The sequence below is a fragment of the Glutamicibacter sp. St.4D3 genome, from assembly GCF_059728615.1.
Map to the genome: position 1 here is coordinate 626,498 of NZ_AP039380.1, position 57,671 is coordinate 684,168.

The 57,671-nt window shown below is 68.1% G+C and carries 48 protein-coding genes and 2 riboswitches (1 of these 50 cut by a window edge); of the genes, 33 read left to right on the forward strand and 15 right to left on the reverse strand.

Going from position 1 to position 57,671, the window contains the following annotated elements:
- Window positions 1-315, reverse strand: partial view of a hypothetical protein gene (locus tag AC6I21_RS02920; RefSeq protein ID WP_497763072.1) — the 5' portion only. Its footprint begins 90 nt before the window's first position; the window shows 315 of its 405 coding nt (coding positions 1-315); the start codon lies at window positions 313-315; its stop codon lies off the left edge, out of view.
- A gap of 413 nt (window positions 316-728) precedes the next feature.
- Window positions 729-819: riboswitch (SAM riboswitch) on the forward strand.
- Window positions 820-930: 111 nt separating this feature from the next.
- Here AC6I21_RS02920 and AC6I21_RS02925 point away from each other — a divergent pair.
- The 5 genes from AC6I21_RS02925 (at window position 931) to AC6I21_RS02945 (ending at window position 8,783) form a co-directional block, all read left to right on the forward strand.
- A complete protein-coding gene (locus AC6I21_RS02925; RefSeq protein WP_497763073.1) occupies window positions 931-1,851 on the forward strand; it encodes a methylenetetrahydrofolate reductase in 921 nt (306 codons plus the stop codon).
- Window positions 1,852-1,934: 83 nt separating this feature from the next.
- Window positions 1,935-4,286: a 5-methyltetrahydropteroyltriglutamate--homocysteine S-methyltransferase gene (gene metE, locus AC6I21_RS02930; RefSeq protein ID WP_497763074.1), complete on the forward strand. Its 2,352-nt coding sequence runs from the start codon at window positions 1,935-1,937 to the stop codon at window positions 4,284-4,286.
- A 49-nt stretch (window positions 4,287-4,335) separates the two neighbouring features.
- Window positions 4,336-5,667, forward strand: coding sequence for an O-acetylhomoserine aminocarboxypropyltransferase/cysteine synthase family protein (locus tag AC6I21_RS02935; protein WP_497763075.1), 1,332 nt, complete (start codon window positions 4,336-4,338; stop codon window positions 5,665-5,667).
- Entirely contained in the window at window positions 5,664-6,878 is a 1,215-nt protein-coding gene (locus tag AC6I21_RS02940) for a cystathionine gamma-synthase (RefSeq protein ID WP_497763076.1), read from the forward strand. The genes AC6I21_RS02935 and AC6I21_RS02940 overlap by 4 nt, the downstream gene beginning before the upstream one ends.
- A 111-nt stretch (window positions 6,879-6,989) precedes the next feature.
- Window positions 6,990-8,783 carry an HNH endonuclease signature motif containing protein gene (locus tag AC6I21_RS02945; RefSeq protein WP_497763077.1) on the forward strand — a complete coding sequence of 598 codons (1,794 nt, stop codon included), beginning with the start codon at window positions 6,990-6,992 and terminating at the stop codon, window positions 8,781-8,783.
- A 108-nt stretch (window positions 8,784-8,891) separates the two neighbouring features.
- Here AC6I21_RS02945 and AC6I21_RS02950 read toward each other — a convergent pair whose 3' ends face one another.
- From AC6I21_RS02950 to AC6I21_RS02960, 3 genes are all read right to left on the reverse strand, one after another.
- Window positions 8,892-9,410 (reverse strand): gamma carbonic anhydrase family protein, encoded by a 519-nt coding sequence (locus AC6I21_RS02950; RefSeq protein WP_138173522.1) that lies wholly within the window; start codon window positions 9,408-9,410, stop codon window positions 8,892-8,894.
- Window positions 9,411-9,532: 122 nt separating this feature from the next.
- Window positions 9,533-10,378, reverse strand: coding sequence for a formyltetrahydrofolate deformylase (gene purU / locus AC6I21_RS02955; protein WP_396277950.1), 846 nt, complete (start codon window positions 10,376-10,378; stop codon window positions 9,533-9,535).
- A gap of 52 nt (window positions 10,379-10,430) precedes the next feature.
- Complete coding sequence (locus tag AC6I21_RS02960; RefSeq protein ID WP_497763078.1) at window positions 10,431-11,603, reverse strand: NAD(P)-binding domain-containing protein; 1,173 nt, start codon at window positions 11,601-11,603, stop codon at window positions 10,431-10,433.
- A gap of 142 nt (window positions 11,604-11,745) precedes the next feature.
- A riboswitch (ZMP/ZTP riboswitch) is annotated at window positions 11,746-11,833 on the forward strand.
- 56 nt (window positions 11,834-11,889) lie between these two features.
- Between AC6I21_RS02960 and AC6I21_RS02965 the strand changes: the two genes are divergently transcribed.
- The gene (locus tag AC6I21_RS02965) at window positions 11,890-12,753 is read left to right on the forward strand and encodes a bifunctional methylenetetrahydrofolate dehydrogenase/methenyltetrahydrofolate cyclohydrolase (protein WP_138173526.1); all 864 of its coding nucleotides are present in this window, start codon (window positions 11,890-11,892) and stop codon (window positions 12,751-12,753) included.
- A gap of 146 nt (window positions 12,754-12,899) precedes the next feature.
- Here the strand turns inward: AC6I21_RS02965 and AC6I21_RS02970 are convergent, their stop codons facing one another.
- Complete coding sequence (locus AC6I21_RS02970; protein ID WP_138173528.1) at window positions 12,900-14,294, reverse strand: MFS transporter; 1,395 nt, start codon at window positions 14,292-14,294, stop codon at window positions 12,900-12,902.
- A gap of 128 nt (window positions 14,295-14,422) precedes the next feature.
- Between AC6I21_RS02970 and AC6I21_RS02975 the strand changes: the two genes are divergently transcribed.
- Together AC6I21_RS02975 and AC6I21_RS02980 are read left to right on the forward strand one after the other, a co-directional pair.
- Window positions 14,423-15,379: a LysR substrate-binding domain-containing protein gene (locus tag AC6I21_RS02975; protein WP_249354200.1), complete on the forward strand. Its 957-nt coding sequence runs from the start codon at window positions 14,423-14,425 to the stop codon at window positions 15,377-15,379.
- Window positions 15,380-15,478: 99 nt separating this feature from the next.
- Complete coding sequence (locus tag AC6I21_RS02980) at window positions 15,479-15,835, forward strand: VOC family protein (RefSeq protein ID WP_054821735.1); 357 nt, start codon at window positions 15,479-15,481, stop codon at window positions 15,833-15,835.
- Between the two features lie 43 nt (window positions 15,836-15,878).
- Here the strand turns inward: AC6I21_RS02980 and AC6I21_RS02985 are convergent, their stop codons facing one another.
- Window positions 15,879-16,514, reverse strand: a complete 636-nt coding sequence (locus AC6I21_RS02985; protein WP_138173530.1) for a response regulator — start codon at window positions 16,512-16,514, stop codon at window positions 15,879-15,881.
- Entirely contained in the window at window positions 16,511-17,806 is a 1,296-nt protein-coding gene (locus tag AC6I21_RS02990; RefSeq protein WP_497763079.1) for a sensor histidine kinase, read from the reverse strand. The genes AC6I21_RS02985 and AC6I21_RS02990 overlap by 4 nt, the downstream gene beginning before the upstream one ends.
- A gap of 109 nt (window positions 17,807-17,915) precedes the next feature.
- Here AC6I21_RS02990 and AC6I21_RS02995 point away from each other — a divergent pair, with 109 nt between their 5' ends.
- From AC6I21_RS02995 to AC6I21_RS03015, 5 genes are all read left to right on the forward strand, one after another.
- Entirely contained in the window at window positions 17,916-18,791 is an 876-nt protein-coding gene (locus AC6I21_RS02995; protein ID WP_497763080.1) for a GAP family protein, read from the forward strand.
- A gap of 100 nt (window positions 18,792-18,891) precedes the next feature.
- Window positions 18,892-19,395, forward strand: coding sequence for a hypothetical protein (locus tag AC6I21_RS03000; RefSeq protein WP_360028476.1), 504 nt, complete (start codon window positions 18,892-18,894; stop codon window positions 19,393-19,395).
- Window positions 19,396-19,460: 65 nt separating this feature from the next.
- The gene (locus AC6I21_RS03005; protein ID WP_138173538.1) at window positions 19,461-20,303 is read left to right on the forward strand and encodes an exodeoxyribonuclease III; all 843 of its coding nucleotides are present in this window, start codon (window positions 19,461-19,463) and stop codon (window positions 20,301-20,303) included.
- Between the two features lie 13 nt (window positions 20,304-20,316).
- The gene (gene trpS / locus AC6I21_RS03010; protein WP_138173540.1) at window positions 20,317-21,339 is read left to right on the forward strand and encodes a tryptophan--tRNA ligase; all 1,023 of its coding nucleotides are present in this window, start codon (window positions 20,317-20,319) and stop codon (window positions 21,337-21,339) included.
- Window positions 21,340-21,341: 2 nt separating this feature from the next.
- Window positions 21,342-21,884: a 2'-5' RNA ligase family protein gene (locus AC6I21_RS03015; RefSeq protein WP_138173542.1), complete on the forward strand. Its 543-nt coding sequence runs from the start codon at window positions 21,342-21,344 to the stop codon at window positions 21,882-21,884.
- A gap of 188 nt (window positions 21,885-22,072) precedes the next feature.
- On the opposite strand, the gene AC6I21_RS03020 is transcribed toward AC6I21_RS03015, so the two are convergent.
- The 6 genes from AC6I21_RS03020 to sdhC form a co-directional block, all read right to left on the reverse strand.
- On the reverse strand, window positions 22,073-23,548 hold the full coding sequence (locus AC6I21_RS03020; protein WP_138173544.1) for a catalase: 1,476 nt from the start codon (window positions 23,546-23,548) through the stop codon (window positions 22,073-22,075).
- Between the two features lie 32 nt (window positions 23,549-23,580).
- The gene (locus AC6I21_RS03025; RefSeq protein ID WP_497763081.1) at window positions 23,581-24,036 is read right to left on the reverse strand and encodes a Fur family transcriptional regulator; all 456 of its coding nucleotides are present in this window, start codon (window positions 24,034-24,036) and stop codon (window positions 23,581-23,583) included.
- A gap of 197 nt (window positions 24,037-24,233) precedes the next feature.
- The gene (locus AC6I21_RS03030) at window positions 24,234-25,016 is read right to left on the reverse strand and encodes a succinate dehydrogenase iron-sulfur subunit (protein WP_138173546.1); all 783 of its coding nucleotides are present in this window, start codon (window positions 25,014-25,016) and stop codon (window positions 24,234-24,236) included.
- A complete protein-coding gene (gene sdhA / locus AC6I21_RS03035; protein WP_138173548.1) occupies window positions 25,016-26,803 on the reverse strand; it encodes a succinate dehydrogenase flavoprotein subunit in 1,788 nt (595 codons plus the stop codon). The genes AC6I21_RS03030 and sdhA overlap by 1 nt, the downstream gene beginning before the upstream one ends.
- A 46-nt stretch (window positions 26,804-26,849) precedes the next feature.
- Window positions 26,850-27,299, reverse strand: coding sequence for a succinate dehydrogenase hydrophobic membrane anchor subunit (locus AC6I21_RS03040; protein ID WP_138173550.1), 450 nt, complete (start codon window positions 27,297-27,299; stop codon window positions 26,850-26,852).
- A 3-nt stretch (window positions 27,300-27,302) separates the two neighbouring features.
- Window positions 27,303-27,716, reverse strand: a complete 414-nt coding sequence (gene sdhC / locus AC6I21_RS03045) for a succinate dehydrogenase, cytochrome b556 subunit (RefSeq protein ID WP_138173650.1) — start codon at window positions 27,714-27,716, stop codon at window positions 27,303-27,305.
- A 267-nt stretch (window positions 27,717-27,983) separates the two neighbouring features.
- Between sdhC and AC6I21_RS03050 the strand changes: the two genes are divergently transcribed.
- Complete coding sequence (locus AC6I21_RS03050; RefSeq protein WP_497763082.1) at window positions 27,984-29,093, forward strand: mannose-1-phosphate guanylyltransferase; 1,110 nt, start codon at window positions 27,984-27,986, stop codon at window positions 29,091-29,093.
- 144 nt (window positions 29,094-29,237) lie between these two features.
- On the opposite strand, the gene AC6I21_RS03055 is transcribed toward AC6I21_RS03050, so the two are convergent.
- Entirely contained in the window at window positions 29,238-31,184 is a 1,947-nt protein-coding gene (locus tag AC6I21_RS03055) for a penicillin-binding transpeptidase domain-containing protein (RefSeq protein ID WP_497763083.1), read from the reverse strand.
- A gap of 538 nt (window positions 31,185-31,722) precedes the next feature.
- On the opposite strand from AC6I21_RS03055, the gene betT reads away from it, so the two are divergent.
- The 13 genes from betT (at window position 31,723) to AC6I21_RS03120 (ending at window position 49,221) form a co-directional block, all read left to right on the forward strand.
- Window positions 31,723-33,885 (forward strand): choline BCCT transporter BetT, encoded by a 2,163-nt coding sequence (gene betT, locus AC6I21_RS03060; RefSeq protein WP_497763084.1) that lies wholly within the window; start codon window positions 31,723-31,725, stop codon window positions 33,883-33,885.
- A complete protein-coding gene (locus AC6I21_RS03065; protein ID WP_138173558.1) occupies window positions 33,882-35,420 on the forward strand; it encodes an aldehyde dehydrogenase family protein in 1,539 nt (512 codons plus the stop codon). Before betT ends, AC6I21_RS03065 begins: the two co-directional genes overlap by 4 nt.
- 231 nt (window positions 35,421-35,651) lie before the next feature.
- Window positions 35,652-37,238: a GMC family oxidoreductase gene (locus tag AC6I21_RS03070; RefSeq protein ID WP_396277961.1), complete on the forward strand. Its 1,587-nt coding sequence runs from the start codon at window positions 35,652-35,654 to the stop codon at window positions 37,236-37,238.
- A 188-nt stretch (window positions 37,239-37,426) separates the two neighbouring features.
- Complete coding sequence (locus AC6I21_RS03075; protein WP_497763085.1) at window positions 37,427-38,629, forward strand: amidohydrolase; 1,203 nt, start codon at window positions 37,427-37,429, stop codon at window positions 38,627-38,629.
- A gap of 273 nt (window positions 38,630-38,902) precedes the next feature.
- A complete protein-coding gene (locus AC6I21_RS03080; protein ID WP_138173564.1) occupies window positions 38,903-39,991 on the forward strand; it encodes a BMP family lipoprotein in 1,089 nt (362 codons plus the stop codon).
- A gap of 120 nt (window positions 39,992-40,111) precedes the next feature.
- On the forward strand, window positions 40,112-41,653 hold the full coding sequence (locus tag AC6I21_RS03085) for an ABC transporter ATP-binding protein (protein ID WP_497763086.1): 1,542 nt from the start codon (window positions 40,112-40,114) through the stop codon (window positions 41,651-41,653).
- 14 nt (window positions 41,654-41,667) lie between these two features.
- Window positions 41,668-42,873 (forward strand): ABC transporter permease, encoded by a 1,206-nt coding sequence (locus tag AC6I21_RS03090; protein ID WP_497763398.1) that lies wholly within the window; start codon window positions 41,668-41,670, stop codon window positions 42,871-42,873.
- Window positions 42,873-44,153 carry an ABC transporter permease gene (locus AC6I21_RS03095; protein ID WP_497763087.1) on the forward strand — a complete coding sequence of 427 codons (1,281 nt, stop codon included), beginning with the start codon at window positions 42,873-42,875 and terminating at the stop codon, window positions 44,151-44,153. Before AC6I21_RS03090 ends, AC6I21_RS03095 begins: the two co-directional genes overlap by 1 nt.
- A gap of 2 nt (window positions 44,154-44,155) precedes the next feature.
- Window positions 44,156-44,740: a cytidine deaminase gene (locus tag AC6I21_RS03100; RefSeq protein WP_497763088.1), complete on the forward strand. Its 585-nt coding sequence runs from the start codon at window positions 44,156-44,158 to the stop codon at window positions 44,738-44,740.
- Window positions 44,721-46,034, forward strand: a complete 1,314-nt coding sequence (locus AC6I21_RS03105; protein WP_497763089.1) for a thymidine phosphorylase — start codon at window positions 44,721-44,723, stop codon at window positions 46,032-46,034. The genes AC6I21_RS03100 and AC6I21_RS03105 overlap by 20 nt, the downstream gene beginning before the upstream one ends.
- Window positions 46,035-46,375: 341 nt before the next feature.
- On the forward strand, window positions 46,376-47,065 hold the full coding sequence (locus tag AC6I21_RS03110; RefSeq protein WP_138925711.1) for a DedA family protein: 690 nt from the start codon (window positions 46,376-46,378) through the stop codon (window positions 47,063-47,065).
- 91 nt (window positions 47,066-47,156) lie between these two features.
- On the forward strand, window positions 47,157-48,371 hold the full coding sequence (locus AC6I21_RS03115; protein WP_497763090.1) for an adenosine deaminase: 1,215 nt from the start codon (window positions 47,157-47,159) through the stop codon (window positions 48,369-48,371).
- Window positions 48,372-48,492: 121 nt separating this feature from the next.
- On the forward strand, window positions 48,493-49,221 hold the full coding sequence (locus AC6I21_RS03120; protein WP_497763091.1) for a class I SAM-dependent methyltransferase: 729 nt from the start codon (window positions 48,493-48,495) through the stop codon (window positions 49,219-49,221).
- Between the two features lie 69 nt (window positions 49,222-49,290).
- On the opposite strand, the gene AC6I21_RS03125 is transcribed toward AC6I21_RS03120, so the two are convergent.
- Entirely contained in the window at window positions 49,291-50,784 is a 1,494-nt protein-coding gene (locus AC6I21_RS03125; RefSeq protein WP_497763092.1) for an aldehyde dehydrogenase family protein, read from the reverse strand.
- Between the two features lie 196 nt (window positions 50,785-50,980).
- Here AC6I21_RS03125 and AC6I21_RS03130 point away from each other — a divergent pair, with 196 nt between their 5' ends.
- From AC6I21_RS03130 to AC6I21_RS03155, 6 genes are all read left to right on the forward strand, one after another.
- On the forward strand, window positions 50,981-51,664 hold the full coding sequence (locus AC6I21_RS03130; protein ID WP_497763093.1) for a MazG nucleotide pyrophosphohydrolase domain-containing protein: 684 nt from the start codon (window positions 50,981-50,983) through the stop codon (window positions 51,662-51,664).
- Window positions 51,665-51,755: 91 nt separating this feature from the next.
- The gene (eno, locus tag AC6I21_RS03135; RefSeq protein WP_138173582.1) at window positions 51,756-53,036 is read left to right on the forward strand and encodes a phosphopyruvate hydratase; all 1,281 of its coding nucleotides are present in this window, start codon (window positions 51,756-51,758) and stop codon (window positions 53,034-53,036) included.
- Window positions 53,037-53,149: 113 nt separating this feature from the next.
- Entirely contained in the window at window positions 53,150-54,046 is an 897-nt protein-coding gene (locus AC6I21_RS03140; RefSeq protein ID WP_497763094.1) for an FtsB family cell division protein, read from the forward strand.
- A 110-nt stretch (window positions 54,047-54,156) separates the two neighbouring features.
- A complete protein-coding gene (locus AC6I21_RS03145) occupies window positions 54,157-54,843 on the forward strand; it encodes a DUF501 domain-containing protein (protein ID WP_497763095.1) in 687 nt (228 codons plus the stop codon).
- Window positions 54,843-55,799 carry a Ppx/GppA phosphatase family protein gene (locus tag AC6I21_RS03150; RefSeq protein WP_497763096.1) on the forward strand — a complete coding sequence of 319 codons (957 nt, stop codon included), beginning with the start codon at window positions 54,843-54,845 and terminating at the stop codon, window positions 55,797-55,799. Before AC6I21_RS03145 ends, AC6I21_RS03150 begins: the two co-directional genes overlap by 1 nt.
- A 168-nt stretch (window positions 55,800-55,967) precedes the next feature.
- Window positions 55,968-57,416 (forward strand): S8 family serine peptidase, encoded by a 1,449-nt coding sequence (locus AC6I21_RS03155; protein ID WP_497763399.1) that lies wholly within the window; start codon window positions 55,968-55,970, stop codon window positions 57,414-57,416.
- Window positions 57,417-57,671 lie beyond the last annotated feature (255 nt).

The window sequence follows — 57,671 nt, forward strand, 5'->3', positions numbered from 1 at the left end:
GAAGGACTGGGTTCCGAAAAACCAGCTCAGCTGCCCGTACCAGCTCAAGAGCACACAGCCGGTGGCGGTGAGCACCACCAGCCCGGCGGCCGGCCAGCGCCGGGGCAACTCCTCCAGCACCCGGCCCTGCACTGCCAGCAGCAGCCCGTAGACCAGCAGGCAGGCCCCGGTCAGCACCAGCAGGCCGCTGACCGTGCCGCCGTACTGCACCTGCTGGCGCAGCGGCTGCAGGAGGCGCGAATACAGCATCGGCAACACCAGCGAGGCGACCAGGCACAGCACCACGGTCAAGGACAGGCGGATTGCGGTGTACATTGCGGCTCCTTGGCACCGGTCCGGCCCCTGCGTCCGCGGCCCCGGGCGCCGCGGTGCTGCGCGGCGCCCGGGGCCGCGGTGCTGCGCGGCGCCTGCCGGCGCACCCAGTGGCCGAAGGCTTTCATCCTTTCCCGCAGTGTATGTGATCGGCCGGGCTTTGGCACGGGCCGCACGGGGCGTCATCACCGCGTCACACAAAGCCGCCCGGTGCAACACTTCAGCGGCCCTGCCCCCGGTGCGCCCCCGGCAACCCGGGGAAAACCGGTCACCGCCCACGCGTCACACTGAGGGCGTAAGAATCGCGTCATCTTAACGTTCACGCGTCACATGACGGGGTGGGACGGCGGATGACGCGGTGCGGCCCGGCGTGCTTGCGCCGCCGCCGGGCCCTGGCGAACGATGGAATCACCAACAACCCATCAAGAGCGGCTAAGAGATCTGGCTCGACGACGCCGCAGCAACCACCGGGAAACCGAAAGGTGCTAATGCCAGAAACGATGGAGCAGTACCGTCCGATCCGCCCCGGCCGCCGCGCCGGGCCCGGCCGCTGCCGGGCGCACCCCCCAGGGTGCGGGTCACGGTGCACTGCCTCGTCGCTGACACGAGGAGGAACACATGCCCGGTTCGGTGGCCCCACCGTCCCTGTCCTACGAGCTCTACCCGCCGGTGAACCGCGAGGTGGCCGAGTCGGTCTACCACAGCATCGAGCAGCTGGCCGACACCAGCCCGGACTACGTCTCGGTCACCTATTCGGGCACCCCGGCCCGCCGCGCCCAGTCCCTGGCGCTGATCGAACACCTCGTCACCCAGACCAAGCTGCGCCCGCTGGCGCACCTGACCTGTGTGGGGGAGTCGGCGCAGTCGCTGCGCGTGCTGATCCGCCACTTCATCGCCCTGGGGGTGCGCGGGGTGCTGGCGCTACGCGGTGACCTGCCGCAGGACCCGCAGGGCTGGCGCGGTGAATTCCCGTTCGCCCGCTACCTGATCGAGCTGATCCGCCAGGTGGAGGACGAACACGCCGCCTCCCTGGCCGGGGGCCGGCTGGGGGTGGGGGTGGCCGCCTACCCGCACCGCCACCCCGAGTCCCCGAGCTTCGAGCACGACATCGAGGTGCTGCTGGGCAAGCAGCGCTCCGGGGCGGACTATGCGATCACCCAGGTCTACTTCCAGCCCGAGGACTATCGGGGGCTGCTCGCCGCGGCCCGCCGCGCCGGGGTGTGCATCCCGATCATCCCCGGCATCATCCCGCTCAATTCGCTGCGCCGGCTGAACCGGCTGGCGGCGCTGACCGGGGTGCAGCCGGACCCGATCCTGGCCCACGCGCTGCAAAGCGCGACCAGCGACGCCGAACGCCACCGCATCGGGGTGCGCTGGGCGGTGGACCTGGCCCGGGCGGCGTTCGATGACGGGGCCCCGGGGCTGCACCTGTACACGTTCAACGACCACCGCGGCAGCCTGGACGTGATCGAGCAGCTGCAGCTGCCCGGCGCCCGCAGCACCCTGGCCCAATCCTGGGCCGCCCACAGCGGGACCTAGGCGCCCGTTTCCACCGACGAACCACCGAATTAACCATCGACCCGGCCGGGCACCCCGGTCCGGCAGAAAACTAGGAGAACACCATGAGCAAGCAGCACTTCCCGCAGGCCAGCATCCTCGGCTACCCGCGCATCGGCCGGCGCCGCGAACTGAAAAAGGCGCTGGAGGCGCACTGGGCCGGCACCCTGACCGAGCAGCAGCTGCACGAGCGGGCCTTTGCCGTGCAGCAGCAGAACCTGGAACGCCTGGTGCAGCTGGGGCTTGACCCGGCGAACGGCTCCCTGCCCGGGGACCACGCCTACTACGACCAGGTGCTGGACACGCTGGTGGCGCTCGGGGCGGTGCCCTCCCGCTTCGCCGAGGTGCTCAGCGCCCCGCTGAGCACCGCCGACGCCTTCACCCTGGCCCGCGGTGACGCGCAGCGCGCCCCACTGGAAATGACCAAGTGGTTCGACACCAACTACCACTACCTGGTCCCGGAGCTCGGCGAGCGCACCACCCTGCGCGCCAACCCCGCCGGGCTGCTGGAGAACTTCACCGCCCACGCCCGGGCCGGGCACACCATCCGCCCCACCCTGGTCGGCCCGATCAGCTTCCTGCTGCTGGCCAAGGCCGAGGAGGGCGCCGCCCGCTCCGGGTTCACGCCGCTGCACCGGATCGATGAGCTCGTCGAGGTCTACGCCCAGCTGCTGGCCGAGCTGGCCGCCGCCGGGGTGGGCTGGGTGCAGCTGGATGAGCCGGCCCTGGTCACCGAGGCCGGTGCCCGGCACGCGGTGCCCGGCGGCCTGGCCGAACGCGTGTACCGCCAGCTGTCCTCCGGCCCGCGCCCGGCGCTGCTGGTCACCACCGGGTACGGCACCGCCGGGCAGCTCACCCGCCCCGGTGAGGGCCTGGGGGTACTGGCCCGGGCCGGGGTGGACGCGGTGCAGGTGGACCTGGTGCGCGGGGTGGCCCCGCAGCCCGAATTCCTTGGCCAGCTGCAGGGCACCACCGTGGTGGCCGGGATCGTGGATGCCCGCAATGTGTGGCGCAACCACCTGGGCGCCTCGCTGATCGCGCTGCGCGCCCTGCGCCAGGCGGTCACCGCCGCCGGCGGACACCTGGCGGTGGGCACCGCCACCTCGCTGCTGCACGTGCCGCACGATGTGGCACTGGAGGGGAACCTGCCCGAGGGGCTGGCCGACTGGCTGGCGTTCGCGGATCAGAAGGTCAGCGAGGTGCTCACCCTGGCCACCGGCCTGGAGCACGGGGAGGATGCGATCGCCCGCGAACTGGTGGCCACCGAACGGGCGCTGGCCGCCCGCGCCGCCTACCCGGGCACCACGGTTCCGGCGGTGCGTGAACGCCTGGCCGGGCTGGGTGAGCAGGACCTGCAGCGCCCGGATGAGCAGCAGCGCGCCGCGGCGCAGCGCGCGGGCCTGCAGCTGCCGCTGCTGCCCACCACCACCATCGGCTCCTTCCCGCAGACCGCTGAGGTGCGCGCCGCCCGGGCCGCCCACGCCGCCGGCACCCTGGACGACCGGGGCTACCACCGGTTCGTGGAGCAGGAGATCGCCCGGGTCATCGCGCTGCAGGAGGAGCTGGGGCTGGATGTGCTGGTGCACGGGGAAGCCGAACGCAACGACATGGTGCAGTACTTCGCGGAGAACCTCGACGGGTTCGCGGTCACCGAGCACGGCTGGGTGCAGTCCTACGGTTCACGCGCCACCCGACCCTCGATCCTCTTCGGCGACGTCACCCGCCCGGCGGCGTTCACCGTGCCCTGGATTTCCCACGCCGCCTCGCTGACCGACAAGCCGGTCAAGGGCATGCTCACCGGGCCGGTGACGATCCTGGCCTGGAGCTTCGTGCGCGATGACGTGCCGCTGCAAACCAGTGCCCGGCAGGTGGCGCTGGCGCTGCGCGATGAGATCCAGGACCTGCAGCAGGCCGGGATCCGCATCATCCAGGTCGACGAGCCGGCGCTGCGTGAACTGCTGCCGCTGCGTGCCGCCGCCCAGCCGGAGTACCTGCGCTGGAGCGTGGACGCCTTCCGCCTGGCCACCGGCGGGGCGGCGGCCGGCACCCAGATCCACACCCACCTGTGCTATTCGGAGTTCGGTGAGGTGATCGGCGCGATCGACGCGCTGGGCGCGGACGTGACCTCCATCGAGGCGGCCCGCTCGGCGATGGAGGTGACCGCGGACCTGAAGTCCTTCGGCTACCGCCGCGGCATCGGCCCGGGCGTGTACGACATCCACTCCCCGCGGGTGCCCTCCCAGCAGGAGATCGCCGAGCTGATCGGCACCGCCCTGGATTCGGTGGACCGCCAGGCGCTGTGGGTGAACCCGGACTGCGGGCTGAAGACCCGCGGCTATGCCGAAACCACCGCCTCCCTGGCCAACCTGGTCGCCGCCGCCCGGCAGGTGCGCGCCGACCAGCTGGCCGCGATCTAACCCCGCGCACCACCACCGGTACGCACCAGCACGAGCAAAGGAGCCAGCCATGGCGCAGCAGTCCACCACAGCGATCCACGCCGGATACAGTCCCGGCGGCGAGCACCGTCCCCTCACGGTGCCGCTGTACCCCTCCGCGGCCTACGAATTCACCTCGCACGCCGATGCGGTGGAGAAGTTCGCGCTGCGCCAGGCCGGCTTCACCTATTCCCGCACCGGCAACCCGACGGTGGCGGTGTTCGAACAGCGCGCCGCCGCCCTGGAGGGCGGGGCGCACGCGGTGGCCACCGCCACCGGGCAGGCGGCCGTGGCCCTGTCCCTGCTGGCCCTCACCCAGGGCCCGCGGCACCTGGTGGTCTCCAACCAGCTCTATGGGGGCACCGTGGACCTGCTGACCGACACGTTCCACGACTTCGGGATCCGGGTCAGCTTCGTGGACCCGGACAACCCGGACGCCTGGCAGGCGGCGATCGAGCCGGACACCCGGGCGTTCTTCCTCGAATCGGTGACCAACCCGCTGTCCACGGTGCCCGACCTGCCCCGGCTGGCCGCGATCGCGCACCGGCACCAGATCCCGGTGGTGGTGGACAACACCCTGGCCACCCCCGCGAACTTCCGGCCGCTGCAGCACGGGGCGGACATCGTGGTGCATTCGGCCACCAAGGCGCTGGCCGGGCACGGGCAGGTGCTGGGCGGGGTGGTCATCGACGGGGGCGGCTTCGACTTCTCCGACGCCGAGCGCTGGCCCCAGCTGGCCCGGGGCCGCGAACGCTACGCCGGCTCCAGCCTGCTTGAACGCCACGGGGCCGGGGCGTACGCGATGCTGGTGCGCTCAAAGTTCCTGCACGACCTGGGCCCCACCCTCTCCGCGGCCAGCGCCCACAGCATCCTGACCGGCATGGAAACCCTGGCGGTGCGCGCCGCCGCGGTGCAGCACAACGTGCAGCTGCTGGCCCGCTTCCTGGCCGCCCACCCGGCCGTGGCCCGGGTGCACCACCCCAGCCGTCCCGAGCACCGCCACCACCGGCGCGCCGCGGCCCTCTTTCCGCGCGGCACCGGCAGCGTGCTGGCCGTTCAGCTGCACGACGCGGCGCTGGTGCCTGCGGTCATCGACCGGCTGCAGGTGATCGCGCTGGCTGCGAACATCGGGGACACGCGCACCATGGTCGCCCACCCGGCGACGATGACCCACTGCCGGCTCTCCGCCGCCCAGCTGGCCGAGGCCGGGCTGGACCTGGCGGTGCTGCGCCTGTCGGTTGGGCTGGAGGACCCGGCGGATCTGATCCGCGACCTGGACCATGCGCTGAACGCGGCGCTGGCCGAACGCCCCGGACCCGGCGCCCCTGCCCTGGCCCCCGCACCGAAAGTGAGCATCGCATGAGCGGCTTCAACACGCTGGCGGTCCACGCCGGCCAGGCCAAGGACCCGGCCACCGGCGCGGTCATCCCGCCGATCTACCAGACCAGCACGTTCATCCAGGACGGCATTAACGTGCTGCGGGCCGGGCACGAATACTCCCGCGGCTCCAACCCCACCCGCAACGGATTTGAAACCCAGCTCAACGCCCTGGAGGGCGGGGCCGCCGGGTTCGGCTTCGCCTCGGGCATCGCCGCGGAGGACGCGCTGCTGCGCGCGGTGCTGGCCCCGGGCGACCACATCGTGCTCGGCGCCGACGGCTACGGCGGCACCCACCGGCTGATCACCGGGCTGCACCGCAAATGGGGGATCACCGCCAGCGCCGTGCCGATCACCGACCTGGATGCGGTGCGCGCGGCCCTGCGCCCGAACACGGCGCTGCTGTGGCTTGAAACCCCCTCCAACCCGCTGCTGGGCATCGCCGACCTGGCCGGCTGGGCGCAGCTGGCCAGGGACGCCGGCGCCCTGCTGGTGGTGGACAACACCTTCGCCACCCCCTACCTGCAGCGCCCGCTGGATTTCGGCGCCCACGCGGTGGTGCACTCCACCACCAAGTACATCGGCGGACACTCCGACGTGCTGGGCGGAGCGGTCATCGTCACCGAGCACCTGCACCGCGGCACCCCGCTGGCCGAGGCGGTCGGCTACCAGCAGTTCGCCGGCGGGGCGGTGTGCGGGCCGCAGGATTCCTACCTGGCCGCCCGCGGGCTGAAAACCCTGGGGCTGCGCATGGAACGGCATTGCGCCACCGCCGCAGGCCTCGCCCGCTGGCTGCAGACCCGCAACGAGGTCACCGGCGTCTACTACCCGGGACTTGAGGAACACCCGGGGCACCAGCTGGCCGCCCGGCAGCAGCGCGGCTTTGGCGGGATCCTCTCCCTGACGCTGGCCGATGAGCCCGCCGCGCGCGCCTTCGCCGAATCCATGCACTACTTCCAGCTCTCGGTCTCCCTGGGCGGGGTGGAATCCCTGGTCTGCTACCCGCGGGAGATGACCCACGCCTCGCTGATCGGCACCCCGCTGGAAGTCCCGGCGAACCTGGTGCGCCTCTCGGTGGGCATCGAGGAGCCCGAGGACCTGCTGGCCGACCTGGAGCGGGGGCTCGGCGCGGCGCGCACCGCCGGTGCCGGCACCGCACGGCGCCCGGCCGGGAAGCTGGTGCCAACCCCGCGCTAGCTGTGCTGCCCAGGCAGGCTGGTCAAGCGGCCCCAGCGGCCAGCGGCCTTGTTATCCACAGCAGGCCGGGGCGCCGGTGTGCAGGCTGGTTGCCAGGGGCATTATGGGGCCATGAACACCTCCGGCACCGAAGCGGCGCTGGATCAGCTGGCCCAGGCGGTCAACCTGATCGACAGCGCGACGGCGGCCTTTGCAGCGGATGAACCGGCTGCCGGGCACGCCGCCTACTTCGCCTGGCTTGTGGAACAGGTCGGCGAACGCCTCACCCGCGCCCAGGTGCACGCCGCCCACGGGCTGCGGGCCAGCGGCGCCCACCTGCTGGAGCCCGATTCCTACCAGGCGATCCGGCAGGCCGGGTTGCAGCCCAGCGTCGAGGACCTGGCGCGCACCCGTGGCAGGAAAACCACCGGGCGCAGCTACTTCAAGAACACCGTGGACCTGTACAAGGGGTGGCTGAACCTCGGCGTCGGCGTCGCCCAGGACCGGATCGACATGGCCGACGCGCTGGTCGCCGGGATCACCGAGGCCGGGCAGCGCACCGCGCCACGCTTCGGGCGGCTGGGCGATGAACTGGCCAACCCCGGCACGAACCCGGCCCTGGTGCTCACCGCCGCGCGGCAGCTGCGCAAGGCCGAGCCGGACCTGGGTGCCGGACCGCAGGCCGGCGAGGCGTGTGAACGGCTGCAGGAAGATGCGATCACGCTGATCCGGCACGAACCGGGCACCGCACGCCGGCACCTGCCGCGGTTGATCGAGCAATCCCTGGGGGAGAACCGTCCGCTGGCGGCCCTGCTGGGCGAGGCCGGGCTGTTCCGCCGCGGCATGCGGCGCGGACTGATGCACTACCTGCTCAAGGTCATGCCCCAGGACGCGGAGCTGATCGAATCCCTGTGCGTGCAGATCGACAACCCCAAAACCATCGCCGGCAACCGGGACGAGCTCAAGGCCCTGGTCAACGAACAATACGCCCGGCCCACCCCGGAGCCGGACGCCGCCGAGCAGCCTGCGGGCGCCCAGGCCCCCGCAACCGGCTCTGCCAGCCTCCCGCCGCAGTGGGGCGAGCAGGACACCATGCCCGACTGGGCCCGCCCTCACGACCCGTCCGCCACCACCAACGCCGCCGAGCAGGCTCCGCCCACTGCAACACCGCCCACGGCAACACCGCCCACCCCGGATGCCTGCCCCGCGCAAGCCCCCGGGGCGGGGGAAGGCGCCGGCAGCTTTGGCCAGTTGGGCGGAACGGACCGGTTCCCCGAGGAGCTGCTCAAGCCCTTCGAGGACCTGCGCCCCGAATTCCGCCACCTGATCGCGCTGCTTTCACTGCTGCGCGCCGATCACAGCGGCACCGGCAAGCAGGTGGGGGTGGTGCAGCCCGAAATCACGGTCATCATGGATTACGACAAGATGATCGCCGACGGCAAGGACTTCGCCGTCACGGAAAACGGCATCCCCATCTCCGCGGCCGCGATGCGGGCCATGCTCTGCAACGGGATCCTGCGCCCAGCGGTCTTTGGCACCAAGAGCGAGATCCTGGACATCGGCCGCACCAACCGGCTCTTCCCGAACTACATGCGCAAGGGCCTGCGGGCCAAATACCGCGGGTGTGCCTACCCCGGGTGCACCATGCCCGCCTCCAGATGCGAGGCCGACCACATCACACCCTGGGACGAAGGCGGGCAGACCAGCATCGATAACGGGTGCCTGTTCTGCCCGATGCACCACCACGCCCGGCACTGCGGCCTGTTTACGGTGATCCGCAACGAAGACGGCCCACCCATGGTGTTGTTGCCCAAGGACCTGGACCCCCATCAACGCCCGCGGATCAACACCTACTGGCTCAGCCCCTCCGAGGCGCTTACGGCCGCCCGGGCCGAGCAGGCCGCCGCCGACCGGCTGGCCGTCTGAAACACATAGGACTGCCCCCGACCGGTCACGGTCGAGGGCAGCACACCACCACTGCCGCCACGCGGCGTCCAATCCAGGCCGGTTTCCGCCGGCTCGGCGCTCGCGTCCCTAGGAATTGGCGGCCAGGTGCTTGGCGGCAAGCTCCAGGTAGGTGTCCGCGTTCTTTGACAATCCCGCGACCTCTTCCTCGGTCAGCTCACGGCGCACCTTGGCCGGAACCCCGGCCACCAGGCTGCGCGGGGGAACCTGGGTTCCCTCCAGCACCAGCGCCCCGGCCGCCACCAGGCACTGCTCGCCGATCACCGCGCCGTTCATGATCGTGGCGCTCATGCCCACCAGGCACCCATCGCCCACGCTGGCCCCATGCACCACCGCCGAATGCCCCACGGACACGGACTGGCCCACCGTGCACGGGAAACCGGCATCGGCGTGCAGCACCACGTTGTCCTGCAGGTTCGTTCCGGCGCCGACCCGGATCGGGGCCGAATCCCCGCGCACCGAAACGCCGTAGAAGGCGCTCGCGCGCTCGCCGAGTTCCACATCCCCGCTCAAGGTCGCGGTGGGGGCAACGAACACGTTCTGCGCCACCTTGGGGGTGGCGCCGTCAATGGTAATAATGTGAGCCATGGCACCCACTGTAGTTCAGGGGACGAACCGGCAGCGATTCCGGCCCGCGCAGATGACACCACCGCGCCGCTCGCACAAGCGGCCCGGAAAAGCGGCTCGGAAAAGCGGCTCGCAGGAAGCCGCTAGGAGAAGACGATGGTGCGCTGCCCGTCGAGCATCACCCGATGCTCGGCATGCCACTGCACGGCCCGGGTCAGGGTGCGCCCCTCGACGCTGCGCCCCAGCTCCACCAGCTGGGCGGCGGTACGTGAATGGTTGACCGGGGTGACTTCCTGGTCGATGATCGGCCCTTCGTCCAGGTCGGCGGTGACGTAGTGGGCGGTGGCGCCGATGAGCTTCACGCCGCGGGCGTGGGCCTGGTGGTAGGGCTTGGCGCCCTTGAAGGAGGGCAGGAAGGAATGGTGGATGTTGATCACCCGCCCGGCCATGCGCTCGCACAGCGAGTCGGAGAGGATCTGCATGTAGCGGGCCAGCACCACCAGTTCGATCCCGTGCTCCTGCACGAGCTTGAGCAGCTCGGCCTCGGCCTGGCCCTTGTTCTGGGCGGTCACCGGCAGGTGCACGAAGTCCACCCCGTAGAACTCGGCCATCGGTTGCAGGTCACGATGGTTGGAGACGATCACCGGGACCTCGATCGGCAAGGTGCCGGCGCGCTGGGCGAACAGCAGGTCGTTCAGCGCGTGCCCGGCCTTGGAGCACATGATCATGGTGCGGGTGCGGCGGGACGATTCGAACACCTTCAGGTCCATGCCGAATTCGTCGCGGATGGGCGCCAGCTGGGCCATGACCTGGTCCAGGGTGTGCTCGGTGGCCACCTCGATGCGCATGAAGAAGGTGTTGGAATCCGGGCTCTCATACTGCTGCGACTCGGTGATGTTGCAACCGGCACCCAACAGGCCCCCGGAGACGGCATGGACGATGCCCGGACGGTCGACGCAGGAGAGGGTGACGATGAAGTGGTTGCTCATGCATTCCAAAATACGTGGGCTGGCGCCCCGGCACCGAATTGATGAGCAAAGATCACACCCGCAGCGATTGCGGTGACTTCTCCTCCGGGTGCACAGTCGTGTAGCCGCTCGCCTCCGTGCCCGCCATGCCGGAGGCATGCTGCTTCAGGTGCTTGATCGCGGCGATGGCGGCCCGTCGTCCGGCACGGGTGGCCCCAATGGTGGAGGCCGACGCCCCGTAGCCGACCAGGTACAGTCCGGGCTGGTCGGCGGCGCTGACCGCATCGGCGGACATCCGGATCCCGCCCTGGGCGGTGCGCAGCTTCAGCGGCGCCAGGTGCTTCAGCGCGTGACGGAAGCCAGTGGCCCACAGGATCGCGTCGATGCGTTCGCGGCTGCCGTCGCTGAACACCACCGCATCGGCCTCCAGGCGGGAGATCGGACCCCGGGAAATCATCAGCCCGGAGGCGATCGCCGCACGCATCTGCCCGGTCAGCGGCAGGCCGGTGTTGGCCACCACCGGCCGCGGCGGACGCCCGGCCCGGGTGTCCTCGGTGACCCGGCGTTCGACCTCCAGCCCCCAGTCCCTGGTGCTGGCGAAGTCCTTCCAGCGCGGTGGGGTGCGGGTGGACCACAGCGTGTCGATGCCGGCCGCGTCCAGCTGCACGATGAACTGGGTGGCGCTGGCCCCGCCGCCGACCACCAGGGTGCGCCGGTTCGCGAACTGCTGGACCCCGGTGAAGTTCCGGGTATGCACCTGCAGGCCGGTGAACGTGGACATGCCGCGGTAGCTGGGCCAGAACGGGTTGCTCCAGGTGCCGGTGGCGTTGATGACGGTGGCGGCCTGCAGCCCGGTGCCATCAGCCAGTTCCACTTCGAAACCCGCCGCGGAACCGGTTCCCTTGCGACTGACCGAAACCACCGGGCCCGAGCGGTAGACGGGCAGGCCCATGTGCTGTTCATACTCCCCGTAGTAGCGGCTGACCACGGCCGAGGCCGGCTCGGTGGGGTCCGGGGTGGCCAGTTCGAAGTCCGGCAGGGGGTGCAGGTGGTGGGCCTTGCCGAACGTCAGTGAGTCCCAGCGGTCCCGCCAGGCCCCGCCGGGTCCGTCGTTGGCGTCGAGCATGACGAAGTCCACCCAGGGCCGCATCCCCCTGCGCAGCAGGTGGTATCCGGCCGACAGGCCGGCCTGCCCGGCGCCGATGACCACCGTACGGTACCTGGTGCGCAACTTGCCGCGATCCACCGTTGAGCTCACTCCTTGACTCGTGCCATCCGGTCCGGGGCCACCCGCCAAATCATATTGACGTGTCAACCTCCTACTCGTTGCAACGCTCACATGACGTGCAACATTCCCGCCGCATTCGATAAACTCGGTGACGGACTGAACTTCAACTCGTAACTGGCGTTGGGTGGATCACCACCGGGGAGCGAAAACCGACATTCCACCGCAGACCGCGCGCCTGGGTTTGCGGAACCTGACCATCGACGATGCCCCGCCCGGCCGGGGCTCGCGAACGAAAGGACACCCCATGACCGCCCAGATTCTCGACGGCAAGGCGACCGCAAAACAGATTAAGCAGGAACTGACCCAGCGGGTCGCGGCCCTGCAGGAGCGCGGGATCACCCCGGGGCTGGGCACCATCCTGGTCGGCGATGACCCGGCATCGGCCTGGTACGTGCGCGGCAAGCACCGCGACTGCGCGGAGGTGGGACTGGAGTCCATTCGCGTGGACCTGCCCGAGCAGACCACCCAGGAGGAACTGCTGGCCAAGGTGCGCGAGCTGAACGAGGACCCGGCCTGCACCGGCTACATCGTGCAGCTGCCGCTGCCCAAGCACATCGACCAGGACGTGATCCTGGAGGCGATGGACCCGGCCAAGGATGCCGATGGCCTGCACCCGATGAACCTGGGCCGACTGGTCGCCAACGTCAACAAGCCGCTGACCAGCCCCGCCCCCTGCACCCCGGCCGGCTGCGTGGAGCTGCTCTCGCGCCATGGGCTGGATTTGAAGGGCAAGCACGTGCTGGTGATCGGCCGCGGGGTGACCATCGGACGGCCGGTGGGCCTGCTGCTGACCCGCCGCGACGTGAACGCCACCGTCACCCTGGCCCACACCGGCACCACCAATCTGCCCGAGCTGCTGGCCCAGGCCGACGTGGTGATCGCCGCCGCGGGACAGGCGCACATGGTCAAGGCCGACGCGATCAAGCCCGGCGCGATCCTGCTGGATGTTGGCGTCTCGCGCGTTGATGGCAAGGTCACCGGGGATATTGATCCGGACGCCGCGCAGCACGCCTCCTGGATCTCCCCGAACCCCGGCGGCGTGGGGCCGATGACCCGGGCGATGCTGCTGGCCAATGTGGTGGAAACCGCCGAACGCCAGGCCTCCTAGCCACCCGGGCGCCTCCTTGCCGACGCGCGGCGCCGGCGGCGGGAGGAACGTAAGCGACAAAGGCTTGGGCCCTGCGGAAGAACCGCAGGGCCCAAGCCTTTGTCACAGCTCCGGTGCCGGCCGCTGGCCGGGGCGTCGAGCCGGAACTACTTCACCGGTTCATTCTCGATCGCGGACCCGCGGCCCACCACCAGTGCCCCGACTTCCTGTTCCGCCTGGTTCGTGTAGGACAGGTCGATGCCCTGGCGGTCACGGATCAGGCTGACCACCAGCAGGGAAACAATGCAGAAGGCCAGCAGGTACAGCGCCACGGCGTTCGTTCCGCCGGTGGCCTGCACCAGGGCGGTGGCGATGGTCGGCGCGAACGCGCCGCCGATGATCGCGCCGATCGCGTAGGAGATCGACACCCCGGAGAAGCGCACCGAGGCCGGGAACATCTCCGAGTACAGGGCCGCCTGCGGCCCATAGGTCAACCCCAGGCCGATGGAGAAAACCCCGAAGGCCAGGTACAGCATCACCAGCGAACCGGAGTTGACCATCGCGAAGACCGGGAAGAGGGAGAGCGCCAGCACGATGAAACCGATCTGGTAGGTGCGCACCCGCCCGATCCTGTCGGCCATGATCCCGGAAATCAGGGTCATCACCAGCCAGATCGCGGCACCAAAGGCCACGGCCAGCAGCACGTCGGTGCGCTCCAGGCCGATGGGGCCTTCGGGGTCGGTGGTGTAGTTCTGGAAGAATCCGCCGGTGGTCATGTACCCGGCGGCATTGTTGCCGGCGAAGACGAGGGCGGCAATCAGCACCAGCGGCCAGTGCTTGCGGAACAGCTCCACGACCGGGACCTTGGTCTGGGCCTTCTTCTCGGCGATCTCCTCGAACACCGGGGACTCATCGACCGCGCGGCGTACGAAGTACCCGATGATGATCAGCACGAAGCTGACCAGGAACGGCACGCGCCAGCCCCAGTTCAGGAATGCGTCGCCGGGGGAGATGACCCCGGTCATCAGCGCCATCATGCCCGAGGCGAGCAGCATGCCCAGCGGCACACCCACCTGTGGGTAGGCTCCGGCCCGGCCGCGGCGGTCCTTCGGTGCGTGCTCGACGGCCATCAGGACCGCGCCGCCCCATTCCCCGCCGGCGGAAACGCCCTGCAGGATGCGCAGCAAGAGCAGCAGCACCGGGGCCAGCAGCCCGGCGGTGTCGTAGGTTGGCAGCACGCCGATCAGGGTGGTGGCCGCACCCATCAGCGACAGGGTGAGCACCAGCATGGCCCGCCGGCCGATCTTGTCCCCGTAGTGCCCGGCCAGGAAGGCCCCCAGTGGGCGGAACAGGAAGGAGATGCCGACCGAGGCGAAGGAGATCAGCAGTCCGATCTTGCTGCCGGCCGGTTCGAAGAACAGCTGGGGGAAGACCAGCCCGGCGGCGGTGGCGTAGATGAAGAAGTCATACCATTCCACGGTGGTGCCGATGACCGTGGCGAAGGCGACGCGCCGTTGGTTGGACTTTTCAATGCGGGTGTTGGGCGAAGCGGCGATGCTCATGTTGCTCCTCGGTTGACGGTGTGTCGTGCGTGACCACCGCCTGAGTCTTGTGTCACCTCAGTGTTGCACCGCACACACGTAAGGTAAACTTCAAATATCTGCAATAGTTTTGAAGGAAGTCTTAAGACGTGTCTGGATTCTCGCTGCGACATCTGCAAATCATGGCGGAGCTGCCCGAACATGACACCCTGGGGTCCGCTGCCTCCGAGCTTCACATTTCCGAATCCGCGCTGTCCCAGGCGCTGAACACCATCGAACGCCTGGCGGGGGAGCAGCTGTGCCTGCGACGCAAGGCCCACGGGATCACGATGACCGCCTCGGGACGCTACTTCTCCTCCCTGGCCCGCAAGATCGTGGCCGAGGTCGAGGATTTGAACGCGACCTTCCCGCACCGCGAGGGCGTGCTGCGCGGACCGGTGCGCTTTGGCTGTTTTGCCTCGCTCTCCCCACACCTGATTCCGGCCATCATGGAGGGCTTCCCGCCATTGCACCCGCAGGTGCAGGTCTCCGTGCAGGTGGGCACGCATGACGATTTGATCCCGGCGTTGAATTCCGGGGAGCTGGACGTGGCCTTCGTCTACGATCTGATGCTGCCCCCGGATTTGCGCAAGCAGGTGGTCTACGAGACCGAGATGCAGGTGCTGCTGCACCCGCAGCACCCATTGGCGGCCCTGGAGCGGCCCCTGGAACTGCGGGACCTGGTAGACGAACCGATGATCATGTACGAATCCACTCCCAGCACCGACTATGTCCTGCAGCTGTTCGCCGCGCAGGGTCTGGACCCGCACATCATTGCCTCACTGCCGCAGATGATCCTGGTCAGCGCCATGGTCGGTCGTGGGCTGGGGTACGGGATGCTGATGGAAAGGCCGAACAACGCCCAGCTGTCCCTGGAGGGCAGGGCCCTGGCCTTCCGCCGGCTCAGTCCACCGAACTACCCCAATTCGGTGGTCGCGATCAGTCCCCGGCATACCACCCTGTCCCCGCGGGTTCAGGCGCTGGTGGATTACGCCACCGACCTGATGGGCCAGGCGATGGCCGAGCAGCGCGCCCTGGCCGAGCTGCCTGCAGGCCGATCGCGGTAGCCGATCCGGTGGCCGGAGCCTGTTGTGCGAGCGCCTGCACGAGGCATAATGGCAAGCACCACAGGCACGGCACCAACATTTGGCGGGAGTGATGGACCGATGATCGGCACATGGCAGGCACTGGTAATTGATTGCGATGATCCCGATGAACTGGCCGGCTTCTATGAGCGGCTGCTGGGCATGGTCAGGATCGACAATGACCCGGACTGGGTGAGCATCGGCGATGCGCCGGATCGTCCCGCCATCGCGTTTCAGGCCGTCACCCCATATGTTCCGCCGCAGTGGCCGGGACATGTGCACCCGCAGCAGGCGCACATCGACGTGCGGGTCAAGGACCTGGACCTGGCCGAAACCGAGGTGCTGGCGCTGGGTGCCACCGCCACCGGAGAGGGCTCCAAGACGTTCCGCGTCTACCTGGACCCGCAGCAGCATCCCTTCTGCCTGGTCAGCTGGTAGCAAGTCCGCGGTTCCCGTGCCTGGACCGGCCCGGGGCGGGCATCTACCCCCATTGGGCGAAGGCCACCCGCGCCGCCTGCAGCCGGGTCTGCACCCCCAGCTTGTCCATGACCCGCGAGGCATGGGTTTTCACCGTCGATTCGCCGATGCCCAGTTGCGCGGCGATCTGCGGGTTGCTCAGGCCCTGGCCGAGCCCCCGCAGCACCTGGATTTCACGCTCGGTCAGGCTTTCGGGCAGCGGCTCGCGCGGCGGAGCGGCCGGTGCCGGCTGCACGGCCCGCCTGATGACCCGGGCGGTGAGCTCCGGGCTGAGCACGGCCCGGCCGGCGGCGACCGCGAGCACCGCGTCGATGATCTGCTCCGGTTCGGCGCTCTTGAGCAGGAAGCCGTGTGCACCGGCCTGCAGCGCCCCAAACAGGTACTCATCGTCGTCGAAGGTGGTCAGCACCAGCACCTTCGCCGTGCCGTGCTCGCGCAGGGCAGCGGTGGCCGCGATCCCGTCCATGACCGGCATGCGCAGGTCCATCAGCACCACCTCCGGGCCCAGCGCCCGCGCCATCGCCAACGCCTGGCGGCCGTCGGCGGCTTCGCCGACCACCTCGATCCGCGAACTGGCCTCCAGCACCATCCGGATGCCCAGGCGCACCGCTGAATGATCGTCAACGATCAGGACCTTCATGAAACCTCCTGGTTGTCGGTGCCGCCGCCCGGGCCGGGCTGCAGCGGCAGGGTGACGTGCACCGTGAACTGTCCCTGGTCGATCTGCCAGTGGCTCTGACCGCCCAGCGCCTGGGCGCGCGCGGCGATGTTCCGCAGCCCGGATCCCGCGCCCGGTCCACTGCCGCCGTGCGGGACGAGCGGGGGAGTGAAGGCGGCGTCCGCGGCGGGGTCCGGCGTGTTGTCCGGGCCGGGCAGCGGATTGGCGGCGGTGATCCGCAGCTGGCCGCCGTGGGCGCGCACGACGAGGCGCAGCGCGGTGTGCGGGGCGTGGCGGGAGTGGTTGACCAGCAGTTCGCTGATGGTGCGGTAGGCGGCGGTCTGCGCGGCGGCACCCACCTGGGACGGGTCCACCTCACCGGTGTAGTCGATGGTGCGTCCGCCGGCCCGGTGCGCCTCGATCAGGGCGTTGGCGCTGTCCAGGGTGGCGCGCAGGGCCTGGGGTGCCCCGGCGTGCAGCATCCGCACCATCCGGGTCATTTCCTCCAGCCCGGCCAGCGCCTCCCGGCGGATTTCGCCGACCGGTCGGCGGATCGCCTGCCAGACGGGGTCCTGACTGGATGCCGGGACCCGGTTCAGCGCCGCCGCGGAGAGCAACGCCATGGAGGAGAATCGGGCGGAGAGCACATCATGCATTTCCCGGGCCAGGCTCGTGCGTTCGGCCTCCACCGCCGCCGCATGTTCGGTGCGCAGCAGTTGTTCGCGCTGCCGGGCCGCGGCGGTGGCCTGCCGCGCCCGTTCGGCCTGGCTGGCGGCCAGCTCCTTGGCGGTGCGCACGTTCTGGGCCCAGAGCATCGGGGTGAACAGCACGAACCCGATCGTGAACACGGTGAGCACCACGGCGCTGGCCCCGGCGTCGCTGGCCCATTGCGCGGCGGCGGCCAGCACCGTGAACGTGGCCAGTAGTGTTCCGGTGACATTGCGGGTGCGCGGCGGGCAGAGCAGGAAGATCGTGAACACGGTTTCGAAGATCAGGAAGTAGCCGCCGATGCTGCCCATCGCCAGCAGTACCGAGCCGGCCGCGGCCATGCCCAACGCGCAGGGCAGCGGGGCGCGGCGGCGCAGCAGGATGCATCCGACGCCGGCCAGCAGCACCAGCGGCCACCAGGCGGCCAGCGTTGCGGGCAACACCGGGGTGTTCACCAGCCCGGCGGCATGCAGCACCACGGCCAGCACCAGGTAGGTGATGGCCACCTCCGGCTCCTGCTCGCCGCTGATGAACCGCCGCCGGGTATGCGAAAAATCGATCTTCACCCCTCCATCATGGTCCACCGGCCCGTCCGCTGCCGTCCCCCAAAGGTAGGACACCGGCGTGGACCGATGCCCGATGTGCCCGTTCCCGCCCACTGGCAGGCTCGATGGCATGGACTTCATGCAACAGGCACCGGCCGCTGCACTGGCCGTACTTGCCCTCATCGACGCCACCAGCATCGGCACCCTGGTGATCCCGATCTGGCTGCTGCTGCGCCGCGACTACCGCCGCGCCATTCCCAAGGTACTGGCCTACCTGGGCATCATCGCCGTCTTCTACTGGCTGCTGGGCTTGGGGTTGCGGGCCGGCTGGCTGGCCGGCACCCAGCTGCTGCCGGACGGGTTCTTCGACGCCCCGCTGCTGCGGATGCTCGCGCTGCTGGTGGGCGGGGCCATGCTCACCTGGGCGCTGCTGAGCAAACCGGCGGGCAAGGATGCCGCCGGGACCCCGCAAGGCCCCACGCCGCCCGCCCCGGCTGAGCACGCCGCCGGCCGCGCACCGGGCACGGAGCCGGCACCTGCGGCGAAGCCCGGGACGACGGCGGTGGCCCACGACCAGGCGGTGCCGGCCCGGCTGCGCCGGCACCTGGGCGCCGCACTGGATTCCTGGGCGGGGGTGATCGTGCTGGCCCTGCTGGCCGGTTTGCTGGAGATGCCGACCATGCTGCCCTACCTGGGGGCCCTGGGGCTGATGGGAACGCTGGGTTGGAGCGGCCTCGTGCAGGGCGCCGTGCTGGGCGTCTACTGCCTGGTGATGATCCTGCCGGCCCTGGGCCTGGTCGCGGTGCGGCGCCTGGCCGGATCGCGGATGGACCGGTGGCTGCAGCGGGTCGGGGCGAAGCTGGGACGCTACGCGGCGGAGACCGGGGCCTGGGTGGTGGGCATCGTCGGCTTCCTGCTGGTGCGTTTTGCCTTCTCACCCCGGCCCGACGGGCAGGGGCTGTGGGGCGGGCTGCGCCGGCTGCTGGAGGGGATCCTGCCGTTCTGAGCCCGCCTGGGCACCGGTGCCGGCGGCGGGCCTGACGCTGTGGGCGAAGCGACGGGCCGAAAGTTGGTGGCCGCCGCGAACCGATGGGAGAATGGGTGGCATGGAATCTCTAGGCAGCAACGCATCACGCGGGAAGAAGTTGACGCTGAACGCGTCCACGGTCTCCATGGGCGTGATGCTCATCATCCTCCTGGTCGCGGTCATCTTCGCCGCCAACTCGAACCAAATCGTCGGGTGGTTCGTGGTCGTCATTTCCGGAGGCTGGCTGCTGCTCTCGGCGTTCCTGGTGTTCGGGCTCAAGCGTGGGGCGGACCGGATCAACACCTCGCTGCGTGAGGCCACCGTGGCCGTCGCCGACCGGGCCAAGGGTGGTTCCACCGTCGTGATCGATGAGGCCACCAGCCAGCGCGACATGAAGCTGGACCACTCCTTCAAGATCGTGCAGGTGCAGGCCGGGGTGATCCAGCAGGAGCTGGAGAAGGCCGGTCCCGAGTCGCGCGCCATGATCGACCGGGCCCTGGACACCATCAACATGACCGCTGCCAACGCCCGGGACATGATGAAACCCCATGAGCAGCCGATCGACGGCGAGATCATCGACTAGTTTTTGTTACCGCACAGCGCAGCGTCCTGCCCGGGCGTTGCGCTGTCTTTTTGTAAGGTGGAACCGTGATACCTACCAGCTCGGAAATCCTGAACAAGAATGCCGGCGCCGTGCGCGTGGCCTCGGTGAACGTCAACGGCATCCGTGCCGCCTACCGCCGCAACATGGCGGACTGGATTGCGGCGCGCGACGTGGACATCCTGTGCCTGCAGGAAGTGCGCGCACCGGACAAGATCGTGCGCGAGCTGGTGGGCGAGGGCTGGCACATCCTGCATGCCGAGGCCAAGGACAAGGGCCGGGCCGGGGTGGCGATCCTCTCCCGCGCCGAACCGGTGGCGGTTCGCGAGCACATTGGCGATGAGTACTTCGCCGAGTCCGGACGCTGGGTGGAGGCGGACTTCACCATGGCCGACGGCTCGACGCTGTGCGTGGTCTCCGCCTACGTGCACTCCGGGGAGCTGAACACCCCCAAGCAGGAGGACAAGTACCGCTTCCTGCAGCGGATGACCGAGCACCTGCCGGTGCTGAAGGCCACCAAGGACCATGTGCTGGTCGTGGGCGACCTGAACGTGGTGCACACCGAACGCGACATCAAGAACTGGAAGCCGAACCACAACAAGCGTGCCGGGGTGCTGGACGAGGAGATCGCCTACTTCAACGGCTTCTTCGGCGAGCAGATCGGCTACATGGACGTGGCCCGGACCCTGGCCGGTGACGAGCAGGGCCCCTACACCTGGTGGTCCTGGCGCGGCCAGGCGTTCGTGAACAACGCCGGCTGGCGCATCGACTACCACATGGCCACCCCGGAGCTGACCGCCAAGGCGATCAAGGCCCACGTGGACCGTGCCAGCGAATACGCCCTGCGTTTCTCCGACCACGCACCGCTGGTCGTCGACTACCAGTTCTAAGGATCGAAATCTCATGAGCACCACCCGTCCCCGCGTCCTGTCGGGCATGCAGCCCTCCGGCGACTCCCTGCACCTGGGCAACTACCTCGGAGCGCTGGTCAACTGGGTCAAGACCCAGGATCAGTACGACGCGTTCTTCTTCATCCCGGACATGCACGCGATCACCGTCGCGCAGGACCCGGCGGACCTGCAGGCCCGCACCCGCAAGACCGCCGCCCAGTTCATCGCCGGGGGCATCGACGTGGAGAAGTCCACCCTCTTCGTCCAGTCCCAGGTTCCCGAGCACGCCCAGCTGGCCTGGGTTTTCAACTGCATCACCGGGTTCGGTGAGGCCAGCCGAATGACCCAGTTCAAGGACAAGACCGCCAAGGGCGGCACCGAGAACGCCAGCGTCGGGCTGTTCACCTACCCGGTGCTGATGGCCGCGGACATCCTGCTCTACCAGCCCGAAGGGGTGCCGGTGGGCGATGACCAGCGCCAGCACGTGGAGCTGACCCGCACCCTGGCCCAGCGCTTCAACCACCGCTTCGGGCAGACGTTCGTGGTGCCCAAGGCGCAGATCCCGGCCGAGGGGGCGCGGATCTACGATCTGCAGAACCCCACCGCGAAGATGTCCAAGTCCGCGGAGTCGCCCAACGGGCTGATCAACGTGCTCGATGAGCCGAAGCTGATCGCCAAGCGGATCAAGTCCGCGGTCACCGACACCGGCACGGTCATCGCCTACGACAAGGAAAACCAGCCCGGGGTCTCGAACCTGCTGGACATCCTGGCCGCGGTCACCGAACGACCGGTGCCGCAGCTGGTCGCCGAGTTCGAGGGCAAGATGTACGGGCACCTGAAGGTCGCCGTGGCCGATGCGGTGGTCGAACGGCTCACCCCGATCCGCGAACGCACCCTGGAGCTGCTCGATGACCCGGCCGAGCTGGACCGGCTGCTGCTGACCGGGGCGAACAAGGCCCGTGAGGTGGCCAGCCGCACCGTGGCCGACGTGTACGAGAAAGTCGGTTTCCTGCCGCCGTTGGGAAGCCTGCGGTAGCGGTGCAGCCGCACCCGGTCCCGCCTGAGGACCCCCAGTACACGCTGGGGGTCGTCATCCCGGTGCCCGAACCGCCGCGCACCCAGCTGCGCGACTGGCGGGCCAGCTACGGGGGCCAGGCCAGCCTGCTCATCGAACCGCACATCACCCTGGTCACCGGGTCGCTGAACGGCGGCGCCAGCTGGCAGGACGCGGCGCAGCACCTGCAGCGGGTCTGCGCCGCACAGCCCCCGTTCACCGTGCAGCTGGGAGCGGCGATCTCCTTCCGGCCGCTGAGCCCGGTGGTGTACCTGCCGCTGCGCCAGGGGCTGGACGCCTGCCGGCAGCTGCACCAGGCGCTGCTGCACGGCCCGCTGCGCCACGACTCGCCCTTCGAGTACCACCCGCACCTGACGATCGCCCAGAACGTCACCGACGCCGAACTGGACGCGGCCCTGCACGCATTGTCCGGGGTGGAGCTGCGCTTCACCGTGGACCAGGTGCAGCTCTTTGCGATGCACGCCGGCACCTGGCAGCTGCGCGAACAGCTGGCGCTGCTGGGCTAGGCACGACCCGCCGATCCCGGCCGACCCTGGCCGATACCACACGGAAGGCACCGCTGCCGCCCATTGCCCTGCGGTGGCGCGAAAGGCAAAAAACCTCCGCGGTGCAACAGCACCACGGAGGTTTTTTCACGCCCTAGCGCACGCGGCGCCCGGGACCGGTCCCTGGACCGTTGCCCGCAGGCAGGGTCCTAGACGGTCGCCTTCGCGCGAACGTTGGACTCGATCTGCGAGCCGACGTTCTCGTCGATGTTCTTCCAGTACTGGATGGCGTTGGACAGGACCGGCTCGATGACGCCCTCCAGGGCGCCGGTGACGGTCTGCACCAGACGGGCACGCTGCTCGTCGTCCATGACCTCGCGCACCAGGATGCCCGGCTGCACGAAGTCGCCATCGTCCTCACGCAGGGTGTAGGACGAGCGCACCAGGTCTCCATCGGATTCGAAGGAGTTGTCGACCGGGCCGGTCTCATCGCTCCAGGAATCACCGAAGGAGTTCGGGACGTAGTAGCTGCGGGCACCGGAGTGCTCGTACCACATGTTGCCCTCGAAGTTGTAGCTGTGCACCGGAACCTTCGGGCGGTTGACCGGCAGCTGCTGGAAGTTGGTGCCGATGCGGTAGCGCTGGGCATCCGCGTAGGCGAAGTTGCGGCCCAGCAGCATCTTGTCCGGGCTCATGCCCATGCCGGGAACCATGTTCGCCGGCGAGAAGGCGGCCTGCTCGATCTCGGCGAAGAAGTTCTCCGGGTTGCGGTTCAGGGTCAGGGTGCCGACCTTGATGCGCGGGTAGTCCTTCTTCGACCAGGTCTTGGTCAGGTCGAACGGGTTGTAGCGGTAGGTCTTGGCCTCTTCATACGGCATGACCTGGATGTACAGGTCCCACTGCGGGAAGTTGCCTTCCTTGATGGCGTTGAACAGGTCGCGGCGGTGGAACTCGGCGTCCGCACCTGCCAGGCGCTCGGCCTCGGCACCGTCGATGGTCTCGAACTTGTCCGACTGCTTGTTGATGAAGTGGTACTTCACCCAGAACTTCTCGCCGGCTTCGTTGACCCACATGTAGGTGTGCGAGCCGTAGCCGTTCATTTCACGCCAGGTCTTCGGCAGGCCGCGGTCACCCATGATGTAGGTGACCTGGTGGGCCGACTCGGGGTTCTGGGTCCAGAAGTCCCACTGCATGGTGCCGTCGCGCAGGCCCGAATCCGGCAGGCGCTTCTGCGAGCGGATGAAGTGCGGGAACTTCATCGGATCACGCAGGAAGAACACCGGGGTGTTGTTGCCCACCAGGTCGAAGTTGCCTTCGGTGGTGTAGAACTTCAGGGCGAAGCCGCGCACGTCGCGCCAGGTGTCCGGGGAGCCGAGCTCACCGGCCACGGTGGAGAAACGCAGCAGGGTCTCGGTCTTGACACCCTTCTGGAACAGTGCAGCCTTGGTGTACTGCGAGACGTCCTCGGTGGTCTCGAATTCGCCGAAGGCGCCAGCGCCCTTGGCGTGCGGACGACGCTCCGGAACGTTCATGCGGTTGAAGTGCTGCAGGGTCTCGACCAGGTGGTGGTCGTGCAGCACGATGGGGCCATCGGCACCCACGGTCAGCGAGTTGCGGTCGCTGACGGCTGGGATGCCAGCCTGAGTGGTCGAACCGGTGTGGTGACCGTTGTTTTCGGCAGCCATGTGCTCTCCTTTGTTTGGATCCGGCTAGGTGGTCAGGGAAGGTTCAGTCCAGCGGACGCCGCACACTTGGCGCAGGTCCCGTGATAGAGGACTTCAGCCACGGAGATTTTCATCCCGCGGACGATGTTGGGGTCCAGGCAGGCCGGCGCCGTGGTGGGCAGCGCGACATCCTCGACGAGTCCGCACTGCGTGCAGACGGCATGGTGGTGGTCGGTGATGCGGGTTTCGTAGCGTGCCCCCGCATGCGGCACATCCAGCCGACGCAGCAGCCCGGAGCTGGCCAGGTCGTTCACCACGGTGTGCACGGTGCCCAGGGCGATCCCGGGGATCTCCTGCTGGGCGTGGCGGTGCAGCTCATCGGCGGTGGAATGCGGGTGGCGGGTGGCACAGTCCAGGACGGCCACACGCTGCTTGGTCACACGCCGGCCCGCGGCGCGCAGGGGCTCGGCCCAGCGTGCATGCGAACCGTCGGTCTGATCGTGTGCCATATCTCTATCATGCCACAAACTTGAATAGTTCAAAATAAGCATGGGGTGGATTTTCGCTGGGAGACTAATCTCCTCCTGCCGGATCCGCCCTGCGGTAGCGGCACCTTTGGGGAGCCGGCGCCGGCCGGGGGAGGGGATGGCAAAGGGGCCCCGAACCGCAGTGGTTCGGGGCCCCTAGGGTGCCGTCGGGCAGCTGATTAGATGGTGCGCGACAAGATGGCCTGCTTGACCTCGGCGATCGCCTTGGTCACCTGGATGCCACGCGGGCACGCCTCGGTGCAGTTGAAGACGGTGCGGCAGCGCCACACGCCTTCCTTGTCGTTCAGGATCTCCAGGCGCATGTCCCCGGCCTCGTCACGCGAGTCGAAGATGAATCGGTGGGCGTTGACGATCGCGGCCGGGCCGAAGTACTGGCCATCGGTCCAGAACACCGGGCAGGAGCTGGTGCAGGCGGCACACAGGATGCACTTGGTGGTGTCGTCGAAGCGCTCACGGTCCTCGACGGACTGGAAACGCTCGCGGGTCGGCTCGTGGCTGTTGTTGATCAGGAACGGCATGATCTCGCGGTAGGACTGGAAGAACGGCTCCATGTCCACGATCAGGTCCTTCTCCAGCGGCAGGCCCTTGATCGCCTCAACGGTGATCGGCTTGGAGGTGTCCAGGTCCTTGAGCAGGGTCTTGCAGGCCAGGCGGTTGCGGCCGTTGATGCGCATGGCATCGGAGCCGCAAATGCCGTGGGCGCAGGAGCGGCGGAACGACAGCGAGCCGTCGTGCTCCCACTTGACCTTGTGCAGGGCGTCCAGCACGCGGTCGGTGCCGTACATGGTCAGCTTGAAGTCTTCCCAGTAGGCCTCGGACTTGCTCTCGGGCAGGTAACGGCGAACACGCAGGGTGATGTTGAAGGTAGGGATTTCTCCGCCGCCGCCAACACCGGGCTTCAGCTCGATCTTTGATGCTGGTTCTGGCTGTTCGGTGCTCATTAGTACTTACGCTCCATCGGCTGGTAACGGGTGAAGACCACCGGCTTGGTCTCCATGCGGATGCCCTTGATGTCCTCGGTGACGGCATCGGCGTCGCGGTAGGACATCGAGTGCTTCATGAAGTTCTCGTCATCGCGGTCCGGGAAGTCCTCGCGGTAGTGGCCGCCGCGCGATTCCTTGCGGTGCAGGGCTGCCACGGTCATGACCTCGGCAAGGTCCAGCAGGAAGCCGAGCTCGATGGCTTCGAGCAGATCCAGGTTGAAGCGCTTGCCCTTGTCCTGGATGCCGATGTTCTTGTAGCGCATGCGCAGGTCCTCGATCACGTCGCGGGCCTCCTTCAGCGAACGCTCGTCGCGGAACACCTGGACGTTGCTGTCCATGGTCTCCTGCAGGATCGAACGCAGCTCGGCGACCTTCTCGGTGCCGTTGGAGTCCATCAGCGCGCCGATCTGGCTGGTGACGAACTGCTCGCTGTCCTCCGGCAGGTCGACGAAGTCGGCGTCCTTGGCGTATTCGGCCGCGGCCACACCGGCGCGCTTGCCGAAGACGTTGATGTCCAGCAGCGAGTTGGTGCCCAGGCGGTTCGAGCCGTGCACGGACACGCAGGCGACCTCACCGGCGGCGAACAGGCCCGGGACGACGGTGTCGTTGTCCTGCAGCACCTGGGTCTTGATGTTGGTCGGCACACCGCCCATGGCGTAGTGCGCGGTCGGGTACACCGGGACCGGATCGGTGAACGGCTCCACACCCAGGTAGGTGCGGGCGAACTCGGTGATGTCCGGCAGCTTGGATTCGATGTGCTCCGGCTCCAGGTGGGTCAGGTCCAGCAGCACGTAGTCCTTGTTTGGACCGCAGCCGCGGCCCTCGCGCACCTCGTTGGCCATGGCGCGGGCGACGATGTCGCGCGGGGCCAGGTCCTTAATGGTCGGTGCGTAGCGCTCCATGAAGCGCTCACCGTCGGAGTTGCGCAGGATCGCGCCTTCACCGCGGGCACCCTCGGTCAGCAGGATGCCCAGCCCGGCCAGGCCGGTCGGGTGGAACTGGAAGAACTCCATGTCCTCCAGCGGCAGGCCGCGGCGGAAGGCGATGCCCATGCCGTCGCCGGTCAGGGTGTGGGCGTTGGAGGTGGTCTTGAAGACCTTGCCGGCGCCGCCCGATGCGAAGATCACGCTCTTGGCCTGGAACACGTGCAGTTCGCCGGTGGCCAGGTCGTAGGAGACCACGCCGGCCACGCGCTTCTGCTTGTAGGCGGTGCCGTCCTCGCGGTAGGCGTCCTCCTCAACCAGCAGCAGGTCCAGCACGTAGTACTCGTTGTAGAACTCGACGTTGTGCTTCACGCAGTTTTGGTACAGGGTCTGCAGGATCATGTGACCGGTGCGGTCCGCGGCGTAGCAGGCGCGGCGCACGGCAGCCTTGCCGTGGTCACGGGTGTGCCCGCCGAAGCGGCGCTGGTCGATCTTGCCGTCCGGGGTGCGGTTGAAGGGAAGACCCATCTTTTCCAGGTCCAGCACCGCGTCGATGGCTTCCTTGGCCATGATCTCGGCTGCGTCCTGGTCCACCAGGTAGTCGCCACCCTTGATGGTGTCGAAGGTGTGCCATTCCCAGTTGTCTTCTTCAACGTTGGCCAGTGCCGCGCACATGCCACCCTGGGCCGCACCGGTGTGGGAGCGGGTCGGGTAAAGCTTGGTCAGCACTGCGGTACGGGCGCGCTGGCCGGATTCGATCGCGGCACGCATCCCCGCGCCGCCGGCACCGACGATGACGACGTCGTACTTATGTACCTGCATTCTTGAGGCTCTCTTTTCTAGAAATCTATTGCGGTGTGGCGCGCAATTAGGCGCACTGCGGCAGCGGGCTGTTGGCCACGCACGGATCGAAGGTGAAGATCACCAGCGAGCCGAGGACCAGGATGAAGATGGTGGCCACGTACAGCAGCCCCTTCAGCCAGGTGCGGGTCGCGTGCTTCTCGGCGTAGTCGTTGATGATGGTGCGCACACCGTTGGTGCCGTGCAGCATGGAGAGCCACAGCAGGGCCAGGTCCCAGAACTGCCAGACCGGGGAGGCCCACTTGCCGGCCACGAAGCCGAAGGACAGGGCGTTGATGCCGTCGCCAACAATAAGGTTGGCGATCAGGTGACCGAAAATCAGCACGACCAGGACCACGCCGGACAGGCGCATGAACAGCCAGCCGAGCATTTCGAAGTTGCCGCGCGACTTCGGACCGCGAATGTACTTCGGGTCCATGCGCTGGCTGCTGCGCGGAGCTTGAATATCGACACTCATGGCTTAGTGACCTCCGAAGGCGAGCGACAGGTGGCGGATGGCGAATCCGGCGAAGACGACGACCCACAGGCCAAGCACGCCCCACAGCAGCTGGCGCTGGTACTTGGTGCCCTGCTTCCAGAAGTCCACCAGGATCACGCGCAGGCCATTAAAGGCGTGGAAGAGGATGGCGGCAACCAGGGCGGTCTCGCCCAGGGCCATCAACGGGTTCTTGTAGGTGCCGATAACGGCGTCGTATGCGCTGGCATCGACGCGGACGAGTGCAGTATCAAGCACGTGCACCAAGAGAAAAAGGAAAATAACGACACCGGTGACTCGGTGTCCCACCCATGACCACATGCCCTCACGGCCGCGGTAGAGGGTGCCTGACGAAGTCTTCGACACTGAACTAAACCTCCAAGACTCGCAACGGCGCATGTGTATCTTGCACACAATGAAATGTGACGCACTTGTGCGAGCGTTCCTTGCCCGAGTCTAAACCACTCGTGCCGGTGTGTTCTATGTTCTGATTATTTTGTGTGAGCAGGTTCACCGATAGGGGTGAATATTGCGCCGAATGGCCACAAATGCCCGTGGATTAGGGCATTTTTCAATGTTCTAATTATCGCAAATGTGCGCTAAATCCAACGCGCATTGACGCGTTCAAGCCGGGCGCGGATGGGCCAATGAACTAGTCTTGCTGTTGTGAATGAAGACCTGCTAGCGCGTTTCCATGGCGTCATTCCGGCCGGTGGAGTCGGAACCAGGCTGTGGCCACTGTCCCGGGCGTCGGCCCCGAAGTTCCTGCACGATCTGACCGGCTCGGGCTCCACGCTGATCCGGGCCACCTACGACCGCCTGGTGCCGCTGGCCAGTGTGCGGATCATGGTGGTGACCGGCCGGGCGCACCGTGGCGCCGTGCTGAGCCAGCTAAACGAGATCTGCGACGAGAACCTGGTGCTGGAGCCGGAGCCACGTGACTCCGCCGCCGCGATCGGGCTGGCCGCGGCCATCCTGTACCGCCGCAACCCGAACATCATCATGGGCTCCTTCGCCGCCGACCAGGTCATCGGTCCGGTGGAGGTCTTCCAGGAGGCGGTGCGCGAGGCCATCCACACTGCGGCCACCGGCAAGATCGTGACCATCGGCATCCACCCCACCCACCCGTCGACCGGGTTCGGGTACATCCAGACCGGCCTGCCGCTGGAGATCGAGCACGCTCCCACCGCCCGCGCGGTCGCCCAGTTCGTGGAGAAGCCCGACGCGGACACCGCCCGGCAGTACCTGGCCAGCGGCTTTTTGTGGAACGCGGGCATGTTCGTCGCCCCGGTCTCGCTGATGCTCCAGCACCTTCAGGCCAACGAACCGGACCTGCATGCCGGGCTGATGCGCATCGCCGCCGCCTGGGACACCGACCAGCGAGACGCGGTCATGGAGGAAGTCTGGCCCGGGCTGCCGAAGATCGCGATCGACTACGCGGTCGCCGAGCCGGCGGCCGCCGCCGGGGACGTCGCGGTCATTCCCGGCGTCTTCAACTGGGACGACGTGGGCGACTTCGCCGCGATCGGCCGGTTGAACAAGGCCAGCGAGGAAACCGGGGTGACGATCCTGGGTGACAAGGTCCGGGTCTACTCGGACAACGCCTCCGGGGTCGTGTACGGGGACAACCCGCGGGTGGTGGCGCTGATCGGCATCGATGACGTGATCGTGGTGGACACGGCCGATGCGCTGCTGGTGACCACGAAGGAACATGCGCAGCAGGTCAAGCAGACCGTGGAGCAGCTGAAGAAGGACGGCGCCACGGACGTGCTGTAGCCGCAGCCAGCGCCCCGTCCCGGTGGTCGATGCGGGGCTGCGGCGCAAACCAGGCACGCTGCCGATGAAGATGCGAATCGCGGCCCCGGGGATCATCCCCGGGGCCGCGATTTGTCATTGCCGGCGGCTGCCTGCGGCAGCGCCCTAGCGCGGCAGCTCGGTGAGGAACTCGCGCACCAGCGGCCCGGCGGTTTGCGCGCCGCCCTCGCCCTCCTCGACGAAGGCCGCGATCGCCACGTCGCCCTGCCCGGCAATGGCCCAGGCGTGGGCGTTGCGTTCGGCGTCGTACTCCGCGGTGCCGCTCTTGCCGATCACCGTGCCGCCGGGCACCGAATTGAGCTGCTTCAAGGTGCCGTGGTCCACGACCTCGCCCATCATGGAGCGCAGCTGCTTGGCTTCATCCGCGCTCAGCTCGGTGGCCTGCGTCGAGGGGCTGGGCTGCTGGGACTGCCCGGCGTCCTGCTGATCCTGCGCGTCGGTGAGCACCAGCTGCGGGTGCACGGTCTCACCGGCCACCACCGAGGCCATCACCGTGGCCATGCCCAGCGGGGAAGCCTGCACCACCCCCTGCCCGATCATGTTGGCCGCCAGCTCCGTGCCCTTGGAATCATCGGGCACCGTGCCGAGGAAGGCGTTGGCGCCGGTGGAATCCTGCGCGTTCAAACCCAGCGAGCCAGCCGCCTGGGCGACCTTGGAGGAGCCCAGGTCCGCCCCGGCCTCAACGAAGACCGTATTGCAGGACTGGGCCAGGGCCTCGGACAGCGGCAGCTGGCCCAGCGCGCTGGAGGGGTAGCCGTCATAGTTCTTGAAGGCCTTGCCATCCACGGTGGTGGTGGCGGGGCAGTCGACCTTGGTGCCCGGGGTGGCCCCGTCGCGCAGCATCGCCAGCGCGGAAATGACCTTGAAGGAGGACCCCGGGGCGTACTTGCCCAGCAGCGCGGTGTTGTAGGCGTTGTCTTCCGGCCCGGAGGCGGCGGCCAGCACGGCTCCGTCGGAGGGGCGCACGGCGACCAGCGCGGCGGGGGAGTCGGTGTCGGCGACCACCGAGTCGGCCAGCTGCTGCAGCTTCGGATCCAGGCTCAGCTCCAGGTCCTTGCCGTTGACCGGCTCGCTGCTGAACAGTTCGTCCTGCTGCTCGTGCTCGGAGTTGTAGCTGGCCACCGTGGTGCCGGCGCTGCCGGCCAGCAGCTGGTTGTACTGGGCCTGCAGCCCGGAGCGTCCCACCTGGTCCCCGGCCTTGACCTTGCCCTCGGACTTCTCGATGATTTCCGCGGTCGCCTGGCCCACGGTGCCCAGCAGCTGGCGGGCGAAGCTGCGGGTGGGGGCCAACGGCAGCTCATCGGGGGTGGCGACCGCCCCGGGGATGGCGTTGATCTTTTCATCGGTCGCCTCGCGCTCGGCGTCATCGCGCAACACGATCGCCTCGACCCAGGCCCGTTCCCCGGCCGCGGCGACCCGCTTGGCGTAGTCATCGGGATCCAGGTCCACCAGCTTGGCCAGGGCCCGGGCCGAGTCCTCCCATTCGGAGGCCTCGGCGCGGGTCTTGTCGATGCCCACGCGCACGACCGGACGGTCGGTGACCAGTTTGGCGCCCTTCGCCCCGAGGATGTCACCACGCTGCGCCGCGGTGTTCCGGGCGGCCAGGTAGCCGCCCTCCTCCAGGCCGGGGGCCAGGACGGCCGGGTCGAAGCGCAGCTTCCAGTCCTGGGCGTCCTGGTCGTATTCAAAGACCGCGTTGGTTTGGTAGCTCAGGTCGTTCTCACCAGGGTCGACGTCCCATACGGTGTTGATCACCGCGGTCGCGGTCTTCTGCTCACCCTGGGGTTCCTCGTCCACCTCGGCCGACTGCACGGTGTGCGTGTGCCCGATCCCGTCCATGCGCCGGAAGGTTTCCTTGACGATCTGGCTGACCTGCTCGGTATCGGCACCGGCGGCCAAGGGCACCTGCGAAAAGTCGTCGGATTCCAATGCCGCGCTCAGCGCCTCGGCGGCCGGCTTGACCTCCGGGGTGGATTCGCTGCAGGAGGTGAGGGTGGCCGCGAGCAGGGCGGCGGTGGTCAGGGCGCCCAAGGGGCGGAGAACGGGTCGCATGGCGCCATCGTATTCACCCCAGGGTGTTGCAGGCAATTGGTTAAGGGAACCCAAAGCGCATCCGGACATGGCCGGAGTTAATGGCGGTGGCGATCCACTGGCGGAAAACCGGCGGCGCTGCATATAGCTGGCCGTGATGGGCGGTCAGGATTCGGGCTGCGTTAACCCCTTGCGCGGAGGCTCGGACCGGCCGGGGCAGCAACGGGTTCTTGACGCCATTTCCGGCAGTATTAAAAGCCCAGGGATCCGGTATCGTGGAACGGCTTAAAAAGGCCGTTCGGAACGTCACTGGCTCGCCCCAATTTAACGTCACTGTCTCGCCCCAATTTAAGGGTTGAAAGGACACGCCTTGCGGTGCCGCGCAAGAGGCTGCGCACGGTGATTTTCGCCCCAGTCCCGGCCGAACGTGCATCAACTCTCAAATCTGAATCGCAAATCCCTGTGACTAGGCCCGAAGAATAGTTGAAACATGAAGCTTCAAGCGGAATTGTGGTGCATTTCTCGCCCTATTTATTACTCGTTGGTAGGCTCAATGGCCATGACTGCCCCTACGACAACCCCTGAACCACCCAAGACCAGCGGGGAAACTCCGCCTGCGGGCCAGGCGCCCCCACCAAAAACCCGGGTCAACCGGGTGGTGTTCTACGGTTCGGCGCTGCTGGTGCTGGCCATTGCCCTGTGGGCGATCATCGACCGGGAATCGGCCGACGCGGTCATTACCGCGTGCGTCACCTGGATCGGACACACCTTCGGCTGGTACTACACGCTGATCGTCGTGGCGGTGCTGGTCTTCGTCATCGGGATCGCGATCTCCAAGGTGGGCAAGACCCGGCTGGGCCCGGACCACTCCCGGCCCACCTTCAACCTGTTCACCTGGGCGGCGATGCTGTTCGCCGCGGGCATCGGCATCGACCTGATGTTCTTCTCGGTCTCCGAACCGGTCACCCAGTACCTGGCACCGCCGCGCGGGGAGGGTTCCACCGTGGAGGCCGCACGCCAGGCGGTGGTGTGGACGCTGTTCCACTACGGACTCCTGGGTTGGGGGCTCTATGCGCTGATCGGCCTGGCCCTGGGCTACTTCTCCTACCGGCACAACCTGCCGCTGTCGATCCGCTCCGCGCTCTACCCGCTGCTGGGGGACCGGATCCACGGCTGGATCGGGCATGCGGTGGACATCGCCGCGATGCTCGGCACGATCTTCGGCATCGCCACCTCGCTGGGCATCGGCGTCGCCCAGCTGAACTTCGGGCTGAACTTCATGTTCGACATTCCGGAGAACACCATGTGGCAGATCATCCTGATCGTCATCGCGGTGCTGATGGCCACGATCTCGGTGCTCACCGGAGTGGAGAAGGGCATCCGGCGGCTCTCCGAGCTGAACGTGCTGCTGTGCATCGCGCTGATGGTGTTCGTGCTGGTGGCCGGCAGCACTTCGTTCCTCTTCGACGGGATTATCACCAACATCGGCGACACGCTCTCGCGCTTCCCGTCGATGGCGCTGGACACCTTCGCCTTCGACCGCCCCGATGACTGGCTGAACAGCTGGACCCTGTTCTTCTGGGCCTGGTGGATCGCCTGGGCCCCGTTCGTGGGCCTGTTCCTGGCGCGCATCTCCCGCGGCCGGACCATCCGCCAGTTCGTCACCGGCGTGCTGGTCGTGCCGTTCGCGTTCATCCTGCTGTGGATCTCGATCTTCGGCAACAGTGCGCTGGCCCTGGTGCGCGGGGGCAATGAGGCGTTTGGCGAGGTGGCGATGAACACCCCGGAACAGGCGTTCTACTCGCTGCTGGAGCAATACCCGGGCGCGCCGATCACCGCGGCGATCGCCACCTTCACCGGGCTGCTGTTCTACGTCACCAGCGCCGACTCCGGTGCCCTGGTGATGGCGAACTTCACCTCCCACCTGGCCGACCCGCAGTCCGACGGGTCCAAGCCGGTGCGCCTGTTCTGGTCGCTGGCCACCGGCCTGCTGACCCTGGGCATGCTGCTGGTGGGCGGGGTGCCGACCCTGCAGGGCGCCACCGTGATCATGGGGCTGCCGTTCTCCTTCGTGCTGGTGTTCATCATGCTCGGCGTGTTCAAGTCGCTGCGGGTGGAATCCGCGCTTGCCAACAGCTACAAGCACACCATGCACAAGCTGCTCTCCAGCCGCATCGGCGCCCCCAACGACCGGCGCAGCTGGAAGCAGCGCCTGGCCCGGACCATGAACTACCCCGGGCACCGGGCCACCAAACGCTACCTGGACGAGGTGGCCCTGCCGGCCCTGGAGGAGGTCAGCCAGGAGTTCTCCGCCCGCGGTGCGGAAGTGGCACTGGATATCGAACGGGTGGAGCACCTGGAGCTGGATTCGCTGGACCTGGTGGTCAGCAACGGGGACGAACGGCCCTTCAAGTACCAGATCTACCCGGTGGCCATGCCGGTGCCCAGCTACGCCAGGGTTTCGGCCGGCAACGACATCTACTACCGCATCGAGGTCTTCTCCCAGGAAGGCAGCCACGGCTACGACCTGATGGGCCTGAACAAGGATCAGCTGATCTGCGACGTGCTGGACCAGTACGAGGCGCACATGACGTTCTTGACCACCCAGGTCGAGGCCGAGGGGCCCAGCCTGATCAACAGCAACGGGGTCTCGAAGACCGACTGGGAATCGGACTTCGACACCACCTCCCTACCGATTTCAACCACTAAGGAGCAAGCATGAGCCTGCCACAGGACACCGACTTTCCCCGCAACGAAAACCCGTTGCTGCATTCGGGCGCGACCCTGTTCATCGACGGGAAGTTCCAAAAGGCGGCCTCCGGGCGCACCCGCACCATCCAGTGCCCCGCCAATGGGGTAGCGGTGGCCACGGTCTCCGAGGCCGGCCAGCAGGACTCCGAGGCCGCGATTGCCGCCGCCCGCCGCTCCTTCGACTCCGGGGTGTGGTCCTCGGTGCCGGCCGGAGAGCGCGGGGACTTCCTGCTGAAGGTCGCCGACCGGATCAGCGAGCGCAAGGAGGAGTTTGCGCTGGCCGAAACCCTGGACACCGGCAAGCGGATCGTCGAAGGCCGCCTGGACATGGACGACATCATCGCCAGCTTCCGCTACTTCGGCAAGCTGGCCGGCAACCAGGCCGGACGGATCGTGGACGCCGGGGACGCGAACGTGGTCAGCCGGATCGTGCATGAGCCGATCGGCGTGGCCGCGATGATCACCCCCTGGAACTACCCGCTGCTGCAGGCGGCCTGGAAGATCGCCCCGGCGCTGGCCGCCGGCTGCTCGTTCGTGCTCAAGCCCGCGGAGCTGACCCCCTCCACCGCGATCCTGACCATGCAGGTGCTCGATGAGCTCGGCCTGCCGGCCGGGGTGGCGAACCTGGTCACCGGCACCGGGGTCGAAGCCGGAGCGATCCTCTCCGAGCACCGCGACGTGGACCTGGTCTCCTTCACCGGCGGGCTGGTCACCGGGCGCAAGGTGGCCGCCGCGGCCGCCGGCACCGTGAAGAAGGTGGCGCTGGAGCTGGGCGGGAAGAACCCGAACGTGATCTTCGCCGACGCCGACTTCGACGCCGCGGTGGACAACGCGCTGAACGGCGCGTTCGTGCACTCCGGGCAGGTGTGCTCGGCCGGTGCTCGGATCGTGGTGGAGGAATCCATCGCCGAGAAGTTCACCGCCGAACTGGTGCGCCGCGCCCAGCAGATCCGCCTGGGCGGCCCGTTCGACGAGCGGACCGAGACCGGCGCGCTGATCTCCGCCGAGCACCTGGCCAAGGTTGACGCCTACGTGCAGGCCGGTATCGCCGAGGGCGCCCGCGTGCTGTGCGGCGGACGGGCCGCAACCGACGAGGACGGCGCGGGCCTGGGCTCCGGGCACTTCTACCTGCCCACCGTGATCGACCAGGTCCGCTCCGGGATGAGCGTGGTCGTCGACGAGGCGTTCGGCCCGGTGGTCACCGTGGAGACCTTCCGCACCGAGGATGAGGCCGTGGCCATCGCCAATGACACCGACTACGGCCTGGCCGGAGCGGTGTGGAGCCAGGACGCCTCGCGCACCCAGCGGGTGGCCGCCCGCCTGCGCCACGGCACCGTGTGGATCAACGACTTCCACCCCTACCTGCCGCAGGCCGAATGGGGCGGTTACGGCCAGTCGGGCGTGGGCCGTGAACTGGGCCCGACCGGACTGGGCGAGTACCAGGAAGCCAAGCACATCTACCACAACCTGGATCCCCAGGTCACCGGCTGGTTCCCCGCCAAGTAGGCGAGCCGCACGCGGCCCGTTCCGGCGCTGCGCCAGCCTCCTGCGGGGGAGTTGGCGCAGCGCCGGACCCCTGCCCATCGGGGCGTGCCGGACCGGCGCGGCACGGCTTCGCTGACCGGCGTCGGACGGGACCGCCAACACAGACACAGACACTGAGCAGGACAATGCCAACGCAAGGTAACGCAGAAGTGTAGCAACGCAATCGTGCAGTAACGACGAGGAGAATGACTGATGCATCAGGACAGTGCAAAAACCGACTTCGACTACATCATCATCGGCGGCGGATCGGCCGGCGCCGTGGTGGCGGCCCGACTCAGTGAGGACCCCGAGGTCAGCGTGGCGCTGGTGGAGGCCGGCCCCGATGACCGCGGCATCGATGAGGTGCTGCAGCTGAACCGCTGGATGGAGCTGCTGGAGTCCGGGTACGACTGGGACTACCCGATCGAACCGCAGGAGAACGGCAACTCGTTCATGCGCCACTCGCGCGCGAAGGTGATGGGCGGATGCTCCAGCCACAACTCCTGCATCGCCTTCTGGGCCCCGCGCGAGGACCTGGATGAGTGGGAGAGCAAGTTCGGCGCCACCGGGTGGAACTCGCAGATGGCCTACCGGCTGTACAAGAAGCTGGAAACCAATGAGGACGCCGGGCCCGAGGCCCCGCACCATGGCGATTCCGGCCCGGTGAAGCTGATGAACGTTCCGGCCGAGGACCCCTGCGGCGTGGCCATCCTGGACGCCTGCGAGCAGATCGGCCTGCCCCGGACGAAGTTCAACAACGATGAAACCGTGATCAACGGCGCGAACTTCTTCCAGATCAACCGCCGCGAAGACGGCACCCGCTCCTCCTCGTCGGTCTCCTACATCCACCCGATCCGGAACCGGAAGAACTTCACCCTGCTCACCGGCCTGCAGGCGCGCCAGCTGAACTTCGACGCCGAGCGCAACTGCACCGGCGTGGACGTGGTGGAGGGCGCGTTCGGGCGCACCACCACCCTGAACGCCCGGCGCGAGGTGATCGTCTCGGCCGGCGCGATCGACTCGCCCAAGCTGCTGATGCTCTCGGGCATCGGCCCGGCCGAGCACCTGTCCCAGGTGGGTGTGCAGGTCGTGGTCGACGCTCCGGGCGTCGGCGAGCACCTGCAGGACCACCCGGAGGGCGTGATCCAGTGGGAAGCCAAGAAGCCCATGGTGGAAACCTCCACCCAGTGGTGGGAGATCGGCATCTTCGCCGCCACCGAAGAGGGGCTGGACCGCCCGGACCTGATGATGCACTACGGGTCGGTGCCCTTCGACATGCACACCCTGCGCCAGGGCTACCCGAGCACCGAGAACGGCTTCTGCCTGACCCCGAACGTCACCCACGCCAAGTCGCGCGGCACCGTGCGCCTGCGCAGCCGGGACTTCCGCGACAAGCCGATGGTGGACCCGCGCTACTTCACCGACCCGGAGGGCCATGACCGCAAGGTGATGACCTACGGGATCCGCAAGGCCCGTGAGATCGTCGCCCAGTCGCCGATGGCCGAATGGGCGGGCCAGGAGCTCTACCCGGGACAGGACGTGCAGAGCGACGAGGAGATCTTCGACTACCTGCGCCGCACCCACAACACCGTGTACCACCCGGCCGGCACGGTGCGCATGGGCGCCGATGACGATGTGCTCTCCCCGCTGGATGCGCAGCTGCGCGTCAAGGGCGTCAAGGGTCTGCGCGTGGCCGACGCCTCGGTGATGCCCGAACTGGTGACCGTGAACCCGAACATCACCGTGATGATGATTGGTGAGCGCTGCGCCGAGATGATCCGCGAGGACCAGGCCTCCTAACCGGAGCCGGCTGCCGGACGGCAACGCCTCGGCCCCCGCGTCGCCCCCGTTTTTGGGGTGCGGTGCGGGGGCCGAGGTGTGTGGCAAGCCCTTGGCGGGGCCCTGGCATGGGCAGCAGTGTTTCACGGTTCGCTGCAAGATTACGCAGAAACTATCCCAGCGGACCTACCGACGCGTATCTTCGAAGGATGCGGACAGTGAAGTATCGGAATGCCACCATCCCCTCGGTCAAGCCCTGGGTTGAGCAGCTGCTGCCCGAATTGATCGACTTCCGGCGCGACGTGCACCGCAATCCGGAGCTGTCCTTCGCCGAATACCGCACCACCGAGATGATCCTGGCCCAGCTGCGGGCCGCCGGACTGGAACCGGTGCCGATGAACAACACCGGCGCCTGGGTCGATGTGGGCCGCGGGGAGCTTGCCATCGGGCTGCGTGCGGACATCGACGCGCTGCCGGTGCTGGAGGAAACCGGCCTGCCCTACGCCTCGGTCAACGAGGGGGTGGCCCACGCGTGTGGCCACGACATCCACACCACGGTCATGCTCGGGGCCGCGCTGACCCTGAAGAAGCTGGATGACGAGGGGCTGCTCAATGCCCGCGTGCGGGTGATCTTCCAGCCGGCGGAGGAGAAGATCCCCGGTGGCGCGCTGTCGGTGATCGAACAGGGCGTGCTGGATGAGGTGCCGCGCATCTTGGCGCTGCACTGCGACCCGCGCATCGACGTGGGGCAGATCGGCACCCGCATCGGGGCAATCACCTCGGCCAGCGACACCATCCGCATTGAGGTCAACGGCCGCGGCGGGCATACCTCGCGCCCCCACCTGACCGAGGACGTCGTGTTTGCGATGAGTCAGATTGCCACCCAGGTCCCGGCGGTGCTGGGCCGCAAGGTCGACGTGCGCTCGGCCGTGTCGGTGGTGTGGGGTCAGATTCACGCTGGCAGCGCCCCGAACGCGATTCCGGCCACCGGCTACCTGGCCGGAACCATGCGCTGCCTGGATGGGGAGGCCTGGTTCGCCGCCGGGCAGCTGCTGGATGAGACGGTCCGCCAGGTCTCGGCCCCCTACGGCGTGGAGATCAAGCTGCAGCACACCCGCGGGGTGCCGCCGGTGGTGAACACGGCCGAGGAGACCGGGCTGATTGAAAGCGCCGCCCGCTTTGAAATCGGCTCGCAGAACATCGGCCTGACCCCGCAGTCGATGGGCGGGGAGGACTTCGCCTGGATGACCCAGAAGGTTCCCGGGGCGATGTTGCGCCTGGGCACCCGCACCCCGGGCGGGGAGACGTTTGATCTGCACCGTGGGGACTATATTCCCGATGAGCGATGCATCGGGGTGGGGACCTCGGTGATGGTCGGTGCGTGCTTGCGCGCGATTGCCGACCTTGACTAGTGCTTCTGCGCCCAGCCCGGGCGAAAATTTTTAGCGGATCTTTGACAATGACGTAAAACGCTCTGACGTGGCCTTTGACGTTAAGCGCTTGCCGTGAATGTGTTGCAAGTTACCGCTTTGTAATCTCCAGCCGGTGTACCTGTGCCTGATCTCATATAGGCTATGGAAACGATGGGATCGTTAGCACTGGCGCAGCGAACGGCAAAGTAGTTTTCCGCTGGGTTACAGGTGCCTGGCCTCCCGGATATCTCGCAACGCTCTATGGAGGATTACATGCGCTTCGCATCGCGTAAGGCCAGTGTGGCCGCTGCCATGCTCGGTATTTCTGCACTGGCCCTTTCCGCTTGTGGCCAGGCCCCGGAAGAAGGCGGCGCCAACGCCGACAACTCGGACTACACCGGCTGCATCGTCTCGGACTCCGGCGGCTTCGATGACCAGTCCTTCAACGAGTCCTCCTACCGCGGCCTGAAGAAGGCCGAAGAGGACCTGGGCATCCAGGCCAAGGAAGCCGAATCCAAGTCCAACGCCGACTTCGCCACAAACCTGCAGGGCATGATGAACGCCGGCTGCAACATGACCGTGACCATCGGCTTCCTGCTGGGTGACGCCACCGAGAAGGCCGCCGCGGAGAACCCGGACAAGCACTTCGCGATCGTTGACTTCCAGTACGAAAACGAAATCGAGAACGTCAAGCCGATCATCTACGACACAGCCCAGGCCGCGTTCCTGGCCGGCTATGTCGCCGCTGCCACTTCGAAGACCGGCACCGTGGCCACTTATGGCGGCATCAAGCTGCCGACCGTGACCATCTTCATGGACGGCTTTGCCGACGGCGTGGAGAAGTTCAACAAGGACAAGGGCGAGAACGTCAAGCTGCTGGGCTGGAACAAGGACAAGCAGGACGGCACCTTCACCGGCGACTTCGAGAAGCAGGACAAGGGCAAGCAGGTCACCAAGACCTTCATCAGCCAGGGTGCTGACGTGATCATGCCGGTCGCCGGGCCGGTCGGCAAGGGCTCCGGCGCCGCGGTGAAGGAAGAAAATGCGGCCGGCAAGGACGTCAAGCTCGTCTGGGTTGACTCCGACGGCTTTGAAACCGCTCCGGACTACAAGGACGTCATGCTCACCTCGGTCATCAAGACCATGGACCAGGCCGTCGAGGACGTCATCAAGGAAGACACCGAGGGCAACTTCGATGCCACCCCGTACGTGGGCACCCTGGAGAACGGCGGCGTGGACATCGCCCCGTTCCACAACTTCGAAGATGAGGTCAGCGACGAGACCAAGTCCGAGGTGGAGGCGCTGAAGCAGCAGATCATCTCCGGCGAGCTGAAGGTCGAATCCCAGGCCAGCCCCAAGTAAGGGCCACAACACCCCTAACCGTCATGGAGCGTGCCACCGCTCACCGCCCGAGCGGTGCGCGGCTGGTGCGCTCCATGACTGTGTCCAACCTGAACCCAAACAACCAAAGATGGTGGGATCGTGAAACTCGAACTGCGGGGAATCTCCAAGGCCTTCGGTTCCTTCTATGCCAACAAGGGCATAGACCTGGTGGTCGATGACGGGCAAATCCACTGCCTGCTCGGCGAGAATGGCGCCGGCAAATCCACACTGATGAACGTGCTCTACGGGCTCTACGAGCCCACCGAGGGGCAGATCCTGGTCGACGACCAGCCGGTGGAGTTCAGCGGCCCGGGCGACGCGATGGCCGCGGGCATCGGCATGGTGCACCAGCACTTCATGCTGATCCCGGTCTTCACCGTGGCCGAGAACGTGGCGCTGGGTTCGGAGGCCACCAAGGCCGCCGGCGTGCTGGACCTGGATGTCACCCGGGCCAAGATCCGGGAGATTTCCGAACGCTATGGCTTCCACGTGGATCCGGACGCGCTGGTGGAGGACCTGCCGGTGGGTGTGCAGCAGCGCGTGGAAATCATCAAGGCGCTGGTGCGCGAGGCCAAGGTGCTGATCCTGGATGAGCCCACCGCGGTGCTCACCCCGCAGGAAACCGACGAGCTGCTGGAGATCATGCGCCAGCTCAAGGCCAACGGCACCTCGATCGTGTTCATTTCCCACAAGCTGCGCGAGGTCAAGGCGGTCTCCGATGTGATCACCGTGATCCGCCGCGGCGAGGTCGTGGGCAGTGTTGAACCGGACACCGACACCACCGAACTGGCCAACCTGATGGTGGGGCGCTCGGTGCAGCTGACCCTGCAGAAGGAGCCGGCGGTGCCCGGGGAGGCGACCTTCCAGGTGCGCGACCTGTCGGTCGTCGACGACGCCGGCACCACCACCCTGGACCAGGTGTCCTTCGACATCCGCCAGGGCGAGATCCTGGCCGTGGCCGGCGTGCAGGGCAACGGCCAGACCGAATTGACCGAGGCGATCCTGGGCACCCAGGCGGTCACCGGCGGCTCGGTGAAGCTGCAGGGCAAGGAGCTGATCGGCCAGAGCGTGAAGCAGGTGCTGCGCTCGGGGGTCGGCTTCGTGCCCGAGGACCGTTCCGTGCACGGGCTGGTCGCCGAGTTCTCGATCGAGGAGAACCTGGTGCTGGACCTGTACGACCGTGCCCCTTTCGCCAAGGGGGTGTCGATGAACCTGGACGAGCTGCGGCGCAATGCCGCCAAGCAGATCCAGGACTTCGACGTGCGCACCGACAACCAGCTGAACCCGGCCTCCAGCCTCTCGGGAGGCAACCAGCAGAAGGTGGTGATGGCGCGCGAGCTTTCCCGCCCGCTGAAGCTGTTCATCGCCTCGCAGCCCACCCGCGGCGTGGATGTGGGTTCGATCGAATTCCTCCACCGGCGGATCGTGGCCGAACGCGACGCCGGCACCCCGGTGATGATCGTGTCCACCGAGCTGGATGAGGTGATGGAGCTGGCCGATCGGATCGCGGTGCTCTACAAGGGCCGGGTCAACGGGATCGTGCCGGCCGGAACCCCACGCGAGGTGCTGGGACTGATGATGGCCGGGGTATCGGCCGAGGAAGCCATGGCGCAACACCAGGCGGAAGGAGAAGGCCAGTGAGCCAGACCAAGACCGTGCAGCCGCCCAACGGCGGCGCCGCGCAGCAGGGCAACGACCTGTTCCGCAAGATCACCCAGGGCCCGGGCATGGTCTCGGTGCTGGGGGTGATCGTGGCCCTGGTGATCGGCGGGCTGCTGATTGCCGTGACCGACGAGAAGGTCATCAAGAGCGCCGGGTACTTCTTCGCCCGGCCCACCGACTTCCTCTCCGCGCTGTGGCACGCGGGCACCGAATCCTATGTGGCGCTGTTCAACGGCTCGATCTACAACTCGGCGCGCGGCTTCGCCCCGTTCCTGGAGACGTTGACCGTCTCCACGCCGCTGATCTGTGCCGGGCTGGGCGTGGCGCTGGCCTTCCGGGCCGGGCTGTTCAACATCGGCGCGCAGGGGCAGATCATCATCGGCGCGACGATGGCCGCCTACGCCGGGTTCGCCTGGCACCTGCCGATCGTGCTGCACCTGCTGGTCGTGATCATCTTCGGTCTGCTCGGCGGCGCGATCTGGGGCGGGCTGGTGGGCGTGCTCAAGGCCCGCACCGGCGCGCACGAGGTGATCTTGACGATCATGTTCAACTATGTGGCGCTGTACCTGCTGGACTACCTGATGAACACCGCGGCGTTCCGCCGCCCCGGAGGCACCAACCCGATCTCCCCGGTGCTTGATTCCACCGCCGTCTTCCCGGCGCTGCCCGGTTCCAGGCTGCACCTGGGGTTCCTGATGGCAATCGCGCTGACCATTTTCGTGGCCTGGCTGCTCAAGCGCTCCACGCTGGGCTTTGAGCTGCGCGCGGTGGGGCACAACCCGGCCGCCGCGCAGACCGCCGGGGTGAACGTGGCCCGCGCGACCATGCTGGCGATGGCGTTGGCCGGGGCGCTGGCCGGGGCCGCGGGCGTGGCGCAGGTGGCGGGCACCGAGAAGGTGCTCACCGCCGGGATCGCCGGGTCGCTGGGTTTTGACGCGATCACCGTGGCGCTGCTGGGCCGCTCCACCCCGTGGGGCACGTTCTTTGCCGGGCTGCTCTTTGGCGCCTTCCGCGCCGGCGCGGTGAACATGCAGATCTCCACCGGCACCCCGATCGACATCGTGCTGGTGGTCCAGTCCCTGATCGTGCTGTTCATTGCGGCCCCGCCGCTGGTGAAGGCGATCTTCGGCCTGAACAAGAAGAAGCGCGCGCGTGCCGCGTCCTCCAAGCGTCCCGTTTCGACTAAGGCTGGTGCCTGATGACCGCACAGACTTTGCCTACCTCCGTGCTGCCCACCCGTTCGGCGGTGCCGATCAAGACCCCGGTGTTCCTGTCGGTGATTGCCGTGCTGGTGCTGGTGGGTTTTGGCCTGCTGGGCAGCAGCGAGGCCGCGCACTTCCGCCTCTCCAGCGCCGGGGACGCGTTCGAACTGCCCACCCTGGTCTTCCCGGGCCAGGCCACCAACCTGGTGATCGGCGTGCTGCTGGCGGCCGGCGCGGTCTATTCCTGGATGCGGCGCAGGCAGGGGCTGGCCACCGAACGCTGGATCGTGATCGTCTTCGCGGTCCTGTTCGTGCTCTCGTTCCTGATCTGGGTGGTCTCCGGGGCGAACGTGACCACCATTTCGCTGGCCTCCCTGCTGGCCGGGGCCGTGGTGCTGGCCGTGCCGCTGGTGTTCGGTTCGCTGTCCGGGGTGCTGTGCGAGCGGTCGGGCGTGGTGAACATCGCCATTGAGGGCCAGCTGCTGGCCGGCGCCTTCACCGCCGCGATCGTTGCCTCCACCACCGGCAACGTGTTCGCCGGGCTGGTTGCCGCCGGTGTGGCCGGGGCCCTGGTCTCACTGATCCTGGCGCTGTTCTCCATCAAATACCTGGTCAACCAGATCATCGTCGGCGTGGTGCTGAACGTGCTGGTCTCCGGGGTGACCGGGTTCCTGTTCACCACGGTGATGCAGCGCGACCCGGAACTGTTCAACTCGCCCGGGCGCCTGCCGATCATCGAGATTCCCGGGCTGAGCGCCATCCCGGTCATCGGTCCGATTCTGTTCAAGCAGTCCGTGGTCGGCTACCTGATGTACATCGCGGTGTTCCTGGTCTGGTTCGGGCTGTACAAGACCCGCTGGGGCCTGCGTGTGCGGGCGGTGGGCGAGCATCCCAAGGCCGCGGACACCCTGGGCATCAAGGTCAACGTGATGCGCTTTTGGAACGTCACCCTGGGCGGGATCGTGGCCGGCATCGGCGGCTCCTTCTTCACCCTGGTGGCCATCGACTCCTTCACCAAGGAGATCTCCGGCGGGCGCGGCTTCATCGCCCTGGCCGCGGTGATCTTCGGGCGCTGGAACCCGATCGGCGCGTTCATGGCGGCCCTGCTGTTCGGCTTCGCCGACAACCTGCAGGTGACCCTGACGATCATCGGCACCCCGGTGCCCAGCCAGTTCATGGCGATGATGCCCTATCTGGTGACCATCTTCGCCGTGGCAGGACTGGTGGGCCGCTCCCGCGGTCCGGCCGCGGTGGGCGAACCGTACACGAAGGAGTAGCCGTGCCGTCACAGCCCCGCCCGCAGGGCGATCCTGCGCAGATCCCGGTGCCCGAGGGCGGGCAGGAAGAGCGGATCTGGTCGCGGCTGCACGCCGCGGCCACCGCGGCCCTGGACAACGCCTACGTGCCGTACTCGAATTTCCAGGTCGGGGCCGCGGCCCTGAGCAGCGACGGGCGCCTGGTCTCCGGGTGCAATATCGAAAACGCGGCCTACGGGGTGACCCTGTGCGCCGAATGCTCGATGCTCGGCCAGCTGTTCGCCACCGGCGGCGGAACCCTGGCCCACTTCCTGTGCCTGGGCCGCCCCGTCGGCGGGCAGGCGGAGCTGATCACCCCGTGCGGGCGCTGCCGGCAGCTGCTCTACGAGCACCGCGGCAACCCGCTGCGGATCAAAACCGCCCGCGGGGTGCGCAGCATCGACGAACTGCTGCCCGACGCGTTCGGGCCACAGAACCTGGAACGCACCGGACACCGCGAACCCGCCGGGCCGGGCCCGGCACGAGCCGGGGCGCGGACACTACCTGAGACGCCAGCGCGGCAGAGCGCGCAGCAGGAGGAGGAGCAAGATGGCAATGGAGGCCTTTGACGCGGTTGAGGTGATCCGCACCAAACGCGACGGCGGGCGGCTGAGCCCGCAGATGATCGACTGGACCATCGACGCCTACACCCGCGGGGTGATCGCCGAGGAGCAGATGGCGGCGCTGAACATGGCGATCTTCCTGAACGGGATGGACCGGGTGGAAATCGCGCGCTGGACCACCGCGATGATCAACTCCGGACAGCGCATGGACTTCTCCACGCTCACCGACGCCTCCGGGCGGCGCCTGGCGACCACCGACAAGCACTCCACCGGCGGGGTGGGGGACAAGACCACCCTGCCGCTGGCGCCCCTGGTGGCGGTGTTCGGGGTGGCGGTCCCGCAGCTGTCCGGGCGCGGGCTGGGGCACACCGGAGGCACCCTGGACAAGCTCGAGTCCATTCCCGGATGGCGGGCCAACCTGAGCAATGAGCAGATGTTCGCCCAGCTATCCGAGGTCGGCGCCGTGATCTGCGCGGCCGGGGCGGGGCTGGCGCCGGCGGACAAGAAGCTCTATGCACTGCGCGATGTCACCGGCACCGTGGAGGCCATCCCGCTGATCGCCTCCTCCATCATGAGCAAGAAGATCGCCGAGGGCACCGGCACCCTGGTGCTGGATGTGAAGGTCGGCTCCGGGGCGTTCATGAAGGACGAGGCCAGCGCGCGCGAACTGGCCACCACCATGGTCAACCTGGGCGCGGACGCGTCGGTGAATACCGTGGCGCTGCTGACCAACATGGACACCCCGCTGGGGCTGAGCGCCGGCAACGCGATCGAGGTCGCCGAATCGGTGCAGGTCCTGGCCGGCGGCGGCCCGCAGGACGTGGTTGAGCTGACCGTGGCCCTGGCCGAGGAAATGCTGGCCGGGGCCGGGGTGCGCGATGTGGACGTGCGCGCGGCGCTGAACGACGGGCGGGCGATGGACAAGTGGCGGGCCATGATTTCCGCCCAGGGCGGGGACCCGGACGCGCCGCTGCCGCAGGCGAAGGAATCGCACACGATCTACGCCCCGGCCGAGGGCAGCGTGCTGCGCCTGGACGCGATGGACATCGGCCTGGCCGCCTGGACGCTGGGCGCCGGGCGGGCCCGCAAGGAGGATGCGGTGCAGGCCGGGGCCGGGGTGCAGCTGCACGTCAAGCCCGGGGCGCTGGTGCGCCGCGGACAGCCGATCGCCACCCTGCTGACTGACACCCCCCAAAAGATCGAGCGCGCCGCCGCGCTGGTGGAACGCTCCCTGGTGCTCGGGGCCGAATCCGACCGGGCCGACCCCCGGCTGATCATCGAGCGCATCACCGCCAGCTAGCGGGGTGAAACCCAGCCGCTGCACGGACACGGGCCGCCTGCCTCCACCACCGGTGGGAGCCGGCGGCCCGTGGCCTATGCCGCGCCGGATCGGTCCACGGCCTTGCCCTGGTGCAGGTGCGCAGTGCCGGTCAATCCGCTGGTGCGGCGGAACTTCTGCCCGGCGCGGTTCGTTGTGCCAAAGAGGGATTCTCCTGGCGCAACGGCCTCAACCCACGGGTGGAGACCGGACCGGCGCAGATCATCACTTTCGGGGGTGTGCGTGCCCGGCCCGGTGGGAGACAATGGAAGGCAGAAGCCCGGGGGACGGCTCCGGGCAGCGAGGAAGCGACGTACGCACCCATGGAAATGGTCAATGAGGCAATCATGCAGGCCGCCAGCGCCTGGTGGGTTTTGCCGTTGCTGTTTGCCTTCTGCCTGATCGACGGCGTGTTCCCGGTCGTTCCCTCGGAAACCTTCCTGGTGTCGCTGGCCGCGGTCGGCTTCGGCAGCGGCAGCCCCAACCTGCTGCTGATTTTTTTGATCGGGGTGGCCGGCGCCATCATCGGCGACCAGATCACCTTCCGGATTGGACGCAGCATCGGCTACCGGCAGTTCGCGTGGATGCGCTCGGGCCGGGCCAAGAAGGTGCTGGACTTCGCGGCCCGCAAACTGGAAACCTCCGGTGCGCTGCTGATCTTCACCGCCCGCTACATCCCGCTGGGGCGCGTGGCGGTGAACCTGACCGCCGGGGCGACCGGCTACTCCTACCAGCGTTTCACGTTCTTCGACGTCATCGGGTGCATCACCTGGGGCGGCTACTCGGTGGGGATCGGCGCGGTCGCCGGAAACTGGCTGTCTGACAACAAGCTGCTGGGCGTGGTGCTCTCGGTGGCGATCGCCCTGGTGCTGGGGTTCATCATCGACCGGATCGTGAACAAGATCCTGGAGGCGGTGCACCGCAAGCGACTGCGGCGGCTGCAGGCCGAGCGCGGCGGCGCGGAGGGAAAAGCCCGTGAAACCGTCCCGCCCGGTGAGCTGGACGCGAATTAACCCGCAGCACCAATAACCGCCCCCAAGATGTGTCCTTTTCTTCAGCCGTGGTGGCTATCTGTCCGGCCCAAATGCGGCTAGGCTCGACACTGTGACTGAAGAACTGATTCATCTTGCCTATGATCCCGAATTCGACTTCCGCGATCTGCCCAAAATCTCCCTGCACGACCACCTGGACGGTGGGCTGCGCCCGCAGACCATCATCGAACTGGCAGCCGAGGTGGGCCACACCCTGCCCGCGGACGGCGCCGAATCACTGGGCGAATGGTTCCGTGAGTCCGCCGACTCCGGGTCGCTGCCGCGCTACCTGGAAACCTTTGAGCACACCATCGCGGTGATGCAGACCAAGGGCGCCCTCAAGCGGGTGGCCAGCGAGTTCGTGGAGGACCTGGTCGCCGACGGGGTCATCTACGGTGAGGTGCGCTGGGCGCCGGAACAGCACCTGGCCAAGGGGCTGAGCCTGGACGAGGCCGTGGGGGCGGTGCAGGCGGGACTGGACGAGGCCGTGGAGCGGCTGACCGAGGAAGGCCACCTGATCCAGGTGGGCCAGCTGGTCACCGCGATGCGCCACGCCGATCGCGGCAAGGAGATCGCCGAGCTGGCGCTGCGCCACCGCGGCGACGGGGTGGTCGGCTTCGACATCGCCGGCGCCGAGGAGGGCTTCCCGCCCTCGCGCATGGCCGAGGCGTTCGACCTGCTGGCCGAGAACTTCTTCCCCACCACCGTGCACGCCGGTGAGGCGGCCGGGATCGACTCCATCAAGGAGGCCATCCTGATCGGCCGCGCCCAGCGCCTGGGCCACGGGGTGCGCATCGCCGAGGACATCACCATCGAATTCGGTGGGGTGGACGATGAAGGCGAGCAGGTGGGGGAGGACACCGGCCTGGTTTCGCTGGGCCAGGTCGCCAACTGGGTGCGTGAACGCGGCATTCCGCTGGAAATCTGCCCGTCCTCGAACCTGCAGACCGGGGCGAGCGCCGGATTTGGCCAGGGCATCGAGAATCACCCGATCGACCTGCTGGTGCAGACCGGGTTCAACGTGACCATCTCCCCGGACAACCGGCTGATGAGCGGCACCACGCTCTCGGACGAGTACGAGCTGCTGGTGGAGGCGTTCGACTACGACCTGGAAGACCTGCTGGATCTGACCCTGAACGCCGCCGAGGCCGCCTTCGTGCCGCTGGAGGTGCGCGAGATGATGGTCGAGTACATCAACGACGCCTACGCGGACCTGCTGGACGACGAGGATGATGACTTCGACGATGAGTACGACGAAGACGACTTCGACGAGGACGATGAGGACTAAGCATCCACCTCAGCCATCCACCGCGGGTGGCTGAAACACGCACCGCGGGCCGGTGCCGGGTAATCCACGCGATTGCCCGGCGCCGGCCCGCCGTGCTTGGCAGCGGGGAGCGGTGAAAGGCATGGGGGAGCAATACGCGGCCCGGCTCGTCGACCTCTACGACGCGGACAATCCCGACGGGCCGGATCATGACTACTACCGGGAGCTGGCTGCACGTCATGCGGCCAACAGCATCCTGGATCTGGGGTGCGGCACCGGAATCCTGACCGTCACCTTCGCCGGGCCGGGCCGCCAGGTCACCGGAGTGGACCCCTCCGCCGCGATGCTCGACTACGCCCGCCGCCGTCCCGGCGCCCAGGCGGTGCGCTGGGTCCACGGCGACAGCCCACTGCTGCCGGATGGGCCCTACGACCTCATGGTGATGACGGGCAACGTTGCCCAGCACATTGCCGATCCACAGTGGCAGCGGACCCTGTCGGACCTGCGCGCCCGGGCGGCTGCCGGGGCGGTGCTGGCCTTCGAATCCCGGAACCCCGCGGCGCGGGCCTGGGAAACCTGGGGACAGGAGGAACCCGAAATCAGGCACACCCCGCACGGACCGCTGGCGGAACGGTGCACGGTCACCGAACAAGGCCATGGGCGGGTCCTGCTGCGATTCGACAACCACTTTCTGGCCACCGGGGAGAGGATCGGGCAGGAAACGCTGCTGACCTTCCGCGATCGGTCCACCCTGGCACGGCAGCTGCACGCGGCGGGGTTCAAGGTCAGCGCGGTATGGGGCACCTGGCGGCGCACGCCCTTCCGGGGACACGAGCCGATCATGGTGTTCGAGGCGCGGGCGTGGAACTAGGCAACAACGCACTGACGGCGGCACCTTAGCTGAAGGTGCCGCCCCGGAGTGCTGGTGTTTGCTGGAACGCTAGAACGGGTACTTCTTGGCGGTGCCCTGCACGCCGATCCAGTGGTCGGTGGTGAACTCCTCGATTGCCCACTCGCCGTTGAAGCGCCCCAGCCCGGAGTTCTTCTCCCCGCCGAACATCACGTGCGGTTCATCGTTGGCGGTGATGTCGTTGATGTGCGTCATCCCGGCCTTGATGCCGCGGGCAAAACGCACCCCGCGCTCGATGTCGCTGGTGAACACGGCCGAGGAGAGCCCGAACTCGGTGTCGTTGGCCAGGCGCAGCGCCTCGGCCTCATCCGCCGCCCGGGTAATGCCGACCACCGGCCCGAAGATCTCCTCGCGGAACAGCTCCATTTCCGAGGTCACCTCCGCGAAGACGTGTGGGGCGATGACCCGCCCGGTGATCGGGCCGGCCACCACCGGCCGGGCGCCCTGCTCGCGGGCGGTGTCGATCTTGCCGCGCAGGCCGGCCAGCTGCGAGTCGTTGATGATCGGCCCGACCAGGGTGGCCGGGTCGGCCGCGTTCCCGTACTTCAGTTCCTTGACCTGGGCGGCGAAGCGTTCGACGAACTCATCGTAGACGGCGTCCTCGACAATGATCCGGTTGATCGCCATGCAGATCTGGCCCTGGTGCAGGAACTTGCCCAGCGCCGCGGCCTTCACCGCCTGGTCCAGGTCCGCGTCGGAGAGCACCACGAACGGGGCGTTGCCGCCCAGTTCCAGCGAGACCCGCTTCATGCGCTCGCCGGCGATCGCCAGCTTGCCCACGTTCTGGCCCACCGGGGTGGAGCCGGTGAAGGAGACCAGGGAGGGGGTGGGGTGGGTGACCACATGATCCCCGATCTCCGAGCCGGAACCGATTACGGTGTTCAGCGCCCCGGGCGCCAGCCCGGCGGTCTCAAACGCCTTGGCCAACACCAGGGCACCGGTCAACGGGGTGTCCGAGGCCGGCTTGAGCACCACCGTGTTGCCCAGCGCCAGGGCCGGGGCCACCGAGCGCGCCGAAAGCAGCAGCGGGAAATTCCAGGGGCTGATTACCGCCACCACCCCGACCGGTTCGCGGTAGACGCGGTTTTCCTTGCCCGGGGCGTTGGAGGGCAGGATCTTGCCGTGCACGCGGGTTGGGAAGGTGGCCGCCTCCCGGATCGCGGCGATCGTGCCGGACAGTTCGATGTTCGCCTTCAGGTGGCTGGAGCCGGATTCGGCGACCAGCAGCTGCAGCACCTGCTCGAAGTGCTCCTGCAGGTAGTCCGCAGCCTTGCCCAGCACGGCGCTGCGCTTGGCCGGAGGCAGGCTGGCCCAGCCCGGCTGGGCGTCGGCGGCCGCCTGGTAGGCCGCATCCACATCGGCCGTGGAGGCCTGCCGGATCTCGGCCAGCAGCGTGTCGTCAAAGGGGTTGGTGGTGCGCAGCGTGCGCTGGGAGGTGCCTTCGCGCCACTGCCCGCCGATGAACAGTTCACTGGGCAGCTGATCGAGAAACTGGGGGCTGGTGAGGGTGTGCGGCTCGGTCATGGCAGGTCCTTTCGCAGGTTCCCGGATGGTGGGCGGGTCCCGGCAGGGCATTGCCCCCGTGCAGCGGCACGGGGGCGCTACGCGCGTTCCGGGACCGGGGAGGACGCCCAGCGTGCTCGCTGCGACGCCCATCACCCCCAGCGTAGGCCACCGAGTGGGGCCAGCAGCGCGGGTTGCGGGGATTAGCATGGTTTTCATGGCTGAAACCGAGACCGAGCAACTGCTGGAGACCATCGGGATCCTGCGCACCCATTGCGCCTGGACGCGGGCGCTGACCCACCAGTCGCTGCGCACCTACCTGGTGGAGGAGGCCTATGAGGTGATCGACGCGATCGGCGCCGGAAACCCGCAGGAGCTGCGCGACGAACTGGGGGACCTGCTGCTGCAGATCGTGCTGCACGCCCAGATCGCCAGCGAGGCCGGACAGTTCGGCTTCGACGACGTGGCCTACGGGCTGCGCCAGAAGATGCTGCGCCGCAACCGGCACATCTTCGACGAGCACGGGCAGCTGCGCGGGGACATCACCCAGGATGTGGCCACCATCATCGAGACCTGGGATGCGGCCAAGGCGGAGGAACAGCGCGGGCGCCGGCCCCGGGCCGGGCTGCCTGCCGGGCTGCCGGCCCTGACCCTGTCCCAGAAGCTGCTTTCCCGCCAGGCCCGTGCCGGGCGGCCGGTGGCGCCCGAGCACCGCGGCGGGGGAGCGCTGGCTGCGGCGGTGAACGACGAGCAGCAGCTGGCCGCGGCCCTGATGGGGCTCACCGCTCGGGCCAGCGAACTGGGCCTGGACGCGGAGGCGGTGCTGCGCGACGCGCTGACGGCCCGCTATGCCCAGCCCGGTGATGACACATCGTCGCCGGAAACCCCGGGTAAGCGCTAGGCTAGGAACCAGGCAACGGTGCCAACGGTTAATCTGGACCGCTGGATTGACTTGCCCCTCGACCACCCCTTTATACAAGGAGTCCAAACTCATGGCATTGATTGACGCCATCCACGCGCGTGAAATCCTTGATTCCCGCGGCAACCCGACCGTTGAGGTCGAAGTCCTGCTCACCGACGGTTCCCACGGCCGCGCGGCTGTTCCCTCGGGCGCCTCCACCGGGCAGTTCGAGGCCGCGGAGCGCCGCGACGGAGACAAGAAGCGCTACCAGGGCAAGGGCGTGCTCGGTGCCGTTGAGGCAGTCATCGAAGAGATCGCCGGGGAACTGGAAGGCATGGACGCCACCGACCAGCGTGCCATCGACCAGGCCATGATCGACCTGGACGGCACCAGCAACAAGTCCAAGTTGGGCGCCAACGCCATCCTGGGCGTCTCCCTGGCCGTGGCCACCGCCGCCGCCACCAGCGCCAACCTTCCGCTGTTCAAGTACCTGGGCGGCCCGAACGCCCACGTGCTGCCGGTGCCGCTGATGAACATCCTCAACGGCGGCTCGCACGCCGACTCCGACGTGGACATCCAGGAGTTCATGATCGCCCCGATCGGCGCCGAGACCTTCTCCGAGGCCCTGCGCTGGGGTGTTGAGGTCTACCACAACCTCAAGTCCGTGCTGAAGGAAAAGGGCCTGTCCACCGGCTTGGGCGACGAGGGCGGCTTCGCACCGAACCTGCCCAGCAACCGTGCCGCCCTGGAGCTGATCACCGAGGCGATCCAGCGGGCCGGCTACACCCCGGGCCAGGACATCGCCCTGGCGCTGGACGTGGCCTCCTCCGAGTTCTTCGAGAACGGCTCCTACCAGTTTGAGGGCCAGCAGCGTTCGGCCCAGCAGATGAGCGACTACTACGCCCAGCTGGTCGCCGACTTCCCGCTGGTCTCCATCGAGGACCCGCTGGATGAGAACGACTGGGAGGGCTGGAAGACCCTGACCGACGCGATCGGGGAGAAGGTGCAGCTGGTGGGCGATGACCTGTTCGTCACCAACCCGCAGCGCCTGGCCGAGGGCATCGAGAAGGACATCGCCAACTCGCTGCTGGTCAAGGTCAACCAGATCGGTTCGCTGACCGAAACCCTGGATGCGATCACCATGGCCCAGCGTGCCGGCTACACCACCATCACCTCGCACCGTTCGGGGGAGACCGAGGACGTGACCATCGCCGAGATCTGCGTGGCCACCAACGCCGGACAGATCAAGACCGGCGCCCCGGCCCGCTCCGAGCGCGTGGCCAAGTACAACCAGCTGCTGCGCATCGAGGAGGACCTCGGTGATGCAGCTATCTACGCCGGCGCCAGCGCCTTCCCGCGTTTCAACAGCTAATTGCCAGTGATAGCGATTAAGCTCGTCGGTAGGAACCTGCCGGCGGGCTTCGTCGTTTAACGACGCGTACCGCCGCACGGTACCGCCGGCCACAGACCAAAGAATGGGGGAGCATGGCTCAGCGACCACCACGAATGCCTCGTCGACCGACCCCCAAGCGACCCGAGGGGAACGGCGAACCAGTCACCCAGGACGCGGGCACCGGTGCGGCGCACCCCGGCAGCGGGTCGACGACGGAGCCGCGGCAGGGGCCACGCCCCGCCGCGGCCCGCCCCTCCGCCAGCGGACCGCAGGCCGCGGGGCACACCGCACGTCGCACCACCAGCGCCAAGGTGGTCCCGCTGGATCCCGAGCAGCGCTGCGCTCCGCCCACCGAACTGCCTACCGACGCGATCAACGTGGTGCCCAGCCCCCGGCCCCGCCCGGCCGGGCGCCGCCGCGCCCCCGACCCGGAAGCCGCCCCGGCCCCAGGCAAGAGCGCGCGCTCCCCGCGGCTGGAGCGGGCCAAGCAGAAGCAGTCCCAGCGCCGCCGGGTGGATCGGGTCAAGTTTTCCGCCGCGGTGCGCCGCAATCCCGCCGAGGCCCAGCCGCCCACCCGGCCGGCTGAACCCGGCGGGGAGCCGGTGGCCGCGCACCGCTTCTCCGGACGCGTCGCCGCCCTGCTGGTGGTGCTCGCCTTCTTCGCGGTGATGCTGGTGCCCACGGTGAACCACTACCGCGCCCAGATGCAGGAGATCAACGAGCTGCGCGCTTCGATCACCGCCATGGAGGCCGAACGCGACGCGCTGCAAGAGGAGATCGCCCGCTGGGACGACCCGCTGTACATCAAGCAGCAGGCCCGCGACCGGATAAACTTGGTGATGCCCGGTGAGCGGGTGTACATGGTGGTCGGGGAACGGCCCTCCGCGCAGGAGGACGAACAGGCCAACGGCAGCACCTATGAGGTGCGCCAGGAACTGCCCTGGGTCGACGCCCTGCTGGACTCGGTGCGCCGTTCGGCCACCGACTGACCAAACCGGTCCCGGCCCTGCGCCGGCCCGCCGCCACCGGCCCCGAATGACCCGAAGTCCCCTTTGTTGCGGACCCAAGACCTACGACGCAAGCGGAAGAGCAGTGAGACGTGAGCAACCAGCGAATTCATGAGGCCCTGGACGCCGCCGGGCGTACCCCCAGCGAGAAGGACCTGGAAACCCTCAGCCGGCAGCTGAACCGTCCGGTGCGCGACGTGGTGGAGATCGGGGCGCGCTGCGTATGCGGCAACCCGCTGGTGGCCACCACCGCCCCGCGGCTGTCCTCCGGCATCCCGTTCCCCACCACCTACTACCTGACCCACCCGGTGATCACCTCGGCCGTTTCCCGCCTGGAGGCCGCCGGGGTGATGAACCAGATGAACGAACGGCTCGGGCAGGATCCGCAGCTGGCCGCCGCCTACCGCGAAGCCCACGAATCCTACCTGGCCAACCGGGACGCGATTGGTCAGCGTTCGGGCACCGGTGAGGTCCCGGAGATCGCCGGGGTCTCGGCCGGGGGCATGCCCACCCGGGTGAAGTGCCTGCACGTGCTGGTCGGCCATTCCCTGGCCGCCGGGGAAGGGGTCAACCCGCTGGGTGACGAGGCGCTGGCCGGGATCGCCGAATGGTGGACCAAGGACGTGTGCTACTGCACCGGGGCCTGGGACACGAAGGGCCCGGCCCCCAGCCGGGACCGCTCCCGGCACGTAAAGACCCAGGCGGTGGATCCGGAAGTCAAACGCGCCGAGCGTGCCCGCAAGCGGGCCGAACGACAGGCGGCAGGGGAGGAGAGCTAATGCGGGTAGCCGGGATCGACTGCGGCACCAATTCCATCAGGCTGCTGATCGCCGAGGCCAGCCAGGGCGCCGACGGCGTGCAGCTGGCCGATGTAGAGCGGCGCATGCAGATCGTGCGCCTGGGCCAGGGCGTGGACGCCACCGGGCGGTTCGCCCCCGAGGCCCTGGAACGCACCTACGCGGCGGTGCGCGACTATGCCGCGCTGATCGACCGGCACCAGGTGGCGCACACCCGCTTCGTGGCCACCTCCGCCACCCGCGACGTGGCCAACCGCGAGGAGTTCCTGGACACCATCGAGCAGATCCTTTCGGTGCGCCCCGAGGTGATCAGCGGCCAGGAGGAAGCGGCGCTGTCCTTCGCCGGGGCGACCGGCGTGCTGCCAGCCGATGCGGCCGGGGAGCGGATGGTCATCGACCTGGGTGGGGGATCCACCGAGTTCGTGATCGGCGCCGGACGCACCCCACGTACCGCGGTGAGCCTGGACATGGGCTGCGTGCGGGTCACCGAACGCTTCTTCTCCGACGGCCTGGGTGGACTGGATGCCCGCAGCCAGGCCGCGGACTTCATCGACGACCAGCTGCGCGTGCTCGAATCCCTGGACCTGTCCCAGCTGACCGGGCTGGTCGGGGTCGCCGGGACCATCACCACGCTGACCGCCCAGGCGCTGGGGCTGGAGCACTACGACTCGCAGCGCATCCACGGCGCGCAGCTGGACTTCTGCCAGATGCGCGAGGCGACCGGCGCGATCCTGGGCATGAACCGGGCCCAGCGTGCGGCGCTGGGCTTCATGCACCCCGGGCGCGTGGACGTGATCCAGGCCGGGGCGCTGATCGTGCAGCGCATCCTTTCCCACGTGCACCGGGCCACCAGCGGCCGGGTTGAGCGGATCACCGCCTCGGAACACGATATCCTCGATGGCATTGCCGCCTCGGTGGCCGCCCTGCACACCGCCTAGGCCCCAGGGGCCACCTTGGCCTCGGAGCCACCCTTGAGACCCACCCACCACACACCCGCACCCGATCATGCGTCACGGCCAGCCGGCCGGCGGCCCGGGGACTAGGAGGAAACCGTGTTCGCACGCACCGGGCCCCGGATCACCCGCACCCTAGGCACGCTGCTGGCCATGAGCCTGGCGCTCGTGCTGGGAGTGGGCGGCAACCTGCTGCTGGCACCCGGCGCCCACGCCGACAGCATCCGCGAGGCCGAGTACTGGCTGGACTCGCTGGGCATCAAGGATGCCCACAAGGACGCCAAGGGCCAGGGGGTGAAGGTCGCGGTGATCGACACCGGCATCGACACCTCACACCCCGACCTGCGCGGTGCCGTCACCGGCGGCACCGACGTCTCCGGATCCGGCGGACCGACCGGCAACACCCCGATTGGGGCGCGCAGCGAGCACGGGACCCTGGTGGCCACCCTGCTGGCCGGGCGCGGGAACAACAAGGCCGAGATCGACCGGATCAAGGCCGAGAACGAGAAGCTGAAGACCGCGTGGGAGAAGGCCAAGAAGCACGCGGAAGAGGAAGACGAGGACGTTCCTGAGGAACCGGAGTACGAGACCGTGCCCAAGCCCTCCGGCGGGCCGGACGGCGTGCTGGGGGTGGCCCCGGCCGCAGAGCTGATGTCCGTCTCGCTGTGGATGGGCGGGCAGAACCCGGCCGGGATCCCGGTCGAGGAGCAGATCCCGCGCGCGGTGCGCTGGGCCGTGGACAACGGGGCGAAGGTCATCAACATGTCCTTGGGCTCCACCAGCCCGGCCTGGCCCGAAAGCTGGGATTCGGCGTTCAAGTACGCCGAGGACCACGACGTGGTGGTCGTGGCCGCCGCCGGGAACCGTTCCGGCGGGATGAGCCAGGTTGGCGCGCCGGCCACCATCCCCGGGGTGCTGACCGTGGCCGGGGTCGACGAGTCGGGCAAGGCCTCGAAGGACTCCTCCACCGAGGGCATCTCGATCGGGGTGGCCGCCCCGGCCGAGCCGCTGGTCGGCGGCATGCCCGGCGGTGACTATGCCCGCTGGTCCGGCACCTCCGGCGCCGCGCCGATCGTCTCCGGCGTGGTGGCGTTGATCCGCTCCAAGTACCCGCAGATGAAGGCGCCACAGGTCATCAACCGGATCCTGAAGACCGCCAAGGACGCCGGCGCCCCCGGGGTGGACAACCTCTACGGCTACGGGATCATGGACGCCAAGGCGGCCCTGACCGCCGACGTCGCCGAGACCAGCACGAACCCGCTGGGCACCATCGCCGAATGGATCCACGTGCACCGCCGGGACACCGACGCCGGAGCGCAGGACACCAGGGAACCGGGCATCTCCATGGAGAAGTCCGACCTGAAGCAGGTCGCCGCCCCGCAGCCGGTCGCCCCGCCGCAGGAGGCGCCGCTGCTGCAGCCGGCGCTCGTGATCGGCGCGGGGGTGCTGCTGGTGCTGGCCCTGGGCCTGGGCGGCTGGCAGGTGGCCGCGGCCAACCGGCGCTACCAGCGCTCGAAGCAGATCGACGACGCGGCACTGAGCGACCTGAAGGTTGGCCGGGCCCCGGGCAGCCGGGACCTGTTTGACGACGTGCCTGAATAGCCTTGCGGCAGCCCGGCCGGGCGTTGCGGACGGGGGGCAGCGATCCGGGAGACCGGTGCGCTGCCCCCGTTGCTGTTTCCGCGGTTCTGGACAGCAGGGCCGCCCCCCAATCAGTGAAGTTGGATCCCGGCCCGTCGCCGGACCCTGCCCAGGACTGGACCGCCAAGGGCGAACCGGTCACAACACCGGGTGGCCAATCTCCCTCCCAATGGTTAGTGAATGTTTTCACTAACCTGGTTTTTCCGCGTAGAATCG

Bases quoted from the DNA above. Each gene is read 5' to 3' on its own strand.
- AC6I21_RS02925 (WP_497763073.1), top strand. From the start codon at position 931: ATGCCCGGTTCGGTGGCCCCACCGTCCCTGTCCTACGAGCTCTACCCG.
- metE (WP_497763074.1), top strand. From the start codon at position 1,935: ATGAGCAAGCAGCACTTCCCGCAGGCCAGCATCCTCGGCTACCCGCGC.
- AC6I21_RS02935 (WP_497763075.1), top strand. From the start codon at position 4,336: ATGGCGCAGCAGTCCACCACAGCGATCCACGCCGGATACAGTCCCGGC.
- AC6I21_RS02940 (WP_497763076.1), top strand. From the start codon at position 5,664: ATGAGCGGCTTCAACACGCTGGCGGTCCACGCCGGCCAGGCCAAGGAC.
- AC6I21_RS02945 (WP_497763077.1), top strand. From the start codon at position 6,990: ATGAACACCTCCGGCACCGAAGCGGCGCTGGATCAGCTGGCCCAGGCG.
- AC6I21_RS02950 (WP_138173522.1), bottom strand. From the start codon at position 9,410: ATGGCTCACATTATTACCATTGACGGCGCCACCCCCAAGGTGGCGCAG.
- purU (WP_396277950.1), bottom strand. From the start codon at position 10,378: ATGAGCAACCACTTCATCGTCACCCTCTCCTGCGTCGACCGTCCGGGC.
- AC6I21_RS02965 (WP_138173526.1), top strand. From the start codon at position 11,890: ATGACCGCCCAGATTCTCGACGGCAAGGCGACCGCAAAACAGATTAAG.
- AC6I21_RS02970 (WP_138173528.1), bottom strand. From the start codon at position 14,294: ATGAGCATCGCCGCTTCGCCCAACACCCGCATTGAAAAGTCCAACCAA.
- AC6I21_RS02980 (WP_054821735.1), top strand. From the start codon at position 15,479: ATGATCGGCACATGGCAGGCACTGGTAATTGATTGCGATGATCCCGAT.
- AC6I21_RS02985 (WP_138173530.1), bottom strand. From the start codon at position 16,514: ATGAAGGTCCTGATCGTTGACGATCATTCAGCGGTGCGCCTGGGCATC.
- AC6I21_RS02995 (WP_497763080.1), top strand. From the start codon at position 17,916: ATGGACTTCATGCAACAGGCACCGGCCGCTGCACTGGCCGTACTTGCC.
- AC6I21_RS03000 (WP_360028476.1), top strand. From the start codon at position 18,892: ATGGAATCTCTAGGCAGCAACGCATCACGCGGGAAGAAGTTGACGCTG.
- trpS (WP_138173540.1), top strand. From the start codon at position 20,317: ATGAGCACCACCCGTCCCCGCGTCCTGTCGGGCATGCAGCCCTCCGGC.
- AC6I21_RS03020 (WP_138173544.1), bottom strand. From the start codon at position 23,548: ATGGCTGCCGAAAACAACGGTCACCACACCGGTTCGACCACTCAGGCT.
- AC6I21_RS03025 (WP_497763081.1), bottom strand. From the start codon at position 24,036: ATGGCACACGATCAGACCGACGGTTCGCATGCACGCTGGGCCGAGCCC.
- AC6I21_RS03030 (WP_138173546.1), bottom strand. From the start codon at position 25,016: ATGAGCACCGAACAGCCAGAACCAGCATCAAAGATCGAGCTGAAGCCC.
- sdhA (WP_138173548.1), bottom strand. From the start codon at position 26,803: ATGCAGGTACATAAGTACGACGTCGTCATCGTCGGTGCCGGCGGCGCG.
- AC6I21_RS03040 (WP_138173550.1), bottom strand. From the start codon at position 27,299: ATGAGTGTCGATATTCAAGCTCCGCGCAGCAGCCAGCGCATGGACCCG.
- sdhC (WP_138173650.1), bottom strand. From the start codon at position 27,716: ATGCGCCGTTGCGAGTCTTGGAGGTTTAGTTCAGTGTCGAAGACTTCG.
- AC6I21_RS03055 (WP_497763083.1), bottom strand. From the start codon at position 31,184: ATGCGACCCGTTCTCCGCCCCTTGGGCGCCCTGACCACCGCCGCCCTG.
- betT (WP_497763084.1), top strand. From the start codon at position 31,723: ATGACTGCCCCTACGACAACCCCTGAACCACCCAAGACCAGCGGGGAA.
- AC6I21_RS03065 (WP_138173558.1), top strand. From the start codon at position 33,882: ATGAGCCTGCCACAGGACACCGACTTTCCCCGCAACGAAAACCCGTTG.
- AC6I21_RS03070 (WP_396277961.1), top strand. From the start codon at position 35,652: ATGCATCAGGACAGTGCAAAAACCGACTTCGACTACATCATCATCGGC.
- AC6I21_RS03075 (WP_497763085.1), top strand. From the start codon at position 37,427: ATGCGGACAGTGAAGTATCGGAATGCCACCATCCCCTCGGTCAAGCCC.
- AC6I21_RS03080 (WP_138173564.1), top strand. From the start codon at position 38,903: ATGCGCTTCGCATCGCGTAAGGCCAGTGTGGCCGCTGCCATGCTCGGT.
- AC6I21_RS03095 (WP_497763087.1), top strand. From the start codon at position 42,873: ATGACCGCACAGACTTTGCCTACCTCCGTGCTGCCCACCCGTTCGGCG.
- AC6I21_RS03105 (WP_497763089.1), top strand. From the start codon at position 44,721: ATGGCAATGGAGGCCTTTGACGCGGTTGAGGTGATCCGCACCAAACGC.
- AC6I21_RS03110 (WP_138925711.1), top strand. From the start codon at position 46,376: ATGGAAATGGTCAATGAGGCAATCATGCAGGCCGCCAGCGCCTGGTGG.
- AC6I21_RS03120 (WP_497763091.1), top strand. From the start codon at position 48,493: ATGGGGGAGCAATACGCGGCCCGGCTCGTCGACCTCTACGACGCGGAC.
- AC6I21_RS03125 (WP_497763092.1), bottom strand. From the start codon at position 50,784: ATGACCGAGCCGCACACCCTCACCAGCCCCCAGTTTCTCGATCAGCTG.
- AC6I21_RS03130 (WP_497763093.1), top strand. From the start codon at position 50,981: ATGGCTGAAACCGAGACCGAGCAACTGCTGGAGACCATCGGGATCCTG.
- eno (WP_138173582.1), top strand. From the start codon at position 51,756: ATGGCATTGATTGACGCCATCCACGCGCGTGAAATCCTTGATTCCCGC.
- AC6I21_RS03140 (WP_497763094.1), top strand. From the start codon at position 53,150: ATGGCTCAGCGACCACCACGAATGCCTCGTCGACCGACCCCCAAGCGA.
- AC6I21_RS03150 (WP_497763096.1), top strand. From the start codon at position 54,843: ATGCGGGTAGCCGGGATCGACTGCGGCACCAATTCCATCAGGCTGCTG.
- AC6I21_RS03155 (WP_497763399.1), top strand. From the start codon at position 55,968: ATGAGCCTGGCGCTCGTGCTGGGAGTGGGCGGCAACCTGCTGCTGGCA.